Raw genomic sequence first — 50,640 nt, 5'->3', positions numbered from 1 at the left:
CAAGTCTCTCCGACCGCACCATTATTTAGATATCTTAATTGATATCCTGTTGGGCTATCGCCAAGCGGTAAGGCACTGGCTTTTGATGCCAGCATTCCCTGGTTCGAATCCAGGTAGCCCAGCCACTATTAAACTCTTTGTTTTTACTTAGCTTGTTTTAAGCTAAATAGCAAACCAAGAGCACAACGTTACATCGAATCACCAATGTCGATATAACTATAAAGATTTGCTGCGGTCGTGGCGGAATTGGTAGACGCACCAGATTTAGGTTCTGGCGCCGAGAGGTGTGAGAGTTCAAGTCTCTCCGACCGCACCATCATTGAACAAAACCCAGCTTTTTAGCTGGGTTTTGTTTTATCTGGAATATGCAATTCTGCTAGCCAAGTCACCAAGTATTCTCTTCTATAACCTCACTTTTAATACGATTTTATAAGACAATGTCTGCTCCACTTTCTAATTGAGTATGACTGCCTATGAAAACCCTCCCATTAACGATCGGTTGCTACACGGATACGCCAAGTAAAAGCCAAGGTGTCTATCAAACTCAGTTAGATCTAGAAACAGGAAAACTATTACCTCTAGAGCTTATTGCCGAATGTCATAACCCCTCTTTTATCACCGCGACAAAGTCTGGAATCTATACAGCATCTGAGGTTGAGCAAAAGAAACTACCGAAACTCATTCATATACCTAATATTGATTCACAAATCGCATCCAATACAGGCCTAATCTCGGGAGATCACCCCTGCCACGTTGCGATAGATCCACACAATAAATTTGCTATCACTTCCCAATACTCGTCAGGTACATTTGATATCTTTAGCTTAAGTATCAATGGCAACATCGATAAACGACTCAAAACAATCAAGATGGTTGGCTCAGGGCCGAACAAAGAGAGACAAACTAGCCCACACGCCCATCAATGTTTGTTCTTACAAAACTCACCACAGTTTGTGACTGTCGATCTCGGCACCGATCGAATCAACTTCTATTGCTTTGACGAAGAGCAAGAAGAATTCCTTGATGAGCCAATGCAGTCTATTAAAGCGCCCGCAGGAAATGGAACACGTCACCTAATCTTCAACAAAGCTGAAGACAAAGCCTATGTAATCTGTGAGCTCTCTGAAACGATATTGATTTTGGAAAAGTCTTTAGGTATTTGGAATATAGTGGATGAGGTTGATGCCTTACCTAATATGGAGAAGGGAGAAGCCGCAGCTGCGATTAAGCTATCCCCCGATGAGCAATTCCTTTATGTGTCATGTCGACACCAATCAAGAATCAGCAGCTTCAAAGTCGATTCTGAAACTCAAAAGCTGACTTTCATTGATAGCTACGACACTGAAGGTAAATTCCCAAGAGACTTCCATATAACTGACGATGGGAAATGGCTTATCGCCGCCAACCAGCACTCCAACAACATCACCTCATTCAAGCGTAACATTGAAGATGGCTCTCTGACCTATACCGGTTACTCGTTAGATCTTGATGCACCAGTTTGTGTCACTCAGCAACAATAAGCATTACAACAAAAACAAAAAAGGAGAGCATCGGCTCTCCTTCTCTATATAAATAACCTGATCTAGCCGTTTTAAAGACCCAAGGCGTATTTCAATACTTGAGCTTTAATCGGCCCTGAACTTTCCGCTAATTTTAGTGCAGCATTGCGTACAAACTTTAGAGGGCCAATGTCATTACTGAAGGTTTTATAGAAGAAGTCCATTCCACTCTGCATCATTAAGTTGTCACTTCTTCTCATCACTTCATAGCGTCTTGCTACAGATTGATTCAATTCGCCTTTTTCATTGGTGACATCCAATAGTACTGAAACATCTTTAAAGCCCAAGTTAACGCCCTGCCCTGCTAAAGGGTTAATCGTATGCGCTGAATCACCGACTAAAATGCAATTATTCTTCGAGTATGATTGAGCATGACGTCGTGTCAGAGGAAAAGATCCCGAATTCAATACCTTGATATCACCTAGCTCTTTAGGAAAGTTAGCAAGTACTTCATTTCGCAACTTTTCAGGGGTCATCGATGATAATTGCTTAATGCGAGATGGGGAGTCATACCAGACCAACGATCCCTGCCCGACTTCTTGACCGTCCGAGGTTAGAGAACATAATGGCAAAAATGAACGAGGACCACTTGGTAGGAATTGCTGCCAAGTAATATCTTGCTGGGGAAGTTCTGTTTCTACATTGATAAGCATGCAGTGCTGTCGGTAATCCCAAGCGGTAATGCCAATTCCAGCTTGCTGACGAACGGCTGAATTCGCGCCATCAGCACCAACCACCCACTTCGCTGATAACTCAGCTCCTGATTGAAGCTTAACGATATTGGTTTCACCAAACTCAATCTCATCCAGCTTTTCTGGGCATAACAGTTCGAGATTGTCGTAGGCATCAAATTGAGACCATAATCCTAGTTGAATGAGCCTATTCTCAACGATATAGCCTAGACGGGGCAGATCCAGTGATGCAGCATCAAATCGAGTACGACACTCTGGATGCTCCCACGTTTCTAAACGCTTGTAAGAACACACGCGCATCGCTGCGATACTTTGCCACGCACCAAGATCTTCAAGTAAATCGACCGATGCTTGAGAAATCGCAGACACACGAATGTCCATCGTTTGTGACTCATCAAAAGCTTGTGGGGCAAAACCTTCGATCACCGCAACACTCAGACCCTGCTTTGCAAAGCCGACCGCTGTTGCTGCGCCAATCATGCCGCCACCGACTACCACAATATCGTAACTGTTCATATTTTGTACTTATCAGTTTGATTCTTTGACTGTTTTCGATTGTACTTTTTCATAACTAACTTGTAACCAAAAACCTTATTCGAAAAAAGGGTTATCCCTTATGGTATATGGCGTTAACAATAATAAAAACCACTACATAAGAGATTTGTTCAGACTACTAGTCAGTCGGTTTTGAAACCAGTACAATACGCCGCTTGCCGCTAGAGCCAGTCATAAAATTGAATACCTAATTATGACAAACAATGCTGGCGGATGAATAATGGGCGATTTGCTCCCTTAAATTAAACTAACGATCGAGCGAACATATAATGAGTAAGAAACTGCTAATTAAAACTTGGGGCTGTCAGATGAATGAATACGATTCATCAAAAATGGCCGACCTGCTTAACGCTGCAAATGGCTATGAGCTAACTGAAGTACCTGAGGAAGCAGATGTACTACTATTGAATACTTGTTCTATCCGCGAAAAAGCGCAAGAAAAAGTATTCCACCAGCTTGGTCGTTGGAAAACGCTTAAAGATAAAAAAGAAGGTGTGGTGATCGGTGTGGGTGGCTGTGTAGCAACTCAGGAAGGCGACCACATTCGTCAACGTGCACCGTACGTAGACGTTATCTTTGGCCCACAAACATTACACCGTCTGCCAGAGATGATTAAGTCATCACTGTCTAACGAAAAACCAGTAATGGATATCTCATTCCCTGAGATCGAAAAGTTCGATAACTTGCCGGAACCTAAAGCAGACGGCGCAACAGCCTACGTTTCTATCATGGAAGGTTGCTCTAAGTACTGTACTTACTGTGTTGTTCCATATACTCGTGGTGAAGAAGTTAGCCGTCCAATGGATGATGTACTCTACGAAGTTGCACAACTGGCAGAGCAAGGCGTACGTGAAGTAAACCTACTAGGCCAAAACGTAAACGCTTTCCGTGGCCCTACTTACGAAGGCGACATCTGCACATTTGCAGAACTACTTCGCCTAGTTGCGTCTATCGATGGTATCGACCGTATTCGTTTCACTACAAGCCACCCGCTTGAATTTGGTGATGACATCATTGAAGTTTACAAAGATACGCCAGAGCTAGTGAGCTTCTTACACTTGCCTGTACAAAGTGGTAGTGACCGTATTCTTACGATGATGAAACGCCCGCATACAGCAATCGAGTACAAGTCTATTATCCGCAAACTGCGTAAAGCTCGTCCTGATATTCAAATCAGCTCTGACTTTATTGTTGGTTTCCCTGGTGAATCTAAGCAAGACTTCCAAGATACAATGAAGCTAATTAAAGAAGTTGATTTCGATATGAGCTTCAGCTTTGTTTTCTCTCCTCGTCCAGGCACTCCTGCCGCAGATTACCCATGTGATGTACCAGCACAAGAGAAGAAAGATCGCCTGTGGGAGCTGCAACAGACAGTAAACACACAAGCTATGCGTTTCTCTCGCCTAATGCTAGGTACAGAGCAGCGTATCCTTGTTGAAGGTCCATCAAGAAAGAATCTAATGGAACTGCGTGGCCGTACTGAAAACAGCCGTGTTGTGAACTTCGAAGGTTCTGCTGATCTTATCGGACAGTTCGTAGATGTGAAGATCACTGAGGTTTACACCAACTCACTACGTGGTGAGCTAGTTCGCACAGAAAAAGACATGGGTCTACGCGTTGTAATGACTCCAGCAGAAATGATGGAAAAAACAAAACGTGAAGACGAGCTAGGTGTAGCAACATTTACGCCATAGCCAATACAACTGTTTGAGCACAAAGCGCAAACACAAAGCTTGAAATTACCTAACTAAGTGACCATCTTAGAAATAGGGATATCACCATCCAGAAGCCCGGTCTAAATCGGGCTTCTTGCTCTTTTTTTTATTTAAGAGTGAGTGGCACAAAATGAGAGGCTAATTTGAGCAATAAAATCGTTACCTTAGAGATAAATCTAGAGCCAGCAGACAACAAGCGCTTGGCAAGCTTATGCGGACCATTCGACGACAACATCAAGCACCTTGAACGTCGTCTGGGTGTTGAGATTAATTACCGTAGCAACTTTTTCACCATTGTCGGTAAGCCTCACACAACTGCCGCAGCTTTAGACATCATCAAACACCTCTATGTTGAAACGGCTCCAGTTAAAGGCAACATAATCGATATCGAACCAGAGCAAGTGCATCTGGCGGTCACTGAGTCTGGCATTTTGGAGCAACACGTCGAGTCTGAAATCGACTACGGCAAAGAAGTGACCATTAAGACTAAAAAAGGCGTCATCAAACCACGCACACCAAATCAAGCTCAATACCTAATGAACATGGTCACTCATGACATCACCTTTGGTATTGGACCTGCTGGTACTGGTAAAACGTACTTAGCTGTTGCGGCTGCGGTTGATGCACTTGAACGCCAAGAGGTTCGCCGAATTCTGCTGACTCGCCCTGCTGTTGAAGCCGGTGAGAAGCTTGGTTTCCTACCGGGTGATTTAAGCCAAAAAGTAGACCCATACTTGCGTCCACTTTACGATGCACTGTTTGAGATGCTTGGCTTCGAGCGTGTTGAGAAACTGATTGAGCGCAACGTGATTGAAGTTGCACCACTGGCTTACATGCGTGGTCGTACATTAAATGATGCGTTTATCATTCTTGATGAGAGCCAAAACACCACGGTAGAACAGATGAAGATGTTCTTAACCCGTATCGGTTTTAACTCGCGCGCTGTGATCACAGGTGATATTACGCAAATCGATTTACCTCGAGGAGCTAAGTCAGGTCTGCGTCATGCAACTGAAGTACTCAACGAAGTGGATGACATCAGCTTTAACTTCTTCATGTCTGAAGACGTCGTTCGCCACCCTGTCGTTGCTCGTATCGTGAATGCGTACGAGAAGTGGGAAGCAAAAGACCAGAAAGAACGCAAAGAGTTTGAAAAGCGCAAACGTGAAGAGCGTGAAGCCAAACTTCTTGAAGCTCAGCAAGCCGTTACGACACAATTAGCAACACAAAATAGCTCTGTAATTACAGAATAAGGTGATAAATAGATGTCTATTGAACTAGACCTGCAAATAGCGGTCGAAAATGAGCAAGGGCTTCCAACTGAGCAAGATATTCAGCTTTGGTTGGACAAAACAATTCCTCAGTTTCAAGAGAATGCCGAGCTCACCGTTCGTATTGTTGATACAGAAGAGAGCCACCAGCTCAATCATGACTACCGTGGAAAAGATAAGCCAACTAACGTGCTGTCTTTCCCATTTGAAGTACCACCAGGAATGGAATTAGATCTACTGGGTGACCTCATTATCTGCCGCCAAGTTGTCGAAAAAGAAGCAGAAGAGCAAAATAAGCCTCTGCTAGCACACTGGGCTCATATGGTTGTACATGGCAGTCTGCATCTGCTAGGTTATGATCATATCGAAGATGATGAAGCTGAAGAGATGGAGTCACTCGAGACAGAAATCATGCAAACTATGGGGTTTGAAGACCCGTATATTCTAGAAAAGTAAATTGATTCTAGTAAAGTAGGTTGCAGAGAAACAATAACTCATCGAACCTGTGATTTTCGCAGGAATCTGAGTTGTAACGTGTGCTATCACACTTCTGATAGCGTTATTTTTTGAGAAATCATGAACGAAGGTAACCCCCCCACTTCTGAGGGAAGTAAAAAATCTGAAGGTCCGAGTAGAAAGTCCTTCTTTGAACGCCTAGGCCAACTATTTCAAGGTGAAGTAAAAGATCGCCAAGAGCTCGTAGATGTAATCCGCGACTCAGAAATTAATGACCTAATTGACCACGACACGCGCGATATGCTCGAGGGTGTTATGGAAATTTCAGAGATGCGAGTACGCGATATCATGCTGCCTCGCTCTCAAATGGTTACAGTTGAACGCACCGATGATTTAGATACATTGATTGCGCTTATTACTGATGCTCAACACTCTCGATACCCAGTGATCAGTGAAGATAAAGACCATGTTGAAGGCATTCTATTAGCGAAGGACCTACTTAAGTATTTGGGTTCAGAAAGTGCCCCATTTGATATCGAACAAGTGATTCGCCCTGTCGTGGTTGTTCCTGAAAGTAAGCGAGTTGATCGCCTGCTCAAGGAGTTCCAAGAAGAGCGTTACCACATGTCTATCGTTGTCGATGAGTTTGGCGGTGTTTCTGGCCTGGTAACCATTGAAGATATCCTCGAAGAAATCGTTGGTGAAATTGAAGACGAGTTCGACGATGAAGAAGAGCTAGATATTCGTAAGCTGAGTAAGCATACCTATTCGGTTAAAGCTTTAACCACCATTGAAGAGTTCAACGATACGTTTAACACTTCCTTCAGTGATGATGAAGTTGATACTGTGGGTGGTATGGTAATGACAGCACTCGGTCACCTGCCTGTTCGTGGCGAAATTGTAGAAATCGGAAACTACCATTTCAAAATAACATCCGCAGATAACCGTCGTGTGATTCAGCTACAGGTAACCATCCCTGACGAGCAGCCTCTTCCGACTATCGAAGAATAACAACTTCTCTCTAAAGAGATGACAGAAATTAGATGACTAAGACCTTTATTCATCGCCTATTACGGCCGCTTGCGGCCGTTTTTGTTGGCGCTATAACAACCCTTTCATTCGCTCCATATTCAATATGGCCTCTTGCTATTATCAGCCCAGCGTTGTTGCTGTTACTGATCCACAACCGTTCTCCTAAAAGTGCGCTTTGGATTGGCTACGGATGGGGTTTAGGCCAATTCGCAACAGGTATCAGCTGGGTATACGTCAGCATCGATCATTTTGGCGGCATGCCACTGGCAGCCAACCTGTTTTTGATGGCATTGCTCATTGGCTACCTAGCGGTTTATTCAGGCCTATTTACCTGGAGCTTAAACAAGTACTTCCCTGCTAATAACCTAAGCCGCTTTTTCCTCGCGGCTCCTGCATTGTGGTTAATCAGTGATTGGCTGCGTGGCTGGGTAATGACGGGCTTTCCTTGGCTTTGGCTTGGCTACAGCCAAATCGATTCTCCACTAGGCTCGTTTGCACCGATTGGCGGTGTCGAGTTAATTACTCTGGCAGTCATTGTCTCTGCATCTGCACTCGCTTATATGGTTATCAACAAAGCATGGAGTGTTGGCATCATCCCTGCGATCGTATTCAGTGCAGGTTTTGGCATTCGAAATATCGATTGGGTGACACCGAACCCTGAAAAAACAACCTCAGTGGTATTGATTCAAGGCAACGTCGATCAAGACAGTAAATGGCTACCAAGCCACCGCTGGCCTACGATGATGAAGTACACAGATCTAAGTAGAGAAAACTGGGATGCCGATATCATCATTTGGCCTGAAGCCGCTATTCCAGCATTCGAAGTTGAGATTCCATCTTTCTTACGTAACTTAGATAGCGCAGCGAAGATGAACAACAGCTCAATCATCACTGGCGTACTCAATCAGTCTGAAGATAAGAAGTACTACAACAGCGTTCTTTCTCTAGGTGTCAATCCATACGGTGAATACAGCTACGATCCAGACGAACGCTACCATAAACATCACCTATTGCCATTTGGTGAGTTTGTGCCGTTTGAAGATATCTTGCGCCCATTGGCACCGTTCTTCAACTTGCCGATGTCATCATTTAGCCGTGGCGATTTTGTTCAACCAAACATCGTGGCAAATGGCCGTCACTTAGCGCCTGCGTTGTGTTATGAGATCGTCTTTAATGATCAAGTTAGACAAAGCGTGACTGATGAGACGGACTTTATTTTAACGCTCTCTAACGATGCGTGGTTTGGTCGTTCGATTGGTCCACTGCAACATATGGAAATCGCACAGATGCGTGCTCTGGAGCTTGGTAAGCCCGTTATTCGCTCGACCAACAATGGTGTAACGGCAGTAACCGATTACAAAGGCAACATCATCAAGCAAATACCTCAGTTTGAAACGGCCGTATTAAAAGCTGATCTCATTTCAACTGATGGGCAAACGCCTTTTCACGCAGTTGGTACTTGGCCACTGTATATCTGGGCGATGCTCAGCTTGGTGATTGGCTGGGTAATTAGAAAGCCAAAGAGCTAGATTAGAAATTCGAAGAAAGTGATTTTAGGGTTGGCTGATTGGGTCAACCCTTTTTTATTGCTGCGGTGTAAAGTTGATGGTGCTATGGCTATAGTGTTTATGACTTAAGTGTTTACGGCTTAAGTGCTTTACGACTAAACCCTGTCGCCCCACACTTGATACATGGAATGATATTGGTCGGGTGGTTGTATTCGGTTTGATGTCCACACTCATCACAGACAAGCGTCCCGAGCCCGATAACCTCATCCGCTTGATACAACCCTTGATGTTCTAAGTCTTGGAACAATTCAACCCATTCCACTTTAGTGCGATCAGTGATATCCAGCAATCCTTGCCAAATAGAGTCTGTGATCATCAAATAAAATGGACCACCTTTACTCTCTTCATAACTTTCGGAAAACTCTTTTAAGTCCGACTTCACATAGGCCGAGATCAATGAGAGCTCATCTTTGGTCATATCATTGGCTGCTTTCGCATACTTACCTGACGTTTCGATTTTGTTGTTAAGCTCTTCAGGACTATGCTTCAGCGTTTCTATCACCTCTTCGACGACTTCTTCATAGAGTGCTTTTTTCTTCGGCATAACGACCTCCTTAAGATGACCAAGCTTTATCTTAGTGAACGGGGCCGTAGTTAAGCGACCAGTTCCTAACAAACAAATGCAATTCATACCCTTAAGTATAGCTGTCCTAAGTAATTTGGTTGAATTTACGCAATCAACCGTGCTGCAACTGCAAGTATGAAGGGTATAACTATTGTTGTACTAAGCTCCTTTAGGTATTCTATGACGATCTGTAAGATTCTGTTCTAACCGAACTCACAAATTCCAAGATAACCGGATACCATCGATGCAAGAACAATATAACCCGCAAGAGATTGAACAAAAGGTTCAACAACACTGGGATGACAGCGAGACTTTCGTTGTAAGTGAAGACCCAAATAAAGAAAAATTCTACTGTCTTTCTATGTTCCCGTACCCAAGTGGTCGACTGCATATGGGTCACGTGCGTAACTACACCATCGGTGATGTGGTATCTCGTTTCCAACGTCTACAAGGCAAAAACGTAATGCAGCCAATCGGTTGGGATGCATTCGGCCTACCTGCAGAAAACGCAGCTGTAAAAAACAACACAGCGCCTGCTCCGTGGACTTACGAAAACATCGAATACATGAAAAACCAGCTTAAACTTTTAGGCTTTGGTTACGACTGGAAACGTGAATTCGCAACGTGTACGCCTGAGTACTACCGTTGGGAACAAGAGTTCTTCACTAAGCTTTACGAACAAGGCCTAGTTTACAAGAAGACATCTTCTGTTAACTGGTGTCCAAACGACCAAACTGTACTAGCGAACGAGCAAGTAGAAGACGGTTGCTGCTGGCGTTGTGACACTCCGGTAGAACAAAAGAAAATCCCACAATGGTTCATTAAGATCACTGAGTACGCTCAAGAGCTGCTAGACGATCTAGACAACCTTGAAGGTTGGCCTGAAATGGTTAAGACCATGCAGCGCAACTGGATCGGTCGCTCTGAAGGTGTTGAACTATCTTTCGCTGTTAACGGTGAAGAAGCGCCGCTAGAAGTGTACACAACACGTCCAGACACACTAATGGGTGTTTCTTACGTTGGTATCGCTGCAGGTCACCCTCTTGCAGAGAAAGCATCACTGAACAACCCTGAGCTTGCAGCATTCGTTGAAGAATGTCGTAACACCAAAGTGGCTGAAGCTGAACTCGCAACGATGGAAAAGAAAGGTATGGATACTGGCCTAACAGCTATCCACCCTCTTAACGGTCGTGTTGTTCCTGTTTACGTAGCTAACTTCGTTCTTATGGATTACGGCACAGGAGCTGTAATGGCGGTTCCTGCTCACGATCAACGTGACTACGAATTCGCAACTAAGTACGGCATCGATATCATCCCAGTAATCAAACCTGAAGACGGTTCTGAGCTAGATGTGTCTGAAGCGGCTTACACTGAGAAAGGTGTACTGTTCGATTCTGGCGAATTCGATGGCCTTGCGTTCCAAGAAGCATTCGATGCAATCGCTGCGAAACTTGAAGCTGAAGGCAAAGGTAAGAAGACTGTAAACTTCCGTCTACGTGACTGGGGCGTTTCTCGTCAACGTTACTGGGGTGCTCCAATCCCAATGGTAACCACTGAAGACGGTGAAGTTCACCCAGTACCAGCAGACCAACTGCCAGTCATTCTTCCAGAAGACGTGGTAATGGATGGCGTAACTAGCCCAATCAAGGCAGATAAGTCTTGGGCTGAAACAACATTCAACGGCGAACCAGCTCTACGTGAGACTGACACGTTCGATACGTTCATGGAGTCTTCATGGTACTACGCACGTTACTGTTCACCACAAGCTGATGACATTCTAGATCCAGAGAAAGCAAACTACTGGTTGCCAGTTGACCAATACGTTGGTGGTATCGAGCACGCTTGTATGCACCTGCTTTACTCTCGTTTCTTCCACAAGCTTCTTCGCGATGCGGGTTACGTGACATCTGATGAACCGTTCAAGCAGCTTCTATGTCAAGGCATGGTTCTGGCTGACGCGTTCTATCACACGAACGAGAAAGGCACGAAAGAGTGGATTGCTCCAACTGACGTGACTATCGACCGTGACGCAAAAGGTCGCATTGAAAAAGCTGTCGACAACCAAGGCCGCGACGTTGAGCACTCAGGCATGATCAAAATGTCTAAGTCGAAGAACAACGGTATCGACCCACAAGAGATGGTAGACAAGTACGGCGCTGATACAGTACGTCTATTCATGATGTTTGCATCGCCTGCAGACATGACGCTTGAGTGGCAAGAGTCTGGCGTTGAAGGCGCAAACCGCTTCCTTAAGCGTGTTTGGAAACTGGTTCACGCTCACTCTGCTAAGGGTGCGGCTGAAGCTGTTGACGCTTCTGCTCTATCTGGTGACCAGAAAGCACTTCGTCGTGATATCCACAAGACTATCGCGAAAGTAACGGACGATATCGGCCGTCGCCAAACATTCAACACTGCCATCGCTGCGATCATGGAACTGATGAACAAGCTAGCGAAAGCACCACAAGAATCTGTACAAGATCGTGCAATCCTTGATGAAGCGCTAAAAGCCGTGGTTCGCATGCTTTACCCAATGACTCCACACATCTCTTACGAAATGTGGATTGCTCTTGGTGAATCAAACGTAGACTCAGCAACATGGCCAACGTTTGACGAGAAAGCGCTAGTTGAAGACGAGAAAACTATCGTTGTCATGATCAACGGTAAGCTACGTGCGAAACTAACCGTTGCTGCTGATGCAACAGAAGAGCAAGTTCGTGAGCTTGGTCTAAACGATGAGAACGCTAAGAAATTCCTAGATGGCTTAACTATCCGTAAAGTTATCTTCGTACCAGGCAAGCTTCTAAACATCGTTGCTAACTAATTTCGTTAGCACAGTACAATTGCTAAAGAATTAACGAACTTAATTCATCAAAAGCAGTCTTTAGACAGGGTGCAACATTGCCCTGTCTACTTATTTAAGTGCTTTAGACCGAGAGCCCTACGATTCGAAAGCTCTAAAGCCTTTAAATAAGTATTCTACCTTCATGAGAGCCATCAAATAATGCGCCTGATTTCACTATCTTCATTGAAAGTTACTGTTGTTGTTTTAACCGTTAGCCTACTGAGCGCCTGTGGTTTCCACCTGCGTGGAGACTATTCTGTACCAGAAGAACTCAACAAGATCTCTGTGACCAGTTACGACCAATACAGTACGTTTACACGTATGATGAAAGGTCAGCTACGTATGAATGATGTAGAAATCGTACCGCCTGCAGAAAACACCCCTAATTTACATATTATTAGCGAAAGCGTTAGTGAGCGAACTCTGTCCCTTTACCAGAATACTCGTGCAGCAGAAAAAGAACTGACGCTCAACGCATCATACCGCGTCACGATTCCTGAGTTAGGCTCAAAGACATTCTCAACGAGCGTAACCCGTAGTTACCTAGACAACCCGTTAACTGCATTAGCAAAATCGGTTGAGCGCGACATGATCGAAGATGAGATGCGTAAGCTTGCAACAAGTCAAATCCTTCGTCAAATGGCTCGACTAAAAGCGAACATCGCAGCTGATAGCATGGATCTAGATGCGCTAGAAAATGTTCAAGTGAAAGAGCTTGAGAAACAATACAACATCAAGAACGTCGAAATAGATCCAAGTTCTACGGAAACGGCAAAGCCCGTCGAATCAGCTGAGCAATAGGTTTATTTGATGCGTATTTTTGCTGACCGCTTATCAGAGCAACTTGCCAAACAGTTGAGTAATGTTTACCTCATTTTTGGTAACGAACCTCTACTACTGCAAGAGAGCCGAGAAGCGATTCAAAAGGCTGCAAAACAGCAAGGCTTTGAGGAGCGTCACCGCTTTGCGATTGATAGCAGTCTCGACTGGAATCAAGTCTATGACTGTACTCAAGCATTAAGCCTGTTCTCTAGCCGTCAAATCATCGAGCTTGAGCTGCCGGAATCAGGAGTCAATGCTGCGATAGCCAAAGAGCTACTGGCAATCTCAGAGCATATCCACAGCGATATTCTGTTGGTCTTGATTGGCACGAAGCTAACCAAGGCTCAAGAAAGTGCTAAATGGTTTAAAGCACTGTCTAATCAGGGTCACTGGGTCAGTTGCCTAACGCCAGATGTCAGTCGCTTACCTCAGTTTGTCCAAGCGCGCTGCCGTCAAATCGGCTTATCTCCAGACCCTGAAGCGATTCAAATGCTGGCACAGTGGCACGAGGGTAACCTATTTGCTCTCACTCAAAGCCTAGAAAAGCTAGCGCTCCAATACCCTGACGGAAAACTTACCCTAGTACGCTTAGAAGAATCACTGAGCCGCCACAACCACTTTACTCCCTTCCATTGGAGTGACGCGTTACTGGCTGGAAAAGGTAATCGTGCACAACGAATTCTAAGACAACTGGAAGCTGAGGGTGTAGAGCCAGTCATTTTACTGCGTAGCATACAACGTGAACTTGCCTTGCTATTACAAATGCAGCAACAGATGAAACAGATGCCGATCGGCCAAGTATTCGAAAAACACCGTATCTGGCAATCTAAAAAGCCTCTTTATAACGCTGCGCTAACAAGAGTTTCGATTTCTCAATTACATTCGTTGTTTGCGTTGCTGACTCAAGCCGAATTAATGACAAAAACTCAATATGAACAGTCGCCTTGGCCACTAATTCATCAGTTAAGCGTAGAGTTTTGTATCCCTTCAGCTTCAATCCCATTTCACGCATAAAAGCGTGGTATATTCTAGGGTCAACAAATCCTAAAAAGCTAAATTCAGATTAAAGGAACACCCCGTGTTACGTGAAGAACTAAAAGATTTTCTTGCAGACAAAGCCGACGACATGAAAGCAGAATCGATTGTTACTATCGATGTAGAAGGCAAATCAAGTGTTACTGATTACATGATTGTTTGTACTGGCACCTCTAAGCGCCATGTTGCCTCTATCGCACAACACGTTGCCGATGAAGTGCGTAAAGCTGGTATGCAACCACTAGGCATGGACGGGCAGCAAGAAGGTGAATGGGTTGTTCTAGATATGGGAACAAGCATGCTTCATGTTATGCAAGAAGAACATCGTGAGCTGTACCAACTAGAAAAACTTTGGGGCTAAGCGTTGAAGATCCAGTTAATCGCAGTTGGTACAAAAATGCCAAAGTGGGTCGAAGAAGGCTTTAAAGAATATAAACGCCGCTTCCCTCATGATATGCCATTAGAACTCATTGAGATCACTGCGGGAAAACGTGGTAAAAATGCTGATATTGCACGTATTCTTCAAAAAGAAGGCGAAGCAATGTTGGCAGCAGTGCCAAAAGGCAACCGCATTGTCACGCTTGATATCCCAGGTAAAAAGTGGGATACCCCACAACTGGCAGAACAATTGGAAAGTTGGAAGTTGGATGGACGCGACGTTTCTATCCTTATTGGCGGACCTGAAGGATTAGCACCTGCGTGTAAAGCGGCTGCAGACCAAAGCTGGTCTCTATCGGCGCTTACTCTCCCTCACCCATTAGTACGCGTTATCATGGCTGAAAGCTTGTATAGAGCTTGGAGCATCACTGCTAACCACCCTTATCATCGAGAATAAGCGTTAATGTTACGTAAACGTAGCCAAATCCGTGATTACAAAGCAGAAGCACGACTATTTACTAGTCGTGCTTTTGTTGCGTTTGCGGGGATCATAGTCATGATGTCGATGTTGGTTGTTAACCTGTACAACATTCAGGTCAACCAATATCAGGACTATAAAACCCGCTCTAACGACAACCGTATCAAGGTAGTTCCCATCGCGCCTAACCGTGGTTTGATTTACGATCGCAACGGTGTACTTCTTGCCGAAAACCGCCCAGTTTTCAACCTAGAAATTACGCCCGAAAAAATCAAAGATATGGATGACACGCTCGTCCGTCTACAAACGTTAATCGAGATTCCACCTGAACGTATCGAGCGTTTTAATCGTGATCGCCGCCATTCACGACGCTTCAAGTCAGTACCTATTCTAAATCAGCTCAGCGAAGAGCAAGTTGCGGTATTCTCTGTAAACCAGCATAAGTTTCCGGGGGTTGAGGTAACAGGCACATTAAAACGTTTTTATCCGTATGGTGATGTACTGACTCACGTTATTGGCTATGTATCGCGCATTAATGACCGTGATATGCAGCGCTTAGTACGAGAAGAGAAAGACGCCAATTATCAAGCCACTCGCGACATCGGTAAACTTGGTATTGAGCGCTACTACGAAGACATGCTTCACGGTACCGCTGGCTATCAAGAAGTCGAAGTGAACAGCCGAGGACGAGTAATCCGCACTCTAAAATTTGTCCCTTCGGTTCCGGGCAAAGATATCGTACTTAACTTAGATATCAATCTTCAACTATATGTGCACAAACTGCTCGATGGACGCCGTGGCTCTGCCGTCGTTCTCGATCCGAAAGACAATGGCGTGTTAGCGATGGTGTCTAGCCCAAGCTACGACCCGAATGCATTTGTGCATGGTATCTCCTCTAAAGGTTATAACGCCCTACTACAAAATAAAGATCGACCTTTGGTTAACCGTGCCACATTGGGCATTTATCCACCAGCTTCAACGATCAAACCGTTTATTGCCGTTGCTGCTCTACAAGAAGGTGTGATTACACCGAATACAACACGTAATGATCCAGGTTATTGGAAAATACCTAACTCCAAAACCAAGCCGTTTCGCGACTGGTTACGCTGGGGACACGGTGTTGTTGACATAGAGAAAGCGATTGAAGAATCAGTTGATACCTTCTTCTACCAAATCTCCTTTGATCTAGGTATCGATCGTTTATCTCAATGGATGATGCTATTCGGCTTTGGTGACTACACAGGCATTGATATTTACGAAGAAAGTAAAGCCAACATGCCAACTCGTGAATGGAAAATGGCAAGACACCGTGTGCCTTGGTATCAAGGTGACACCATCCCTGTTGGTATCGGACAAGGCTATTGGACGGCAACACCGATGCAAATCGCAAAAGCCACGTCTGTATTGGTCAACGAAGGTGAAGTAACAGCGCCTCACCTATTACGTGCGACGATCGATAATGGTCAGCCATTCGATGACCAAACGGTATCAGAGATCGAAACTTATCCTCCAATCACCGGGGTTAAGCAGAAATACTGGGATATCGCGCAAGAAGGCATGAGACTGGTAAACCACGGAAAGAAAGGTACAGCAAGACGTTCATTCCAAAAGATGTCTTACCAAACTGCTGGTAAATCAGGAACTGCGCAAGTATTCGGTCTCAAAGAAGACGAAGAATACAACGCAGATGAAATCGCAGAACATTTACGCGATCATGCCCTCTTCACCGGTTATGCTCCTTTTGAAGATCCAGAAGCGGTTGTGACTATCGTATTAGAAAACGCAGGTGGTGGCTCATCAAATGGCGGCCCTGTCGTTAGAAAAATATTAGACCATATTATTCTCGCTGAAGAAGATGAAAGTAAGGCAACAAAATAATGAAACTTGATCCTTCTACTGGACGAAATAGAGCCTTGTTTGAAAGGCTCCATATCGATCTCCCATTACTGCTCGGTATTTTGGTGTTGATGGGCTTTGCCTTATTGATCATGTACAGCGCCAGCGGACAAAGCCTTGCGATGATGGATCGCCAAGCAATGCGTATGGTGCTGTCTTTAGGTGTCATGATCTTCCTAGCGCAACTTTCGCCTCGTACCTATGAAACCTTGGCCCCGCTGTTATTTGCAGGTGGTGTCATCTTACTCTTGGGCGTGTTGTTCTTTGGTGAAGCATCTAAGGGTGCCCAACGTTGGTTAAATTTCGGTTTTGTTCGATTCCAACCCTCTGAACTATTAAAGCTTGCGGTACCTTTGATGCTGGCTCGATTTATCGGTAAACGATCACTGCCGCCAACCTTTCAAACATTAGCGATCTCGCTAGTGATGGTGTTTGTACCTACCATTTTAATCGCTAAGCAACCCGACTTGGGTACATCCATCCTTATCGCCGCATCCGGTATCTTCGTAATATTCTTGGCTGGTATAAGTTGGAAAATCATTGCCAGTGCCGCCATAGCGTTAGGGGCATTTATCCCAATATTATGGTTCTTCTTGATGCGTGAATATCAAAAAGTACGAGTAAGAACCCTTTTTGATCCTGAATCAGATCCATTAGGTGCGGGCTACCACATCATCCAAAGTAAGATTGCGATAGGTTCTGGTGGTGTATCAGGAAAAGGTTGGCTACAAGGTACTCAATCTCAATTAGAATTCATTCCAGAGCGCCACACTGACTTCATTTTTGCGGTAATTGCCGAAGAATGGGGCATGATTGGTATTTTGTTCTTGCTTGCTATCTACCTATTCATTATTGGACGGGGTTTAGTGCTCGCGAGCCAAGCTCAAACGGCATTTGGTCGAATGATGGGCGGCAGTATTGTACTGAGCTTCTTCGTTTATATCTTTGTAAACATTGGCATGGTAAGCGGTATTCTACCCGTGGTTGGTGTTCCTCTACCTCTCGTTAGCTATGGCGGTACTTCAATGGTTACCCTTATGGCTGGTTTTGGTATTCTAATGTCGATCCATACACACAGAAAAGCATTCTCAAAGGCGACCTAATCGATGTTTATTACAACGTTTCCAAAAAAAGCATCCTTGGTTGATGAGCTGCCAATCAAAAAAATAGTCTCTATCTTAGGGCTAGCGATTTTAATCAATGGTTGTTCTTCAAAGCAACCAACAGGCCGCTACGATATTGATTCAGATATTGCACCGGATGCACCTATCTCAGTAGAGCATCTCGAGGATGCTCACCCTCAGTATGAACCTTACAGCTTAGGTGGTAACACTAATTACACTCTGCGTGGTGAAGACTACAAGATCGAAAAAAAAACCGAAGGGTTTACCGAGAAAGGAAAAGCATCTTGGTACGGTAAGAAATTTCATGGCCATTTAACCTCAAATGGCGAGATCTACGACATGTATTCCATGTCTGCAGCACACAAAACATTGCCGATTCCGAGCTATGTAAAAGTGACGAATACCGATAACAATAAAACGACGATTGTTCGTATCAATGACCGAGGCCCATTCCACGAAGGCCGAATCATTGACCTTAGTTATGCGGCAGCTTACAAGCTCGACGTCTTGAGAACTGGCACCGCAAATGTTGAGATAGAAGTCATCACCGTGGCGATGCCAACCGACGCGAATAAAAAGGCCGCTTTGCCGCAATTTATTATTCAGGTCGCCACCTCTCCACATGAAGATAGGACCGAGAAGTTAGCTAAAGATCTAGGCGAAAAGCTAGCTGTAGCAACCTTCTTGCAGCCAAATGACGATAACTACCGTCTGATGCTTGGGCCATTTCATGACTATGCTCTGACTCAAGAGAAATTAGAACAAGTTAAGCTAATGGGTTACCCGTCAGCTTATATAAGAAAACACACACTAACCCGCTAATTAATCTAACAGTTACTTCTGGTAATCAGCGCTCTGGTGTGACAGAGTGATTCTGTTAATATATGAATAGTTCACCAAATAATTGCATTCAAAATGATTAAATCTAATAAACTTGTTAAATCGATTTTTGCTACTTCTGTTGCTCTTTCTGCAACGATAGCTACATCGTCATTCGCCGCTCCAATTGTAGTCCCTGATGCACCGCAAATCGCCGCTAAAGGTTTTGTTCTGATGGATTACCATTCAGGCAAAGTACTAGCAGAGAAAGAGATGAACACTCAACTTTCTCCAGCAAGTTTAACCAAGATGATGACGAGCTACGTGATCGGCCAAGAGCTAGAACGTGGCAACATCAATCTAAACGACGATGTTGTAATCAGTGAAAATGCTTGGGCGAAAAACTTCCCAGATTCATCGAAAATGTTCATTGAAGTGGGCACAACGGTTAAAGTGGAAGAACTGAACCGTGGCATCATCATTCAATCAGGCAACGATGCTACTGTTGCAATGGCCGAGCATATTGCTGGTTCTGAAGATGCATTCGTTGACCTAATGAACGCATGGGCAAGCTCTATCGGCATGAAAGACACGCACTTTGCTAACGTGCACGGTCTAGACAACCCGAACCTATACTCAACACCTTATGATATGGCGCTACTTGGTCAGGCGCTGATTCGCGATGTTCCTGATGAGTACCGTATCTACTCAGAGAAAAAATTCACTTACAACGGCATCACCCAGTACAACCGTAACGGTCTGTTATGGGATAAGAGCATGAACGTTGATGGCATCAAAACGGGCCATACAAGCAAGGCAGGTTATAGCCTAGTAAGCTCAGCAACCGAAGGCAAAATGCGCCTAGTTGCTGTTGTGATGGGCACCAAGAATGCTAACGCTCGTAAAACAGAAAGCAAAAAGCTGCTTAGCTACGGCTTCCGTTTCTTCGAAACAGTGGCACCACATACTGCTGGTGAGACATTCGTTGAAGAAAAAATCTGGATGGGTAGCAAGGACACGGTTGCTCTAGGTGTCGACGAAGATACTTTCGTTACTTTACCTCGTGGCCAAGCGAAGAACCTTAAGGCTAGCTTCGTTCTTGAAAAGGAACTAGAAGCACCAATTAGCAAAGGCGATGTTGTCGGTAAACTATTCTACCAAGTTGATGGTGAAGACGTTGCTGAATATCCACTACTTGCACTAGAAGATGTAGACCAAGGCAGCTTATTTAGTCGTCTATGGGATTACCTAGTATTGCTGTTTAAGGGTTTATTCTAAACCAGTCATAGGTTTGCACTGAGCAATACAAAAGCTCAGTACAAAGCTAACTCAATGAGTAAGTTCATTATTTACTCATTGACGAACTAAAAGCCGCCATGTGCGGCTTTTGTTGATCTTGAGTTCAGCGATATTTACACGTAATATTCCGCCCTATTACTCGTGTCTGTTGACCGAACACGCTTTTTATCGACATTTCGCCAATTTGCGAGAGTCTAGCCTTTTGGAGCTATTCATGAACATCAATTCTGATGCAAAACTAAAAGATCTCTTAGAGTTCCCTTGTTCATTCACTTACAAAGTAATGGGCTATGCTAAGCCAGAACTTACTGAGCTAGTGCTAGAAGTGATCCAGCGTCATGCTCCTGGTGACTACAGCCCAACGCTAAAACCGAGTGCGAAAGGTAACTACCACTCTGTTTCTATAAATATTACGGCGACTTCAATTGAGCAAGTAGAAACGCTATATAAAGAACTGGGCGAGATCGAAATCGTTCGTATGGTTCTGTAATCTCCGATTACACATGAAAAACAGCGGCTTATTGCCGCTGTTTTTGTTTGAAGCACCCTATCTAGGTCAAATTCATTCAACTTTATTTTCAATAAATACAAAGAAAGTTGAAAAACCTTGCAGTCCGTCTGTAGTTAGAAACCTGTTTCGCGTTTATAATGCGTTCACTTTATTAATCCTTGAGGGAGTGCAGCTTTGCAAAATAAGCTAATCGTAAAAAAATTAGGCCGTCAGGATTACGAACCTGTATGGAAAGCCATGCATAAGTTCACAGACGAACGTACAGAAGAAGACGTAGACCAAGTTTGGTTGGTTGAACACAACCCTGTCTTCACTCAAGGACAAGCAGGCAAAGCCGAGCATGTATTAAATGCTGGGGACATCCCTGTAATTCAAAGCGATCGCGGTGGCCAAGTGACTTACCATGGCCCAGGTCAGTTAGTCGCTTACTTTTTGATTAACATCCGCCGCAAAAAATTCGGAGTACGTGATTTGGTGACCCATATCGAGAACCTCGTAATCAACACTCTGAAAGCTTACAATATAAATTCAACTGCCCGACCTGACGCTCCTGGTGTTTATGTCGATGGCAAGAAAATCTGTTCACTCGGATTACGTATTCGACGTGGCTGCTCGTTCCACGGGTTAGCACTCAACGTCGATATGGACCTGTCTCCATTCCTACGTATTAACCCATGTGGTTATCAAGGCATGGAAATGGCACAAGTAAGCCAGCTAGGCGGGCCAAGTGAACTAGAAAGCGTTGAGCTACAGTTAATACAAGAGCTAGTAGAGCTACTCGGCTATGACCAAGTAGACATTCAAGCCACCAGTAACATTACAGCAGAAGCATAAAATCATGAGCAAACCAATCCAAATGGAAAAAGGCGTTAAATATCGTGACGCTGACAAAATGGCATTAATTCCCGTAAAGAATATGCCTGCTGAACAGAAAGAAGTTCTACGTAAGCCAGCATGGATGAAGATTAAACTACCTTCAGACAGCCATCGTATTCAAGAAATCAAATCAGCAATGCGCAAGAACAACCTGCACTCAGTTTGTGAAGAAGCGTCTTGCCCTAACCTAGCCGAGTGTTTTAACCACGGCACGGCAACGTTTATGATTCTTGGCGCTATCTGTACTCGTCGCTGCCCGTTCTGTGATGTTGCCCATGGTCGCCCTGTTGCTCCTGAAGCAGAAGAGCCGAAGAAACTGGCTAAGACGATTAAAGACATGAAACTGAAGTACGTAGTAATCACTTCAGTTGACCGTGATGACTTGCGTGACGGCGGGGCTCAACACTTTGCTGACTGTAACCGTGAAATTCGCGAACAAAACCCAAATATTCGTATCGAAACGCTGGTACCAGACTTCCGTGGTCGTATGGACGTTGCGCTTGATCTAATGAAAGACAACCCGCCAGATGTTTTCAACCACAACCTAGAGACAGCGCCGCGTCTATACCGTAAAGCGCGTCCGGGTGCGAACTACAAATGGTCTCTTGATCTATTGAAGAAATTCAAAGAACAGCACCCAACTATCCCAACAAAATCAGGGGTGATGATGGGCCTTGGTGAGACGAAAGAAGAGATCGTTCAAGTACTGAAAGACCTTCGTGAACATGGTGTAACGATGCTGACACTAGGCCAATACCTAGCACCAAGCCGTCACCATTTACCAGTAGAACGCTACGTGCCGCCTTCTGAGTTCGATGAGCTGAAAGAGATTGCTCTAGAGCTAGGCTTCACTCACGCCGCTTGTGGTCCGTTTGTACGTTCTTCTTACCATGCAGACTTACAGGCTCAAGGTATGGAAATTAAGTAATCACGATTGCTTAACTAGAAATACCAAGGCGCTGACTATTATGTTCAGCGCCTTTTTTCTATCTTGTTCGTACCACCAAGCTTTATATTTCATGCCACTATAGCTTTATATAAAAACAACAAAGCCACCCTTTATGAGTGGCTCTGTGCTTAACGTTTCAAGTTCTTCTGAGGGTTTAGGTTCAGAGAGTCCCGATAGGGTTCAGCGTTAGCCGAAAGATGCCCAGATAACCGTTGCGACTAGGATTGGGCACACAAACTTCACATACATTGGCCACACCTTACCAAACCAACCCAATTGGAAATCAGGGCAACCTTGCTCAAGCTCTTTCACCTTAGAAGCTCGACTCCATACCCAACCACCAAACACGCAGAACATCAGTGCTGCGACCGGTTGAAGGTACTGAGTCGCTATCATCGCAACCATGCCAAACATCGCGGCAAAGTTGTAAACAATCACCACACTAAACAACGCGATAACACCACCAATTACCCAGCTCGTAGGCGTTCGTCTAGTGTTAAAACGCTCGCTCACTAGTGCTACAGGGCCTTCAAGCATCGAAATCGATGAAGTCAGTGCGGCAATCGTTAGCAATAAGAAGAAAACAATCGCGAAGATCTGACCAAGCACGCCTAAGCTATCAAACATCAACGGCAGAACCGTAAATACAAGCGTATCAGAACTTAATAGTGAGCCATCTTCCGCATAGATTTGTACCCCTTTCTGCATCGCAACAAACATTGCAGGCATCACGACTAAACCCGCAATAAAAGCGACAGCGGTATCAACTAAGGTAACGTTCATTGCCATTTTGGGCAGGTTCTCTTTCTTACTCAAGTAAGAGCCATAAACCAACATCGAGCAACCACCAATGGTTAGCGAGAAAAAGCCTTGCCCCATTGCTGCCAAAATCAATTTTCTATCCCAAACTTTTTCAAAATCCGGAACCAAGTAGTGTTTCAGGCCTTCCATCGCACCAGATTGCGTCATGATGTAAACAAACAATAAGCCAAATAAAACAAATAGCGCAGGCATCAAACGAGTCGACCATTTCTCGATACCTTGCTTAACACCGCCCTGAACAATCAAGATAGTCAGCACATAGAATGCGACAGTGCCAAATACATTTCGCTCAACACTGAAGCCTTTAAACCAATCAGCAGCAGCCTCTAAACCCATCAGATCAGCGACAGCACCAATGAGGAAGCAGATCAACCAACCACCAACGATACTATAAAATGCCAACACGGCGCTTGGCACACTCAATCCGACCCAACCGACAAACTCACCGACTTTCTTACCCAAAGGGTTCGTAGTCAAAGAACGCATGCTATCGACAGGGTTTGCTTGGCCGTGACGACCAATAGCCATCTCAACCACCAGCATTGGGAAAGCGACCACGAAAATCATGATCAAATAGACTAAGAGAAAAGCGCCACCACCGTTACTGGCAACTTGAGTTGGGAAACCCCAAATATTACCTAAGCCAACCGCTGCACCCGCCGCTGCTAAAATAAAACCCAAACGAGAGCTAAAGAGCTCTCTTGAAGAGGAAGATTGTTGGTCCATATTGCCCGCATCAAAAATCAGTGAACTAGTTGATAAGTACAGTAATCAAAAGCAATGATAGGCACAACCAATAAATGAACAATTATCTTATTTTTACAATCCATTTAGTATTTAAGACCAAGTTATTAACAATTACCCAGACTAACTGACCACATAAAATCAAGACAACGATTGATCCACCTGCTGAGAGGCATTCCTAAGTTAATTGTTAGCTTATTTAACCCATAAAAAAAGAGCACCAAACGGTGCTCTTGTGATTCATCAGTCAATTCAGATTAGATCGTGAATACTTGATAGTCTTTTAGGTTCGGAATGATTTCATGCAGCTCTTGCTCTTGTTCTGCCATCTCATCAAGTGAGTCACAGAGCTCATTCGCTTCCTCTTGCACTTGTTGAGAGTGTTCTTTCATTCGCTCTTCAACTTTAAGCTTTAATTCAGCCATGCTATCAGCCAATTCGGTAAGGTTTAAACCACCATCTTGTTTCATTTTTTCTGACATCGCATTAAAAGCGCTGGAGATAAATTCTTGATTAAAGATTTCTTTCGCCTTCTCGAAATCTTCAGACCAACCATTGGCCATCGAATCAAAGCTTTCAGCTGGTAACACTAACTCACCATCTTTGTAGTAACGAGCTTCCAGTTCAGCAAAGTAGGTTTTCATTGATTCTTTTACATTATCAAATGATTCCGGTGAATCTAGGCTAGCCGCAATATCATCAATCACGTCATTCGCTAATGCTAGGCTATCGTTAGCCATTTGTTTCGCTCGTGGTAAGTACTCACTCATACTTTCGCGGTATTTTTCAATCGCCGCTTGTTGGTCGGCATCAAGCTCAACCTTCTCACCATGGATATAGAGATCGTTGTTATCATCAAAAACGGCCGTATCACCATTCACTTGATGGATTTCGACTTTTTGGTCATCGATTCGTAGTTCATTTTTCAAATCAACTCGACACTGAGCAGCAAACGTTGGCAGGCTCACAAAAGAGATTACCGCTGTTAACGATGCGATTAATACATTGTTTTTAATAAATATTTTGTTTTTCATAAATACATTGTTTTTCATAACATCCTCTCATCAATCTGACCGATTACTATACCCTTGGTATATGCTTCTTTGTCAGAGAAACGTTTTATATATATATCCGTTACTGAGTTAGTCGATAGATATTACTTCGTAGCAAAACTGTTTATCTGCGACCTTAAACTCAATTTCATCACCGACTTCTTTACCCATTAGAGCCTGGCCAAAAGGTGCATTTGCCGTCACGATAGCGACTTCATTATCATTCCACATGACAGAAAGTCCGCCGACTCTCGGTCCCATAAAAAAGTGTTTATATTGATCATGCTCGTCAATGACCACAACATAACTGCTCACCGTAATCTTCTCACTATCACGCAGCACTAAGTTACGATAACACTGAATGTCGTCTTCACACTCTTGCACTCTTACGGCTTGGCCATGAGCAAGATAAGAAGCTTCTAATGCCAATGTATCGTACTTATGTTCAGGCACAGTCTCTTCATCGGTCGCAGCATCAATCGCACGCTGAGTCGCAGATTGGGCGATATGTAGTCGGGATTCGAGTTGCTCTAAGATTATTTGGCGAAGCTCTGACTTATTCATACTATTGGAGTGCTTTTCTATAGGAGCTACAGAATAGAATTAGGTACAATCAGGTGCAAGACATTTGATTCATCAAGCGACGCGATCATGAATGGACGCTCGCTTTATCATCAATACGACACTTAATAATTCAGGTAGAACATAAATGATTGAGCAGAAGTTAAAACAAGTATTCGGATTCGACTCACTGCGTAACGGGCAAAAGCAAGTCATTGATAATGTTCTATCTGGTCATTCGACGGCGGCCATATTCCCAACAGGCTCAGGTAAGTCGCTTTGCTATCAATTGCCAGCGCTAGCATTGCCACATTTAACCTTAGTAATATCGCCACTGTTAGCTTTAATGAAAGACCAGCTCAGCTTCTTACACAGCAAAGGCATTAGCGCAGCTGCAATCGAATCAAGCCAAGACAGACAAACCACCCAACAAGTGATGCAGTCGGTACGTAACGGAGACACCAAGATCCTCATGATCTCCGTTGAACGCTTGAAGAACGAGCGCTTTCGCCAGTTTATCTCCCAAGTGCCGATCTCGTTACTGGTGGTCGATGAAGCGCACTGTATTTCAGAATGGGGACATAACTTTAGACCAGACTACCTAAAGCTTCCCCAATACCAAAAACAGCTCAATATTCCTCAGGTACTGCTACTGACAGCCACCGCGACCACATCAGTTATCCAAGATATGAAGTCTAAGTTTGATATCGATGAGGAACGTGTTGTGGTTACGGGTTTCTATCGTCAAAACCTCGATCTGTCTATTCAACCTTGCGAACAAACCAGCAAACTAGAAACCTTGTGCAACGTCGTTAATCAAGCTTCTCTTGCTCCGACTATTGTTTATGTCACCCTTCAACAAACAGCAGAGATGGTGGCTCAGCAACTTCGTAACGCTGGCGTTAATGCTGTGGCTTATCATGCAGGTCTTAAGCCAGAAAACAGAGATGTAATTCAACATCAATTCATGAATGATGACGTGAACTGTATCGTGGCCACCATTGCGTTTGGTATGGGCGTCGATAAATCCAACATTCGCCGAGTCATTCACTTTGATTTACCAAAATCGATAGAGAACTACTCGCAAGAGATCGGTCGAGCAGGCCGAGATGGCCAGCCTTCAGTATGTATTCTTCTCGCCAACAAGTACGGCCTCAGTACACTGGAGAACTTCGTATTTGGCGATACGCCAGACAACATATCGATCCAAGCAGTATTGAAAGAGATCTACGAAAATCAAAACATTGGCGCTTCTGGCTCAAACCAATGGGAGATTATGCTTAACCAGCTATCACGTGAATCCAACATTCGTCAGTTGCCGCTAAAAACGCTACTGGTGTATCTCGAAATTGAAGGCGTGATTGAGCCGAAGTACAGCTATTTCGCTGACTACAAATTTAAGTTCGTTCGCCCGAAACAGCAGATCACCGAACAGTTCCAAGGCGAACGTCGTCATTTTGTCGAAGCGATTTTCCAGTGCTCGCCTCAAGCCAGGGTCTGGTGCCAAGTCGACTTCGATGCACTGTGGACACACTTCCAGACTGATCGTCAGCGTGTGATTGCGGCAATCGATTATTTCAATGAACAAGGTTGGATTGAGTTGGAAAGTAAGCAGATCACCGATGTGTATGCTATCCACAACACCTCTGAAGACATGATGCAGTTATCGGAACGTCTAACTGAATTGTTTAAGGAAAAAGAGAACAGTGAAATAAACCGTCTTAACCAAATGCTGAGCTTCTTTGAGGCAGACACTTGTCTAAGCTCACGCCTAGCGAGCTACTTTGCCGATGATAAGGCACCAACAAACTGTGGTCATTGCTCGGTATGCCGTGGTGAGGTAGCAATATTACCAACCGTCGATGTTGAACCCGTTGACGACGAAACCGTAATGACATGGATTCATGAATTTGTATCTAAGAGCCAACAATTGATCACCGACGAAGCCATTACGCGTTTTCTATGCGGAATTGCAACCCCGCTTTCAACCAAGCTTAAAGCCAGCAAAATGGTTGGTTACGGCAAGCTAGAGCAGCAACCATTCAGTGATACCTTAGCGCGAGTTAAACAGCTTCCTAGATAAGGCATCTCACGTATTGATATAGAAACTGGCTAGGCTATGAAGTCTAGTCGGTGCTTATCAGTGCACATCTCATTACTCTCTATTCCCACTTATCCTCTATCCTCACCTACCCTCTATTCTTATTACTCTCTAAACAAGACAGCCTAAAAGAAACTCAACTGACGCATTTGGTCTTTGGGCTGCAGCATTACGCTTAAACCAAGCAGGCGTATTTCTCGCCCCTGTTGTCTTTTCAGTATTTCACTTAACAGTTCTTTGAAGTGTTCGCGATCAAGAGAGGCGTGTATGTGTTCAATAGTGGTTTGTTGAAAGTCGGCGAACTTGAGCTTAATGCCCTGCTTGATGATCGCTTTGCTTGGGCTAGCTTTTTCTAAGCGAGTTTCGAGTTCAGGAAATAGCTTGTCTTCGATCACCTGCCAACATTCCTCGTAGGTAGAAATGTTTTGAATAAATGTGCGCTCCACACCTACCGATTTTCGTTCACGTTCGATGATAACTTCTCGGTCATCAACTCCATGACTGCGCTTCCAGAGTGATGCTCCTTGACGGCCAAACCTGAGCAATAAATCGCGATAGTCAGACTCCTTAATATCCTTACACGTAAAGAAGCCTGCTTGATGCAGTTTTTCGATACTGACCTTGCCAACACCGGGAATCTTTTCGAGTGGGAGCTCATCAATCACAGCTTGTACGTCTTGTGGAGGAATCACAAACTGTCCGTTAGGCTTGTTCATATCTGACGCTACTTTCGCTAGAAACTTTATTGGAGCGATACCAGCCGAAGCGGTCAAGTTGAGTTCATTCCAGATATCGTGACGAATCGCCTCTGCAATCAGTGTGGCTGAACCATGACATTGCTTGGAATCGGTGACATCAAGGAAAGCTTCATCCAAAGAAAGAGGTTCAATAATGGATGTGTATCGAGAAAAAATTTCGCGGATCTTTTTCGATATTTCGACGTAGACCGACATTCTCCCAGGAACAACCAACAGGTTGGGGCAAAGCTGCAGCGCTTTTCCTGTTGGCATTGCAGAACGAATACCAAACTTGCGAGCTTCGTAATTACATGTACTCAAAACCCCGCGCTGTTTTTCGTGTCCCCCGACGGCGAGCGGTCGATTTCTATAAGATGGGTTATCTCGCATTTCTACAGCTGCGTAAAAACAATCCATATCAACATGGATTATTTTTCTAACTTTCTCTTCGCCCGCACTACACATTTAGGAATAACTCAACCTTACAACTGTATCTATGAACAGTATAATCAATTATTCCTAGATTTAAAATGATCTGGAGTCCAGCTCAACAGGTTTCTCTTCAATAGCCGCCTACTATTCTGATAGTATTGTTAAGGAGTATTTAGTCTATAAGTAGGGATAGCTTTTGAGTGAGAAAATACTAGTAGTAGAAGACAGTCGTGCATTCAGAAACTACCTGTACCAGCAATTTAAAAATGATGGCTATGATGTTTCACTGGCTGAATCTGTAGCAGAAGCCAAAGCTATCTTAGAGCAAGAGACGGATTTCTTGTGTGCGGTGCTCGATTACTGCTTACCCGATGGCCAAGATGGTGAGATCATTGATTTGGTACTCGGCTATCAACAAAAAATCATTGTGCTCACCGGTATGTTCAACAACACACTTCGAGAGCAAGTACTCGCAAAAGGTGTGCTTGATTACATCCTCAAAGACAGCATGTCGTCAGTCAGTTACTTACTTCCTCTGGTTAATCGAATCTCGAATAACCGATACCATAAAGCCTTAGTAGTTGATGATTCTGCTGTGGTCCGTCGATATGTCGTCCAACTTCTTGAGCATCAATATATTCAAACGATTCAAGCGGTAGATGGAGAGCAAGCACTAGAACTCCTCCAAAACGACCCTGATATCACTTTTGTCGTTACCGACCATGACATGCCGAACAAAGATGGCATTTCGATGACCCGTGATATTCGAGTCCAACACGATCGTAATCAACTCGCTATTCTCGGCCTATCTGGCAGTGATGATCGCACAATGACCGCTCGCTTCCTTAAAGCTGGCGCCAACGACTTCCTTTATAAGCCATTTAACCAAGAAGAATTTTTCTGCCGTATTCACCAATTACTCGACATGAAAGAAGCGACTAATGAGCTGTTTCGTCATGCAAATGAGGATGCTCTGACTGGGCTTTGGAACCGTCGCTACCTTTTCAATCAAACATGCAAAGGCTGCGAACATCGCAGTATCGCTATGATGGATATCGACTTTTTTAAAAAGGTGAATGATACCTACGGCCACGATGGTGGTGACGCGGTATTAATTGAGGTTGGTAAAATCATCAAAGAGCACTTTAAAGATGATTTAGCAGTTCGCTTCGGTGGCGAAGAGTTTTGCATTCAGTCATGCGAACCATTTGAAGATTTTATAGAGACCTTGGAATCGATGAGAGTCGCAATTAAAAATCATGAAGTGCAGCATGATTCATATGTGATTAAAGTGAGCATGAGCATTGGCGTGACCGACCAAGAAGGCTCTTTAGACGAGCAAATCAAAGCAGCAGACGAGCTACTTTATACCGCGAAAAAGCAAGGTCGAAACCAGTTGATATGCGCTCGCAATAACCTTCAACGCGTTAATGAGTAGTTCCTCCTTTCCTAGAGCACGAATCGAGTCAGCCTTTAAAATGAAAAGAGCCCAAGGTGTTAACCTTGGGCTCTTTGTTTTTTGGGGAGCAGGTTTCGCTCCTAATCGTTATTGCTGCTAATCGCAATTAAGCAATACGATCTTTATTCCAAGAAGCTTCTTTTTGCTGACGCTCAGCCAGTTTCTCTTCGCGGTATGCTTCACGTGCTTCACGCTTTTTGCGCGCATCACAAGGTTCAGGACAGTTACATACTTTATCAATACCAACAGCACCTAAGCCACCACAGCTACCCTTCACAACTTTCTTTTGGATAATATAGCCAATAGACATCGCTGCGATTACTGCAAGAAAAACACCAAATGTAATCAGAAATGTATTCATAATTATCTCGCTTACCTTATTTACCTAAGTATGGCTTAAATGCTTCAGAAGCAATTTCTTTAAAGCCATCTGCTGTTTTTACCACCATGAACACAGGGATGTTATGTTGGTTCGCGACTTCCAGTCCTTTCTCTTCACCTAAGACCATAAGGCCTGTAGATAAACCATCTGCAGTCATTGAAGACGGGTTTAAAACGGTTACAGAAACCACTTTATGATGAAGCGGCTTGCCTGTTTCAGGGTTGATGATGTGTGAGTAACGAACACCATCGCGCTCAAAATAGTTACGGTAGTCACCAGATGTTGCGATCGCCATATCACCCGGCTCGATGATCTCTTGAATGTTGCGCTCGTCGACAGTTGGCTTCTCTATGGCGATACGCCAACCCACACTTTCACGGTTTAAACCCTTCAAGCGGATTTCACCACCTACTTCAACCATGTAATTATGAATACCAATTGAATCAAGGTAATCAGCAACGACATCCACACCCCAACCTTTTGCGATAGTTGAAAGGTCAACATACAAGTTAGGCAAGTCTTTGCTTAGCTTATTACCATCAACGCTTAAGTGATGAATACCAACCTTAGCCTTGCGAGCCGCAAGCTCTTCATCTGATGGAACCACTTCAGGGCGAGCTTCAGGACCAAAACCCCAAAGGTTAACTAATGGTCCAACCGTAACATCCAATGCACCTTCAGTAAGACCGTTCAAACGAATCGCTTCTTTCACAACAGTAGCTGTTTGTTCAGATACTTCGAATGCATCGGCACCTTTATGCTGGTTAAAACGGCTCAGTTCTGAGTCTTCACGGTAGGTCGACATTTGATCATTCACTTCTTCAAGCAGACGGTCGATCTCGGTATGAACTTCGTTAGACTCAGGAAATTCATCACCATTGATGTACTTGATATTGTAACTGGTACCCATTGTCGGGCCACTTAAATGCACTTGCTCTCTTGCCTGATCACAGCCCGCAAGAAAAATCAAAGAAGTTAATGCAACAAGCCAAATTCTCACTTGCTTACTCCTGTTTAAAGTTAAGGATTTATATAAGGAAAAATAAGAGTAAAAAATAGGTATTTTAAATGCCTTACTCTTTCTTATATAAGCCAGTTTGTTGTCACGAGTGGTCTTAGAAAAACAAATGGCTGACTCGTAAGAGTCAGCCATAATATCAATCACTTAAATGGATTAACCACCGAAGTCATCTAGTAGGATGTTTTCATCTTCTACACCAAGATCTTTCAGCATGCCGATAACAGCCGCGTTCATCATTGGTGGACCACACATGTAGTACTCACAGTCTTCAGGAGCTTCATGATCCTTCAAGTAGTTTTCGTACAATACGTTGTGGATGAAACCTGTGTAACCGTCCCAGTTGTCCTCTGGTTGAGGATCAGACAGTGCACAGTGCCACACGAAGTTCTCGTTTGCAGCCGCTAGGCCATCGAAATCTTCAATGTAGAACATCTCACGCTTAGAACGTGCACCGTACCAGTAAGACATCTTACGAGTAGAGTTAAGACGCTTAAGTTGGTCGAAGATATGTGAACGCATTGGCGCCATACCTGCACCACCACCGATGAATACCATTTCATTGTCTGTGTCTTTAGCAAAGAACTCACCAAATGGACCAGAAATAGTACATTTGTCGCCTTCTTTAAGAGACCAGATGTATGAAGACATCACACCAGGAGCTACGTCAGGGTTGTTTGGCGGCGGAGTTGCGATACGCACGTTAAGCTTGATGATGCCTTTCTCTTCTGGGTATGAAGCCATAGAGTAAGCACGAATCGAATGCTCTTTAACGATAGACTCGTAACGGAACAAGTTGAACTTATCCCAGTCACCACGGTATTCGTCAGGAATATCGTAATCTGCGTATTTCACGTGATGTGGTTCAGCTTCAATCTGAATATAACCACCCGCGCGGAATGGAACTTCTTCACCTTCAGGGATAGCAAGTGCTAGCTCTTTGATGAAAGTAGCTTCGTTATCATTAGAGATAACTGTACATTCCCACTTCTTAACACCAAAGATGTCTTCGTCTAGCTCAATCTCCATGTCAGTTTTCATAGCAACTTGACATGCAAGACGTTCGCCTTCGCGAGCTTCGCCTTTGGTGATGTGATCAAGTTCAGTTGGTAGGATGTCGCCACCACCAGACTTAACTTTTACACGACACTGACCACAAGAGCCACCGCCACCACAAGCAGACGATACGAAGATACCAGCGCCAGCTAGGGCACCAAGTAGCTTGCTACCAGGTTGAGTAACGATCGCCTTTTCAGGGTCGCCGTTTACAGCAATAGTGATGTCACCTGATGGTACTAGCTTAGACTTAGCGAAAAGAATCACTAGTACTAGAGCCAATACAATAATGGTAAACATCGCTACGCCAAGAATAATGCTTTGCATTTGTTATTCCTTATTACTGGGTGCTTACCCTACAGTTGAACACCAGAGAAAGACATAAAGCCTAACGCCATCAGACCAACAGTAATGAACGTGATACCAAGGCCACGTAGACCTGGAGGTACGTCAGAGTACTTCATCTTCTCACGGATACCCGCAAGAGCAACGATAGCTAACATCCAACCCACACCAGAACCGAAGCCGTAAACAACAGATTCAGCAAAGTTGTAGTCACGAGTTACCATGAAAGATACACCACCAAAGATTGCACAGTTAACTGTGATCAATGGAAGGAAGATACCTAGTGCGTTGTACAAAGGTGGGAAGAAACGGTCTAGAACCATCTCTAGGATTTGTACAAGTGCAGCGATAACACCGATGAATGCGATGAAGTTAAGGAAACTTAAATCGACACCGGCAACAAGTGCATTTTCTTTTAGGATGTGTGTGTAAACAAGGTTGTTTACAGGAACAGCGATTGTAAGTACTACAACTACCGCAACACCAAGACCAAAAGAAGTTTTAACTTTCTTAGAAACCGCTAGGAATGTACACATACCTAGGAAGAAAGAAAGCGCCATGTTTTCGATGAAAATCGATTTAACTAGCAGACTAATATAATGTTCCATGACTACCTTACCCCTTCGCTTCTACTTGTTCTGGTTTGAACACACGAATTGCCCAAATCAAGAAACCAATTAGGAAGAATGCAGAAGGTGCTAGAAGCATCAAGCCGTTTGGCTGATACCAACCACCGTTGCTCACTAGAGGTAGTACTTCCATACCAAATAGTTTGCCAGAGCCTAGAAGCTCACGGAAGAAACCAACAGTGATAAGAACGAAACCGTAACCAAGACCGTTACCAAGACCATCGATGAAAGATGGGATTGGCGCAGACTTCATTGCGAATGCTTCAGCACGACCCATTACAATACAGTTAGTAATGATTAGGCCAACGAATACAGATAGCTGCTTAGAGATATCGTATAAGTATGCTTTAAGCACTTGGTCTACCACGATTACTAATGATGCGATAATTGCCATCTGAACGATGATACGCACACTGTTAGGAATGTGGTTACGGATCAAAGAAACGAAGAAGTTAGACAGAGCAGTAACGAACATTACCGCGATAGTCATAACAAATGCAGTTTCTAGCTTAGTGGTTACCGCAAGAGCAGAACACACACCAAGAACCTGTAGCGCGATTGGGTTGTTATCCAACACAGGCGCTAAGATGCTCTTTTTAATTTCTTTTGCACTAGACATTAGTTCAGACCTCCGTCACGAACTTTTGCTAGGAACGGACCAAAGCCCATATCACCTAACCAGAAGTCAAATGTATGTTGAACACCAACGCTGGTCAGTGTTGCACCAGAAAGGCCATCTACACCGTGCTCAGAACCTTGAGGAGCGCCACCTTTAACAACCTGAATAGCAGGTTTGTGGTTTTCGTCGAATAATTTCTTACCAACGAATTGAGCGCGCCAAGTTGGGTTCTCAACTTCACCACCAAGTCCAGGAGTTTCACCTTGCTCGTAGTAAGTGATACCAGAAACTGTGTTGCCATCAGTTTCTACCGCAACGAATGCGTACATCATTGACCATAGACCGTTACCGTGAACAGGGATGATAACTTTAGAAGTTTCAGCCCCATCTTTCACTAGGTATACCGTACCCGTGTTAGCACGACGAATGATCTTAGCGATGTCATCTTCAGCTGAAAGCTTGATTGACTGAGCCGGATCTTTTGCCGCTTTACGTTGGTCGTATGCAGCAGCGTCGCCGTCAACGAAATCGCCAGTAGCGAAATCAACTAGACGAGGTTCGATGTTCTCTGCGTACAGTGCTGGGATATTACCCGCAAGTTCAATGCCCGCAACTTCAAGGATCTTAGTTTGCTGATCCAGAACTGCGTTAGCTTGTTGCTTAGGTTTAAGAACAACTGCAGCTGTTGAAACGATGATTGAGCACACTAGGCTCAATGCGATAACAACAAACAGCGTCTTTTTAATGCTATCGTTATTACTTGCCATAGCGCGCTAGTCTCCGCTTAATGTTCTTCTCGATTACAACGTGGTCAAACAGAGGAGCAAATAGGTTTGCGAATAGAATCGCAAGCATCATGCCTTCTGGGTATGCAGGGTTAACTACACGAATCATTACACACATTGCGCCGATTAGGATGCCGTACCACCACTTACCTTTATTGGTAAATGAAGCTGATACTGGGTCAGTCGCCATGAAGAACATACCGAATGCGAAACCACCTAGAACTAGGTGCCAATGCCAAGGCATGCTGAACATTGCATTAGTGTCAGAACCAATCACGTTAAATAGTGTTGATACTGCAACCATACCGATCATTACACCCGCAATGATGCGCCATGAAGCAATGCCCATGTAAACAATCATTGCTGCACCAATCATAAGTGCAAGCGTTGAAACTTCACCGATAGAACCTGGGATGTTACCAATGAATGCGTCCATCCAAGTGATTGCTTCACCAGATGTTACGTTCATTAGTGCGCTACCGCCGCCTTGAGCCCATTGGCTAAGAGCAGTTGCACCAGAGAAACCGTCTGCAGCAGTCCAAACTACGTCACCTGAAATCTGTGCAGGATATGCAAAGAATAGGAACGCACGGCCAGCAAGTGCAGGGTTCAGGAAGTTACGACCCGTACCACCGAAGATCTCTTTCGCAACTACAACACCGAAGGTAATACCTAGTGCTGCTTGCCATAGAGGAAGTGTTGGCGGAACGATAAGCGCAAATAAGATAGAAGTAACAAAGAAACCTTCGTTGACTTCGTGCTTGCGCACCATACAGAACAGTACTTCCCAGAAACCACCAACGATAAATACCGTTGCGTAGATAGGTAAGAAGTAAGTCGCACCCAAGAGCATCTTACTGCCCCAACCTGCATCGGCCCCTAAGGAGGCTCCAAGCATTTCGGTTAGCCAGTAGTGCCAGTTACCATCAATGATAGAAACTAGTTCTGCACCTGAATACATGTGGTTTAGTGCTGCGATAGCCTGACCACCTGCGTTGTACATACCCCAGAACATTGCTGGGAATACCGCAAGCCAAACCATGATCATGATACGTTTTAAATCAACGCTATCACGGACATGCGAGCTTTTCTTTGTAACAGTACCTGGTGTGTAGAAAAGTGTTGCTGCTGCTTCGTAAAGCGCAAACCACGTTTCGTGTTTACCACCTGGTTCAAAATGATGCTCGATGTCTTCAATAAACTTTTTAAGGCCCATGAAAATTACCCTTCCTTCACAATTGTATCTAGGCATTCACGAAGTAACTGACCGTACTCGTACTTACCAGGACATACAAAGGTACACAGTGCTAAATCTTCTTCATCTAGCTCTAGCGCACCAAGTGCTTGTGCACTATCAACGTCACCAGCGCATAGATCGCGAAGCAGCAAAGTAGGCTCCATATCTAATGGCATTACTTTCTCGTAGTTACCAATTGGAACCATAGAGCGGTCACTACCGTTCGTTGTCGTTGTCATGTTGAACAACTGACCTTTAAACACGTGACCAAGGAATGAACGAGTAACAGAGAACTTGTTCTTACCAGGCATAGCCCAGCCGAATAGCTCTTTATCACGACCTTCACGAAGAACCGAAACTTGTTGATGGTAACGGCCAAGGTAAGCATGTGGACCTGAAGCGTGAACACCAGATAGCACTGAACCTGAGATCAGGCGAACTTCACCTGGCATCAACTCGCTGTCCGTCAACTCTTCAAGGCTAGCACCAATTTGAGTACGAACTAGACGAGGGTTGTTAACTACTGGACCAGCCAGAGAAACAACGCGCTCAGAGTAAATCTCACCAGTAAGGAAAAGCTTACCGAATGCGATCACGTCTTGGTAGTTAATGCTCCACGCTACATTTTGTGCATTTACCGGATACAGGTAATGCATATGCGTGCCTGCAAGACCTGCAGGGTGTGGGCCATCAAAAACATGTTCTTCAACGTTAGACTGAGCTGAACGAGGTAAGCTAGTACCTTTTTTACAAACGTACACTTTACCGTTAGTCAGAGTTGAAAGAAGATCTAAACCAGCAACGAAAGCATCAGACTGCTCGTTAATGATTAATTCTGGCTCAGCTGCTAGCGGATTAGTATCCATAGCAGTAACAAAAATAGCCTGAGTTTCAGAATCAACTGCTGGAACCTTGCTGAACGGACGAGTTCGCAAAGCGGTCCATGCGCCAGACTCAACTAACTGAGCTTTAACCGTTTCACGGTCAAGGCCTACTAGTTGGTTAGCTTCATAGCTATTGAACGTGATTTGCTCATTGCCTGCTACTTCAATCACTACTGATTGAAGAACACGCTTAGCACCACGGTTCACTTCAATAACTTTACCGCTTGCTGGAGAAGTAAATACAACACCTGGGTTCTTTTTATCTGCAAAAAGAACTTGGCCTTTCTTCACTTCATCACCAACGCGAGCATGCATCGTAGGACGCATACCAACGTACTCTTCGCCAAGCAAGGCGACTTTAGTGATGGACTTACCATCATTAATCACCTGGGATGGAGTTCCTGCGATAGGAAGATCCAAACCCTTCTTTATTGTAATCATACGCACTTGCACTACTTTATCGGGAAAAAGATTCTTTTAATTGCGTAAATTCAGGACGTTTTAAAATCGCCCTTAGACACGACATTACAGTGTCCGGTTTTGGTAAATTTGAGATACCAAAATCGCAACAATACATTAATAAACTCATCACAAGAATTATGTGAGATTTATCAGGTGCCATATTCTAGCATTTTTTGACAACTTGATGCCATGACCAATAACTTGAATACGGCCTTTATTTGGTGAGATTTGAAGCATATGGACTCTCAAATATGTATAAATTTGACGAGCCGCACAGATAGAATGGCTTTTAGAACGTGTTTTAAACAAGAGATTAATACTCTGTCACAAACTAATATTTTACGTGTTATGTTGAAACACTGTTAATAAAAACATTACTCATTGTAGGTATTTTTGGTCGGTCAATTTACCATCAGCTTGAGTGATATAACAACAGAAAACAGATAGATTTTGAGACAAAAGAGGCGCCCTAGCCGCCTCTTCTATATGGGTTAATTATCTTACTTACCACCACCCATACACATCGGGCTATCTGGCACGTTATTTAGCTGCTTCATCCATTCATCTTTTGTATAAGTGTGAATGGATAATGCGTGAATATTATTCGCTAGCTCTTCTGATAGTGCTTTATTTACCGCTCTATGACGAGCAATAAGACGCAAACCTTCAAACACATCGCTGACAACAATCACTTTAAAATGACTCTCAGAACCAGCCGGAACATTGTGCATATAGCTCTCATTCACCACGTTTAAATGACTTGGTGAAAACTCATTGTGCAATTTTGTTTCGATAACTTCTTGGATCATTGTGATTCCTTAAATAGCGTATTGGCATTATCTGTCGCTCCAGTATAAACCCTAACTAACCGACTGTCTGAGTATTTCATCGCTGACTCGAGGGGTTTAGTCGAGTTTTTTATATCTTGTTCAGGCTGCATTTGAGACAATATCTTTGTTATTTCTTACATAAGTATCTCAAGCAATGAAAACTGAACTTACCCTTCACGATAGAACTTTAACCCTAAATCGTTTCCCCAACCGTTCAAATGAAACCCTTCAAGCTTGGGATGCCGGCGACGAATATCTGATTAGCCATGTTGAAGAGATGAATCTTGAACCTGGTAAACACATCCTGATCATGAACGACAGTTTTGGCGCCCTATCCGCTTGGTTCTCCAAAGATCATGACGTGACCATGATGAGTGACTCTTTCATTTCTCATCGCGGAACGCTAAAAAACTTACAGCGCAATCAAAGTAACCGAGTGAACTTCTTGAACACGATGGATGATATCCCACACGGTATCGACCTTGTGATCATGCAATTGCCAAAAACCAACCGTCACCTAATATGGCAATTGAGCCAGTTGCGCCAAGCATTGCCAGAAGGCTGCCAAGTGATTGGTGTGAATAAAGTAAAAGAGATTCACACTTCAACACTGAACCTGTTTGAAAAATATCTCGGTGAAACCAAAACCTCTCTGGCTAAGAAAAAGCACCGCCTTGTGTTCTCTTCTCCAAACTGCCAACCGATTCAAACAGTAGAACCTTATGTTGAATGGGACGTAGACGGTGAAGATATCCGCCTGAAAAATTTACCAAATGTTTACTCAGGGGAAGCACTCGATCAAGGCGCTCGTTATATGCTAGAGCACATCCCTCAAGATCCTGAGCTACGTCATATCATCGACTTAGGCTGTGGCAACGGCGTATTGAGTGTAAAAGCAGGGCAATTGAACCCACAAGCTCGTATCACCTGTGTGGATGAAAGCTTTATGGCGGTGGAATCGGCGCGCCAAAACGTCAAGGATAACCTTGGTGAAGAAGGCAACTTCCAGTTCATCGCCAACAACTGTTTAGATGGCTTCAAGAAGAACAGCACTTACTTAGTTATGTGTAATCCTCCGTTCCACCAGCAACAAGCGATTACAGACCACATTGCATGGCAAATGTTCTGTGATGCAAAGCATGTTCTTAGCAACGGAGGCAAATTAATTGTTATTGGCAACCGACACCTCGGATACGATGTCAAACTAGCAAGACTATTTGGTGAAGCTAACGTTGAAACGCTTGAACTAAACCAAAAATTTGAGATATTACAAGCAACAAGAGAGCCTGCGAATTTTAATAAATAAGCAGAAACGACTTCACAAGAATTTAAGATACCGAGCTTCTGGTGTGAATTTAGAAAGGATAAAGGAATGAAAAAACTGATTTTGGCTGCTTCTATTATGGCATTGACAGCATGTTCTGCCCCTCAGCAAGAACAGATCAATGTAATGCCAGAAGCTTCACTAAGCTCAAGCAACCTTGTACAAGGCAAAACATACACACTAACCAGTAAAGATGTTCGTGCCGCTCAATATGTAGCCTTGGTTGATAGTGGCCGTTCGAACATTCAGCCAATTCACGCTAAACAAAACATGCGTATTTCGCTAGAGAACGCAGTAGCTCAACAGTTAGAGTCTCAAGGTTTTCGAGCAAGCGTAAACAGTGAAAACTCCATTGTTTTAGAGATTCAAGAAGCACTTGTTACCGTAGAACACACCATTATGGAAAACAAAATGGACGGTAAAGTAACGCTTGAAGTAACGGCCGAGACACCTGAAGGTAAGCTCGTTAAAACATTCAACGGTACCGCAACTCGTACTGGAGCGCTAAGTGCTTCAAACGACGACATCTCAATGGTTCTAAACGATGTGATCAACTTGGTTCTTACTGAAATCGCGAACGACCCTGAACTACAAAACTACATGAAGGAACGTTTCTAATGAGCCGTATTCTAACTTCTATTGCATTAATGCTGGTGAGCGTGAGCGTTTGGGCAGGCCCAAAAGTGAACGTTGAAACAACATTAGGTGACTTCACGATTGAGCTAAACCAAGAGCAAGCTCCGGTTAGTACTGAAAACTTCCTAAAATACGTGGCAGACGGCAGCTACGAAGGCACTATCTTCCACCGTGTTATTCCTGGCTTTATGGCGCAAGGTGGCGGCTTCGATCAAGACATGAATCAACAAGCGACTTATGCCCCAATCAAAAATGAAGGCAGTAACGGTCTAAAGAATGATACAGCAACGATCGCAATGGCTCGCACTAACGATCCAGACTCTGCGACTCGTCAGTTCTTTATCAACTTTTCGGATAACGACTTCTTGAATGCAAAAGGTGGTAACCCGGGCTACGCTGTTTTTGGCACGGTAACTGAAGGGTTTGATGTCGTACAAAAGATGGCAACTATTCCGACTAAGCGAATGGGCCGCATGTCCGATATTCCAGTCGACCCTATCATCATCAACAAAGTAACACTTCTTAAGTAATCTCATACAGCGCCCTTAACCTCTTAAGGGCGTTTTTCTATACAAGGACGCCCCATGTCATCTGGCACTCCCTCTCTTTCTTGGATGCAGACTTTCCGTAGCTACCTAGATAAACGTCTACTTTGGGTGTTTATGTTGGGTTGTTCGAGTGGCTTTCCTTGGGTTCTTATCGGTTCTAACATGTCAGGCTGGCTAAAAGATGCAGGATTAACTCGTGCTGCTATCGGTTATTTCGGTAGTGTGTTCGCCGTCTATGCGATTAACTTTCTTTGGGCACCACTGGTAGACCGAGTCAAACTGCCGATTCTACATGCGATATTGGGACAACGACGCAGTTGGATATTTCTATGCCAAAGCTTTGTATTGATCTGCACGCTGTTCATTGCTGGGGTTAACCCTGCCAATGACTTGATGTTCACCTCAATGCTGGCTCTCGGAATTGCGATTGCGTCGGCAACCCAAGATATAGCCATTGATGCCTTCCGTATTGATTCATTTCCTAAATCTGAATCCACCAAATTACCGCAAGCATCCGCAATGGCAGTGATGGGATGGTGGACAGGCTACTCTCTTCCTGGTTATCTCGCATTTATCAATGCCGATACAATAGGTTGGAATGGTGTTTATTACGGTATGGCCGGTGTCGTTATCATTCTGATGCTATTCACCCTGTTTGTCGGAGAACCAACAACACAACGTGAAGCATTACAAAAAGAAGCACAACAGCGCCATAATAAAGTTGTGGGCTCTAAAGTTGTTGCCTGGCTAAGCGTTACAGTGTTGGAACCTTTCTACGATTTCTTTAAGCGAAACGGTGTTCAAGTCGCTATTACGCTTCTGTTGTTCGTATTCCTGTTTAAGATAGGTGAAGCCTTCTTGGGCAGAATGTCGATTCCCTTCTATAAAGAGATCGGCTTTAGCAATGAACAAATCGGCCACTACTCCAAGTTAATTGGTTGGGGTGCAACCATATTCTTCACCTTGCTAGGCAGTGTCTTCAATGTGAAATTTGGTATTGTACGTGGGCTAATGATTGGCGGCGTAGCAATGGCAGCCAGCAACCTAATGTTTGCATGGATTGCTCAAATAGGACCCAATGAAAACTTATTCCTTGCAACGATTATTGTCGATAACTTCACAACCGCCTTTTCGACAGTGGCATTCGTTTCCTTCTTAACGCTACTAACTGGGCAAGCTTTCTCGGCAACGCAATACGCCTTGCTAGCATCATTGGGAAATTTCGGTCGTACAACTCTGGCTTCATTTAGCGGTGAGCTGGTCGACTTCCTCAATGATTGGTCAACCTTCTTTATACTGACGTCATTAATGGTGATTCCAAGTTTGATCATGCTCTACTCGTTACGCCACTTTTTCACTGATTTATTAGAAAAAGCCAAAAACAACCACGAATAAGAGTAAAAGAAAACAAAAGAGAAGAGGGTAGCCCAGTGCTACCCTCTTTTACTTTCTGCCAGCAGAGAATTAAACGCTAATCTGTTGTATCACTTACTATCAAGTTAAAACCAGTTCCCGTCGAGTCATCAATCGCGACGACTTGATAAACAACACCGTCAGCCAAAGTTGCAGGCGCAGAGTCAATGGCAACAGTAGTTGGGTCTCCTGCGACAGTAATTGTCACGTAGTAAGATCCCGCTGCAACATAAATACCATTCGCGTAATCTTTGAACTTCACATCACTTAGTGCCGGAGTGCTACCAGATATTCCCACGTTCTCAGTCAAGTAGATATCAACCGATGCTGCAACTGGGTTTGCCGCAGCATGAGTAATGTTTAACACCGCACTGGTCGCAACCGGGCGACGGTTTTCAGGGACAACTAGTGGTTCCAAATTGAGTGGACTTAACGTACCCACTGCATAAATGCTGTAATCCATTCCGGCAAATACAGCCACCCCGTCAGCATCAATCAATGCATTGGTCGTTGTGCCATCGGCAAAGATGTCAATATCGTAAGTCCCTGCTGCTAAATCTAAAAATCCACGGATCTCTTTAAACATTAAATCAGCAAGTGGAGCAAATGCAGAACCGTTGACAAATGGGTCGACATCCGGCGCACCATCAACCAAATGCCCCACTCTTACTTCTGCCGTTTCTGCCATGTCGTACATTAAAGATGAACCGCTACCATCCATCACCATCAACTTCACCGGAGATGCACTGTTTGAATCAGCTCTTGGCACCGCCGCAATCGTTAGCTCGCTACCGCCAGAAAGAGTGATTTCTCCAGAGTCAAAAGCAATAGCACTGCCGCTCACGGTTTCTAATCTCACACGGTATTGCCCTGCTGGGATATTGAGTACGTCAGTAAAGTCCTTATAACCGAGAGTACCAAGCGGAGCGCCCAATGGATCATTCGGTGCCGTTACATATAAGTTCACATCTCCAACCCCTGTTGCCGCGTGAACAACTTGCACATCTAAACTTGAACTTGTTGCAGTTCCCTCAGCAGGCCTTGTAACAACTAAAGCTTCAACCGGGTTATTCGAACCATCAGCATCGCCGACCACCATCACGGTGTAATCTAGATCACCGCTCAAATCGAATTGTCTTGGCGGAATCACAGTCGCTACTGCGTCACCTGGGAGTTGGACATCGACTTGCAGAGTAGTTTGGCCTTGACCTACTGAGGCATAACCGGATGCTTGAGCATAATCGACACCGCTCCAACGAGCCTGACTATTTACTAACACATTAGCCAACGGAGCATCTGGCGATGCATGTACAGCTTGTAGTTGAGTTGTTGGTTCATCGTCATCATCACACCCCACAATGAACAGGGCTGACATCGCTACCGCGAGTACTGGTGAATATTTCATCGGTCTTCTCTCCAAAAAAGTTAGACCAGTTCGTCACACAAATGATTAGTCCAATAACTAATCTTTAAAAATTGTCTCAAAACCTAGTGCAGTGAACTGTCTTTAATTCTCCGTGATTCAAAAAGTAGCTAGGTTGAAATTCCTAGTCAGTCATCACATGAGTTGTTCATCAATTGATTCCAACATCATTACGCAGTTGGTCAAAAATAGATCAAAGACAAGATTGAAAGGAGGTTTGAATGAGTCATTTTTGAAGAGAAAACGCTTAGAAAGGAATACTGTTGATTTTGATATGCATGTCACTCTAATTAGTAGAATCGTTTGCTTAGCACAGTATTTCACCTATTTATCCGCAAAATAATCTAATTTCACAAAATCAATAGAATTAGAGGTGCATCAAGATGCATTGACACATTAAAGTTCCATCATTTAGATCGTTAGTGTGATTAAGCTCACCATAATAATTATAGTTTTCACTCTGTCTCACTTTTATTTGAGAACAAAATCGCTATTATGCTCGGCATTCGGACATACAAACACGCACGGATTAGCGGGTTACTTATTTTAAACATAGAGAGTTCCATTATGCGTAAATCACTTTTAACTCTTGGCCTACTTGCAGCAGCTTCTGCTCCGGTAATGGCAGCGGATTATTCTGACGGCGACATCCACAAAAATGATTACAAGTGGATGCAATTCAACCTTATGGGTGCATTTGATGAGCTTCCAGGTGAATCATCACATGATTACCTAGAGATGGAATTCGGTGGCCGCTCGGGAATCTTCGACCTATATGGCTATGTTGATGTATTTAACCTACTTTCGGATCCAGGTAGCGATAAAGCAGACAGCCAAGCAAAAATGTTCATGAAGTTTGCTCCACGTATGTCTCTTGACGGACTAACAGGTAAAGACCTTTCATTTGGTCCAGTACAAGAGCTTTACGTTGCATCTGAAATCACGTGGGATGGAGTGAATACAATTGCACCGGACGCAAATGGTGACAATGGTACATTTGGTGTAAACCAACAAAAAATCGGTCTAGGTTCTGACGTAATGGTTCCTTGGTTAGGCAAAATTGGCTTAAACCTTTACGGTACATACGATTCAAACATTAAAGATTGGAACGGCTACCAAGTTTCTGCAAACTGGTTCAAACCATTCTACTTCTTCGAGAACGGTTCATTCATCTCTTACCAAGGTTACATTGATTGGCAATTTGCGATGGAAGACGAGTACAGCGCAGAAAGCAGCGGCGGCGCAATGTTTAACGGTATCTACTGGCACTCAGACCGTTATGCTGTAGGTTACGGTCTTAAAGCTTACGAAACTATTTACGGTCTAGAAGACGGTGGATTCGCAGGTAAAACTTCAGGTGTGAGCCACTACCTAGCAGTAACTTACAAGTTCTAATAGAACGAGTTAAGAAAACTTCCTAAATGGCACCCTCGGGTGCCATTTTTTATTGCTTTCATTTAATGCCTCGCTATCCTTGCAGCATCACTTTCTTATCTCGGTATTGCTGTGAACATCACTATTGTTGGTCCAGGGGCCATCGGCTCTTTATGGGCAATAAAACTACTTCAAGCTGGTCATAATGTGTCTTTGTGGAGTCGTTCCACTGATAACTCAATTGACTTATCACTTGATGGACAAACTTCCCTTTCCTTCAGTAACAACAATATCGAAAAGCTATCAGCGAGTGACTTGGTTATTTTCACGGTCAAAGCTTGGCAAGTAGCAGAAGCCACGACTCCACTGCTTCAACATCTCGATCCCGACACCATTCTTATGTTCATGCATAACGGAATGGGCGCGGTTGATGAGATAGCCACTCAAATTGATGCTTACCCAATAATATTAGCGACCACTACTCAAGCTGCATTCAAACCAGACCGCAATAATGTGTCTTACACAGGAATCGGACAAACCCAGTTGGGTTCTTTCAACCAAACCGGCCAACAGTGCACGTTTTTAGTTGATGTCTTAGATGATACTCTCCCTGCTGTGCGTTGGAACCCACAAATAGAAACCGCGCTTTGGACTAAGCTCGCCATCAATTGTGCTATCAACCCACTCACGGGCCTTGAACAGATCAAGAATGGCGAACTTGCAGATAAAAGATTTGAGGATATTTTGAGTTCTATCGTTAAAGAGCTCACGCAGGTTATGCAAGCCGAAGGGATCGTTTGTTCATTCGATGAATTAGAAGCAAGCGTCAAACAGGTAATCCAAGCCACGGCACAGAACAATTCATCCATGAAGCAAGATATGTTTTACCAACGTAAGACCGAGATCGACTTCATTAACGGCTACCTTATTAAGACTGCGCTCAAGCATCAGATAGACGTTCCTGTTAACCAAAGACTGTTCGCTCAAGTCAAAGAGCAAGAAAATCGCTGGAATCATAAAGATTAGTCAGCAACGGTTAACAAGTCGCGATAAAATAACAATACCGCTAAGCATAACGCTAGCTTCAATATCCAAGATTTTAGGTAAGAATAGATGCTTGATATCAATCACATCCGAGAGCAGTTTCCTGCGCTATCACAAACCATCAATCAACAACCATTGATTTACTTAGACAGCGCGGCAACGACACAAAAACCTCAGGTGGTTATTGATGCCATTAGCCAATATTACTCCAAACAAAATGCTAATGTTCACCGTGGTAGTCATAGCTTAACAGCGAACGCGACCAGTCAGTTTGAAGCGGCAAGAGATAAGGTCGCTCAGTTTATTGGTGCAAGCTCTTCAAAAGAGATCATCTGGACTCGTGGCGCTACCGAAGCACTTAACCTCATTGCTCAAACGTATGCAAGAAGTACCCTTCAGCCAGGCGATGAGATCTTAGTGAGTGAAATGGAACATCACGCCAACATGGTGCCTTGGCAAATTGTGGCAGAACAAACCGGCGCTAAAGTCGTTAAAGTACCGATGACATCGGATTGTGAGTTTGACCTCACTGCGTTTGATGCACTTTTAAATGAACAAACCAAGATTGTTGCATTAGCTCAGATAACCAACGTAACGGGTTCGCGTCAGCCAATTGAAGCCGTCATCGAGAAAGCACATAAGATGAATGCGATTGTGGTAGTCGATGGCGCGCAAGGGATCGTTCATGAGCCTAGTGATGTTGCTGCTTTAGGCGCGGATTTCTACGTATTCTCAGGCCACAAGCTCTATGCCCCGGCGGGTATCGGTGTGCTTTACGGCAAGCTTGAATTGTTAGAAGCGATGCCACCTTGGCATGGCGGTGGCAAAATGGTTGAGCGCGTCTCTTTCTCTGGCACTACTTTTTCAGAACTGCCTGGCAAATTCGAAGCGGGCACGCCAAATGTGGCGGGAGCGATTGCATTAAGCACCGCGATAGAATGGTTGAGTGGTTTTGCACAGCAAGATGTCGAAAATCATATCCACCAGCTTCAGCACGAAACCTACCGTGCACTCAGTAAACTGGATGATATTCAGGTTTTGGGGTATCAGCCCAACGCAAGCGTGATTACTTTTGTGATGGATGGTGTTCACCATCAAGACATTGCGACACTGTTGGATCAGCAAGGGATCGCGGTACGTGCCGGGCATCATTGTGCTCACCCATTGATGGATGCGCTTAATGTGAAAGGAACGGTTCGAATTTCATTTGGTATTTACAACAATACGGATGACGTTGATAAGCTTATAGCTGCGATAGAAAAAGCCGTTGATATGCTTTAGGGAGTAGCGAGATTATTTAGGGTTGGCGTTTAGCGTCAACCCTTTTCGTTTCTGTGTATCTAAGAGATATTAAGCACTTAGCTCTTGGATTTGAGCAACGATCGCTTTTAATCCGTTCCCGCGAGATGGGCTAAGGTGGGTAATTAAACCGATTTGTTCAAAGTAACCATCAATATCGAACGCTTGAACCTGCTCTGATGTTTTTCCATCATACGCAGCCATCACTAATGCAATCAGGCCGCGCACGATACGAGCATCAGAATCAGCACAAAAATACCAAACACCGTCGATGTTTTGAGAAACTAGCCAGACTTGGCTTTCACAACCAGAAACTACAACCTGCTCACTCTTCAGCTCATCAGGCATGCTAGGTAATTTCTTACCCCATTGAATAACTTGACGATAACGGTCTTCCCAGCCGCTGAATGTCTGCATTTTCGCGACAATATCATCACTGGTAATTTCAGTGCCGAATGGAGAGCTTGGGAATGACATCATTTTAATATCCAATAGATTATGACTAAATGTACAGGTGACAATGGTTTAGTGTTCTCAAGCAAATAATAGAGAACTACTTAGAGTGCTTTTGAATCAGCTTTTCAACAATACGTGAAACAGCCACAAAACCAAAAGTCGCAGTAACTACTGTCGCAGCGCCAAAACCCGTCGCACAGTCCATGCGTTTTGGACCTTCCGCTGTTGCTTTCGCAGCACATACACTGCCGTCAGCTTGAGGGTATTTCAGCTGTTCAGTCGAGAACACACAATCGATACCAAACTTACGCGCAGGGTTCTTAGGGAAATTATGATGACGACGAAGGGTGTCTTTTAGCTTCTTCGCTAGCGGATCTTGAATCGTCTTAGTCAGATCGGCCACTTTGATTTGAGTCGGGTCGACTTGCCCACCCGCGCCACCGGTGGTGATCACCTTAATTTTGTTACTACGACAATATGCCAACAGTGAAGCCTTAGCTTTCATACTATCAATCGCATCTAACACAAAGTCGAACTCTTTCGATAGGTATTCAGCCTGATTATCAGGACCAATAAAGTCATCAATCAGGTTCACTTTACACTCAGGGTTAATCAGTTTGACGCGTTCTGCCATCACTTCGATTTTGCTCTTACCGACGGTACCCGACATTGCGTGGATTTGACGGTTGATGTTAGTCACACACACATCATCCATATCGATCAAAGTCAGCTCACCTAAACCAGTACGAGCAAGCGCTTCAACAGCCCATGAACCTACACCGCCAATACCGATCACACACACGTGTGCTGCTCTAAGTATGTCGACTTCACTATTGCCATATAAGCGACGAGTGCCACCAAATCGTTGGTCATAGTTTTCTGAAGCTGGAGTGGTCAATTCACGCATTGTTGCCGCCAATTTATTTCTGAGAAAAAGAAAAGAGTGCGTTTTATACGCACTCTTGAATTAAAAGTCTAGGGGATTAGCGATTCGCTTTCAATACCCTATTTTATTGTTGTTTACTCGACCTTTTCAGGAGGCAAAGCCCAAGGCGCTTCGGTTGCACTGCCATCTAAGCCAAGCTTCCATACACGACCAAAATGCTTGTAATGACCCGCTTCAGTTCCTGCTCTTGGCCCCATACCATGGTAGAGATCCAAATGGTTCTGCTTAACTGCGCCACCGGTATCCAAAACCAGTAACAGTCTTAGTTGGTGCGCACCGCTCCAAGTACCGTCTGCATTCAATAATGGAACCTCAGCCAGGATTGGCGTCCCCATAGGCAATATAGAGCGATCGCCCGCGACTGCCGCCATAGGTAATAGAGGGATGCCCGCGCTGCCCATTACTGATAGGTCGTCTCTCGCTTCAAAAAACACGAAAGATGGGTTTTGCTCAAGCAGCTCTTTGACTACTTCAGGATCGTTTGCCAATACCCACTCTTTGATTGCTTTCAGTGACATTTTTTCGCGTGGAACTAAGCCTCGCTCGATCAAAACACGGCCAATGCTCACGTAAGCTTTATTGTTCTTACCCGCGTATGCGAAATACTGCAACGTATCGTCATCACCGAAATGCACGAATCCACTGCCCTGCACTTCCATCATAAATGGATCGATGCAGTTCGCCGAGTAACCTAACTCAAGGCCTTGACCTTCTAATGCGCCATTGTAAATCTCTTCGCGTGTTGGGCACTCTTTGCCACACTCAGGAAGCCCGTAAACTGGGAAACGGTATTCTTCACTGGCTTCGTGGCGTAGCTCCATTACAGGAGAAAAGTACCCCGTGAACAAAACGTTGCCTTGCTTATCACCACCACCCAATTGAGCAGTTTGAACGCCAAAGTTAGCGAGCTCGCTTGGATCTCCACTTTGCATCGCCCACTCATTGAGTTGCTGATAAAGCGGCTCATAGATTTTAGCCATCGAAGGGGATTTAGAAACCACCATTTCAGCTTGCTCTACAAATGCGGTGTAGTCTCTTGGTTTATTGGATTCAACCTGATCGACCTTATTTAAGGTGCGGGGAAATTCGTCATCAATGTGTTGTTGAGCAAGATCAGTCGGTTGAGCACAGCCAAATAAGAAAGAGGCAGCGACAAGGGGAAGCCATTTTTTAATCACAAGAGTCATCCTAAAAATTCTATGCATCGAGGATGACAAAAACAGTCAGATAACACAATCGTAGATTGTAAGAGTTTACAATAAGATAACCTATCGGACTGAGTTCTCGATATGGCCTTTAAGGCGGAAGACGGGATTGTAGTGATTATCAGAATCGAGCACCATTTCTGTGTTGTCAGAATTGGTCATGCGGAAGCGATAGGTTTTATCACCCGCTTTATATTCGAAGTAGTTACCATCAAAGTCAAAACTCGTCGAAACAACAGACCCACGCACTGACACGCCATTAGTATTTAGTCGAAATTCGTCTGTCGCATAATGTGCAACGTCCTGCTCTACCCACGTACCGTATATCAGATTGTCGGGCGTTGCCGCATCTTGTACTCGGGAAAGCACATCACC

Annotated in this window: 47 protein-coding genes and 2 tRNA genes (1 of these 49 cut by a window edge); 29 read left to right on the top strand and 20 right to left on the bottom strand. The window is 44.2% G+C overall.

Annotated features, from left to right (window positions below):
- The first annotated feature begins 50 nt into the window (after positions 1-50).
- The 3 genes from H5300_RS00455 (at position 51) to H5300_RS00445 (ending at position 1,520) form a co-directional block, all read left to right on the top strand.
- Positions 51-125 (top strand) — tRNA-Gln (locus tag H5300_RS00455).
- A gap of 106 nt (positions 126-231) precedes the next feature.
- A tRNA-Leu gene (locus H5300_RS00450) sits at positions 232-316 on the top strand.
- Positions 317-473: 157 nt separating this feature from the next.
- Positions 474-1,520 (top strand): lactonase family protein, encoded by a 1,047-nt coding sequence (locus H5300_RS00445; protein WP_182795237.1) that lies wholly within the window; start codon positions 474-476, stop codon positions 1,518-1,520.
- 71 nt (positions 1,521-1,591) lie between these two features.
- On the opposite strand, the gene H5300_RS00440 is transcribed toward H5300_RS00445, so the two are convergent.
- On the bottom strand, positions 1,592-2,767 hold the full coding sequence (locus tag H5300_RS00440; RefSeq protein ID WP_182795236.1) for a 2-octaprenyl-3-methyl-6-methoxy-1,4-benzoquinol hydroxylase: 1,176 nt from the start codon (positions 2,765-2,767) through the stop codon (positions 1,592-1,594).
- Positions 2,768-3,075: 308 nt separating this feature from the next.
- Here H5300_RS00440 and miaB point away from each other — a divergent pair, with 308 nt between their 5' ends.
- The 5 genes from miaB to lnt all read left to right on the top strand — a co-directional run bounded on the left by miaB (position 3,076) and on the right by lnt (position 8,809).
- Positions 3,076-4,500: a tRNA (N6-isopentenyl adenosine(37)-C2)-methylthiotransferase MiaB gene (miaB, locus tag H5300_RS00435; protein ID WP_004735256.1), complete on the top strand. Its 1,425-nt coding sequence runs from the start codon at positions 3,076-3,078 to the stop codon at positions 4,498-4,500.
- Between the two features lie 164 nt (positions 4,501-4,664).
- Positions 4,665-5,774 carry a PhoH family protein gene (locus H5300_RS00430; protein ID WP_182795235.1) on the top strand — a complete coding sequence of 370 codons (1,110 nt, stop codon included), beginning with the start codon at positions 4,665-4,667 and terminating at the stop codon, positions 5,772-5,774.
- A 12-nt stretch (positions 5,775-5,786) separates the two neighbouring features.
- On the top strand, positions 5,787-6,248 hold the full coding sequence (gene ybeY, locus H5300_RS00425; RefSeq protein WP_004735254.1) for an rRNA maturation RNase YbeY: 462 nt from the start codon (positions 5,787-5,789) through the stop codon (positions 6,246-6,248).
- Positions 6,249-6,368: 120 nt separating this feature from the next.
- Positions 6,369-7,259: a CNNM family magnesium/cobalt transport protein CorC gene (gene corC / locus H5300_RS00420; protein ID WP_004735253.1), complete on the top strand. Its 891-nt coding sequence runs from the start codon at positions 6,369-6,371 to the stop codon at positions 7,257-7,259.
- Between the two features lie 32 nt (positions 7,260-7,291).
- Positions 7,292-8,809: an apolipoprotein N-acyltransferase gene (lnt, locus tag H5300_RS00415; RefSeq protein WP_017087694.1), complete on the top strand. Its 1,518-nt coding sequence runs from the start codon at positions 7,292-7,294 to the stop codon at positions 8,807-8,809.
- Positions 8,810-8,921: 112 nt separating this feature from the next.
- On the opposite strand, the gene H5300_RS00410 is transcribed toward lnt, so the two are convergent.
- Positions 8,922-9,392 (bottom strand): zinc ribbon-containing protein, encoded by a 471-nt coding sequence (locus tag H5300_RS00410; protein WP_004735251.1) that lies wholly within the window; start codon positions 9,390-9,392, stop codon positions 8,922-8,924.
- A 265-nt stretch (positions 9,393-9,657) separates the two neighbouring features.
- Between H5300_RS00410 and leuS the strand changes: the two genes are divergently transcribed.
- The 12 genes from leuS to lipA all read left to right on the top strand — a co-directional run bounded on the left by leuS (position 9,658) and on the right by lipA (position 22,421).
- Positions 9,658-12,234 (top strand): leucine--tRNA ligase, encoded by a 2,577-nt coding sequence (gene leuS, locus H5300_RS00405; RefSeq protein WP_017090603.1) that lies wholly within the window; start codon positions 9,658-9,660, stop codon positions 12,232-12,234.
- A 180-nt stretch (positions 12,235-12,414) separates the two neighbouring features.
- On the top strand, positions 12,415-13,056 hold the full coding sequence (gene lptE, locus H5300_RS00400) for an LPS assembly lipoprotein LptE (protein WP_065682573.1): 642 nt from the start codon (positions 12,415-12,417) through the stop codon (positions 13,054-13,056).
- Positions 13,057-13,065: 9 nt separating this feature from the next.
- The gene (gene holA / locus H5300_RS00395) at positions 13,066-14,091 is read left to right on the top strand and encodes a DNA polymerase III subunit delta (protein ID WP_102463307.1); all 1,026 of its coding nucleotides are present in this window, start codon (positions 13,066-13,068) and stop codon (positions 14,089-14,091) included.
- 64 nt (positions 14,092-14,155) lie between these two features.
- Positions 14,156-14,473, top strand: coding sequence for a ribosome silencing factor (rsfS, locus tag H5300_RS00390; RefSeq protein ID WP_004735247.1), 318 nt, complete (start codon positions 14,156-14,158; stop codon positions 14,471-14,473).
- Positions 14,474-14,476: 3 nt separating this feature from the next.
- Positions 14,477-14,947: a 23S rRNA (pseudouridine(1915)-N(3))-methyltransferase RlmH gene (gene rlmH, locus H5300_RS00385; RefSeq protein WP_004735246.1), complete on the top strand. Its 471-nt coding sequence runs from the start codon at positions 14,477-14,479 to the stop codon at positions 14,945-14,947.
- 6 nt (positions 14,948-14,953) lie between these two features.
- Positions 14,954-16,846: a penicillin-binding protein 2 gene (gene mrdA / locus H5300_RS00380; RefSeq protein ID WP_004735245.1), complete on the top strand. Its 1,893-nt coding sequence runs from the start codon at positions 14,954-14,956 to the stop codon at positions 16,844-16,846.
- On the top strand, positions 16,846-17,967 hold the full coding sequence (rodA, locus tag H5300_RS00375; protein WP_004735244.1) for a rod shape-determining protein RodA: 1,122 nt from the start codon (positions 16,846-16,848) through the stop codon (positions 17,965-17,967). The genes mrdA and rodA overlap by 1 nt, the downstream gene beginning before the upstream one ends.
- A gap of 3 nt (positions 17,968-17,970) precedes the next feature.
- Complete coding sequence (locus H5300_RS00370) at positions 17,971-18,810, top strand: septal ring lytic transglycosylase RlpA family protein (protein WP_182795234.1); 840 nt, start codon at positions 17,971-17,973, stop codon at positions 18,808-18,810.
- A 93-nt stretch (positions 18,811-18,903) separates the two neighbouring features.
- Positions 18,904-20,085 (top strand): serine hydrolase, encoded by a 1,182-nt coding sequence (locus tag H5300_RS00365; protein WP_017079939.1) that lies wholly within the window; start codon positions 18,904-18,906, stop codon positions 20,083-20,085.
- A 235-nt stretch (positions 20,086-20,320) separates the two neighbouring features.
- Positions 20,321-20,596, top strand: a complete 276-nt coding sequence (gene ybeD, locus H5300_RS00360; RefSeq protein ID WP_017079938.1) for a DUF493 family protein YbeD — start codon at positions 20,321-20,323, stop codon at positions 20,594-20,596.
- 195 nt (positions 20,597-20,791) lie between these two features.
- Positions 20,792-21,451, top strand: coding sequence for a lipoyl(octanoyl) transferase LipB (gene lipB / locus H5300_RS00355; protein ID WP_182795233.1), 660 nt, complete (start codon positions 20,792-20,794; stop codon positions 21,449-21,451).
- 4 nt (positions 21,452-21,455) lie between these two features.
- Complete coding sequence (gene lipA, locus H5300_RS00350; protein ID WP_004735240.1) at positions 21,456-22,421, top strand: lipoyl synthase; 966 nt, start codon at positions 21,456-21,458, stop codon at positions 22,419-22,421.
- Between the two features lie 207 nt (positions 22,422-22,628).
- Here the strand turns inward: lipA and H5300_RS00345 are convergent, their stop codons facing one another.
- The 3 genes from H5300_RS00345 to H5300_RS00335 form a co-directional block, all read right to left on the bottom strand.
- Complete coding sequence (locus H5300_RS00345) at positions 22,629-23,990, bottom strand: sodium-dependent transporter (RefSeq protein ID WP_076644735.1); 1,362 nt, start codon at positions 23,988-23,990, stop codon at positions 22,629-22,631.
- Positions 23,991-24,265: 275 nt separating this feature from the next.
- Positions 24,266-25,060, bottom strand: coding sequence for a YggN family protein (locus tag H5300_RS00340; protein WP_182795232.1), 795 nt, complete (start codon positions 25,058-25,060; stop codon positions 24,266-24,268).
- Between the two features lie 90 nt (positions 25,061-25,150).
- Positions 25,151-25,624 carry a GreA/GreB family elongation factor gene (locus H5300_RS00335; RefSeq protein WP_182795231.1) on the bottom strand — a complete coding sequence of 158 codons (474 nt, stop codon included), beginning with the start codon at positions 25,622-25,624 and terminating at the stop codon, positions 25,151-25,153.
- Positions 25,625-25,769: 145 nt separating this feature from the next.
- Here H5300_RS00335 and H5300_RS00330 point away from each other — a divergent pair, with 145 nt between their 5' ends.
- Positions 25,770-27,704, top strand: a complete 1,935-nt coding sequence (locus tag H5300_RS00330) for an ATP-dependent DNA helicase RecQ (RefSeq protein ID WP_182795230.1) — start codon at positions 25,770-25,772, stop codon at positions 27,702-27,704.
- Positions 27,705-27,847: 143 nt separating this feature from the next.
- On the opposite strand, the gene dinB is transcribed toward H5300_RS00330, so the two are convergent.
- Positions 27,848-28,924 carry a DNA polymerase IV gene (gene dinB, locus H5300_RS00325; protein WP_102453105.1) on the bottom strand — a complete coding sequence of 359 codons (1,077 nt, stop codon included), beginning with the start codon at positions 28,922-28,924 and terminating at the stop codon, positions 27,848-27,850.
- Between the two features lie 163 nt (positions 28,925-29,087).
- On the opposite strand from dinB, the gene H5300_RS00320 reads away from it, so the two are divergent.
- Positions 29,088-30,329, top strand: a complete 1,242-nt coding sequence (locus H5300_RS00320) for a diguanylate cyclase (protein ID WP_182795229.1) — start codon at positions 29,088-29,090, stop codon at positions 30,327-30,329.
- 127 nt (positions 30,330-30,456) lie between these two features.
- On the opposite strand, the gene nqrM is transcribed toward H5300_RS00320, so the two are convergent.
- The 9 genes from nqrM to bolA all read right to left on the bottom strand — a co-directional run bounded on the left by nqrM (position 30,457) and on the right by bolA (position 38,576).
- Positions 30,457-30,711: a (Na+)-NQR maturation NqrM gene (gene nqrM / locus H5300_RS00315; RefSeq protein WP_004735214.1), complete on the bottom strand. Its 255-nt coding sequence runs from the start codon at positions 30,709-30,711 to the stop codon at positions 30,457-30,459.
- 16 nt (positions 30,712-30,727) lie between these two features.
- Positions 30,728-31,732 carry an FAD:protein FMN transferase gene (locus H5300_RS00310; protein ID WP_182795228.1) on the bottom strand — a complete coding sequence of 335 codons (1,005 nt, stop codon included), beginning with the start codon at positions 31,730-31,732 and terminating at the stop codon, positions 30,728-30,730.
- Positions 31,733-31,906: 174 nt separating this feature from the next.
- Entirely contained in the window at positions 31,907-33,133 is a 1,227-nt protein-coding gene (gene nqrF, locus H5300_RS00305) for an NADH:ubiquinone reductase (Na(+)-transporting) subunit F (RefSeq protein WP_004735212.1), read from the bottom strand.
- Positions 33,134-33,162: 29 nt separating this feature from the next.
- On the bottom strand, positions 33,163-33,759 hold the full coding sequence (nqrE, locus tag H5300_RS00300; protein ID WP_004735211.1) for an NADH:ubiquinone reductase (Na(+)-transporting) subunit E: 597 nt from the start codon (positions 33,757-33,759) through the stop codon (positions 33,163-33,165).
- A gap of 7 nt (positions 33,760-33,766) precedes the next feature.
- Complete coding sequence (locus H5300_RS00295) at positions 33,767-34,399, bottom strand: NADH:ubiquinone reductase (Na(+)-transporting) subunit D (protein ID WP_004735210.1); 633 nt, start codon at positions 34,397-34,399, stop codon at positions 33,767-33,769.
- The gene (locus H5300_RS00290; RefSeq protein ID WP_004735209.1) at positions 34,399-35,166 is read right to left on the bottom strand and encodes a Na(+)-translocating NADH-quinone reductase subunit C; all 768 of its coding nucleotides are present in this window, start codon (positions 35,164-35,166) and stop codon (positions 34,399-34,401) included. Before H5300_RS00290 ends, H5300_RS00295 begins: the two co-directional genes overlap by 1 nt.
- The gene (locus tag H5300_RS00285) at positions 35,156-36,400 is read right to left on the bottom strand and encodes an NADH:ubiquinone reductase (Na(+)-transporting) subunit B (RefSeq protein WP_004735208.1); all 1,245 of its coding nucleotides are present in this window, start codon (positions 36,398-36,400) and stop codon (positions 35,156-35,158) included. Before H5300_RS00285 ends, H5300_RS00290 begins: the two co-directional genes overlap by 11 nt.
- 5 nt (positions 36,401-36,405) lie before the next feature.
- Positions 36,406-37,746 (bottom strand): Na(+)-translocating NADH-quinone reductase subunit A, encoded by a 1,341-nt coding sequence (locus H5300_RS00280; RefSeq protein WP_017080319.1) that lies wholly within the window; start codon positions 37,744-37,746, stop codon positions 36,406-36,408.
- 521 nt (positions 37,747-38,267) lie between these two features.
- The gene (gene bolA, locus H5300_RS00275) at positions 38,268-38,576 is read right to left on the bottom strand and encodes a transcriptional regulator BolA (protein WP_017079929.1); all 309 of its coding nucleotides are present in this window, start codon (positions 38,574-38,576) and stop codon (positions 38,268-38,270) included.
- A gap of 175 nt (positions 38,577-38,751) precedes the next feature.
- On the opposite strand from bolA, the gene H5300_RS00270 reads away from it, so the two are divergent.
- The 4 genes from H5300_RS00270 (at position 38,752) to H5300_RS00255 (ending at position 42,500) form a co-directional block, all read left to right on the top strand.
- Positions 38,752-39,903: a methyltransferase gene (locus tag H5300_RS00270; protein ID WP_004735205.1), complete on the top strand. Its 1,152-nt coding sequence runs from the start codon at positions 38,752-38,754 to the stop codon at positions 39,901-39,903.
- 66 nt (positions 39,904-39,969) lie between these two features.
- Positions 39,970-40,539 (top strand): YajG family lipoprotein, encoded by a 570-nt coding sequence (locus tag H5300_RS00265; protein WP_004735204.1) that lies wholly within the window; start codon positions 39,970-39,972, stop codon positions 40,537-40,539.
- On the top strand, positions 40,539-41,087 hold the full coding sequence (locus H5300_RS00260) for a peptidylprolyl isomerase (protein WP_182795227.1): 549 nt from the start codon (positions 40,539-40,541) through the stop codon (positions 41,085-41,087). The genes H5300_RS00265 and H5300_RS00260 overlap by 1 nt, the downstream gene beginning before the upstream one ends.
- A 54-nt stretch (positions 41,088-41,141) precedes the next feature.
- The gene (locus H5300_RS00255) at positions 41,142-42,500 is read left to right on the top strand and encodes an AmpG family muropeptide MFS transporter (protein ID WP_182795226.1); all 1,359 of its coding nucleotides are present in this window, start codon (positions 41,142-41,144) and stop codon (positions 42,498-42,500) included.
- A gap of 76 nt (positions 42,501-42,576) precedes the next feature.
- On the opposite strand, the gene H5300_RS00250 is transcribed toward H5300_RS00255, so the two are convergent.
- On the bottom strand, positions 42,577-43,923 hold the full coding sequence (locus tag H5300_RS00250) for a DUF4397 domain-containing protein (protein ID WP_182795225.1): 1,347 nt from the start codon (positions 43,921-43,923) through the stop codon (positions 42,577-42,579).
- A gap of 585 nt (positions 43,924-44,508) precedes the next feature.
- Between H5300_RS00250 and H5300_RS00245 the strand changes: the two genes are divergently transcribed.
- The 3 genes from H5300_RS00245 (at position 44,509) to csdA (ending at position 47,640) form a co-directional block, all read left to right on the top strand.
- The gene (locus H5300_RS00245; protein WP_029224109.1) at positions 44,509-45,336 is read left to right on the top strand and encodes an outer membrane protein OmpK; all 828 of its coding nucleotides are present in this window, start codon (positions 44,509-44,511) and stop codon (positions 45,334-45,336) included.
- Positions 45,337-45,447: 111 nt separating this feature from the next.
- A complete protein-coding gene (gene panE, locus H5300_RS00240; RefSeq protein ID WP_182795224.1) occupies positions 45,448-46,341 on the top strand; it encodes a 2-dehydropantoate 2-reductase in 894 nt (297 codons plus the stop codon).
- Positions 46,342-46,428: 87 nt separating this feature from the next.
- Positions 46,429-47,640, top strand: a complete 1,212-nt coding sequence (gene csdA, locus H5300_RS00235) for a cysteine desulfurase CsdA (RefSeq protein WP_182795223.1) — start codon at positions 46,429-46,431, stop codon at positions 47,638-47,640.
- A 69-nt stretch (positions 47,641-47,709) separates the two neighbouring features.
- Here csdA and csdE read toward each other — a convergent pair whose 3' ends face one another.
- The 4 genes from csdE to H5300_RS00215 form a co-directional block, all read right to left on the bottom strand.
- A complete protein-coding gene (gene csdE, locus H5300_RS00230) occupies positions 47,710-48,138 on the bottom strand; it encodes a cysteine desulfurase sulfur acceptor subunit CsdE (protein WP_017087709.1) in 429 nt (142 codons plus the stop codon).
- Positions 48,139-48,211: 73 nt separating this feature from the next.
- Positions 48,212-49,021 (bottom strand): tRNA cyclic N6-threonylcarbamoyladenosine(37) synthase TcdA, encoded by an 810-nt coding sequence (gene tcdA, locus H5300_RS00225; protein ID WP_017079921.1) that lies wholly within the window; start codon positions 49,019-49,021, stop codon positions 48,212-48,214.
- 113 nt (positions 49,022-49,134) lie between these two features.
- Positions 49,135-50,247, bottom strand: coding sequence for a murein transglycosylase A (gene mltA, locus H5300_RS00220; RefSeq protein WP_182795222.1), 1,113 nt, complete (start codon positions 50,245-50,247; stop codon positions 49,135-49,137).
- 81 nt (positions 50,248-50,328) lie between these two features.
- Positions 50,329-50,640 carry the 3' portion of a DUF2850 domain-containing protein gene (locus tag H5300_RS00215; RefSeq protein ID WP_108195587.1) on the bottom strand. It continues 162 nt past the right edge of the window, so 312 of the gene's 474 nt are visible here — the last part of the coding sequence; its start codon lies off the right edge, out of view; its stop codon occupies positions 50,329-50,331.

Origin of the sequence: Vibrio sp. SG41-7 (assembly GCF_014164465.1) — a bacterium.
In the GTDB taxonomy this organism is placed as follows: domain Bacteria; phylum Pseudomonadota; class Gammaproteobacteria; order Enterobacterales; family Vibrionaceae; genus Vibrio; species Vibrio splendidus.
Note: the sequence above shows the minus strand (reverse complement) of the source record. Positions and strands in the feature narration are given on the sequence as shown.

What these genes read in the sequence shown, in the direction of transcription:
- leuS (WP_017090603.1), top strand. Translation starts at nt 9,658, where the DNA reads ATGCAAGAACAATATAACCCGCAAGAGATTGAACAAAAGGTTCAACAA.
- mrdA (WP_004735245.1), top strand. Translation starts at nt 14,954, where the DNA reads ATGTTACGTAAACGTAGCCAAATCCGTGATTACAAAGCAGAAGCACGA.
- H5300_RS00255 (WP_182795226.1), top strand. Translation starts at nt 41,142, where the DNA reads ATGTCATCTGGCACTCCCTCTCTTTCTTGGATGCAGACTTTCCGTAGC.
- mltA (WP_182795222.1), bottom strand. Translation starts at nt 50,247, where the DNA reads ATGACTCTTGTGATTAAAAAATGGCTTCCCCTTGTCGCTGCCTCTTTC.
- miaB (WP_004735256.1), top strand. Translation starts at nt 3,076, where the DNA reads ATGAGTAAGAAACTGCTAATTAAAACTTGGGGCTGTCAGATGAATGAA.
- csdE (WP_017087709.1), bottom strand. Translation starts at nt 48,138, where the DNA reads ATGATGTCATTCCCAAGCTCTCCATTCGGCACTGAAATTACCAGTGAT.
- nqrE (WP_004735211.1), bottom strand. Translation starts at nt 33,759, where the DNA reads ATGGAACATTATATTAGTCTGCTAGTTAAATCGATTTTCATCGAAAAC.
- H5300_RS00335 (WP_182795231.1), bottom strand. Translation starts at nt 25,624, where the DNA reads ATGAATAAGTCAGAGCTTCGCCAAATAATCTTAGAGCAACTCGAATCC.
- H5300_RS00270 (WP_004735205.1), top strand. Translation starts at nt 38,752, where the DNA reads ATGAAAACTGAACTTACCCTTCACGATAGAACTTTAACCCTAAATCGT.
- H5300_RS00265 (WP_004735204.1), top strand. Translation starts at nt 39,970, where the DNA reads ATGAAAAAACTGATTTTGGCTGCTTCTATTATGGCATTGACAGCATGT.
- H5300_RS00280 (WP_017080319.1), bottom strand. Translation starts at nt 37,746, where the DNA reads ATGATTACAATAAAGAAGGGTTTGGATCTTCCTATCGCAGGAACTCCA.
- lnt (WP_017087694.1), top strand. Translation starts at nt 7,292, where the DNA reads ATGACTAAGACCTTTATTCATCGCCTATTACGGCCGCTTGCGGCCGTT.
- holA (WP_102463307.1), top strand. Translation starts at nt 13,066, where the DNA reads ATGCGTATTTTTGCTGACCGCTTATCAGAGCAACTTGCCAAACAGTTG.
- H5300_RS00245 (WP_029224109.1), top strand. Translation starts at nt 44,509, where the DNA reads ATGCGTAAATCACTTTTAACTCTTGGCCTACTTGCAGCAGCTTCTGCT.
- H5300_RS00260 (WP_182795227.1), top strand. Translation starts at nt 40,539, where the DNA reads ATGAGCCGTATTCTAACTTCTATTGCATTAATGCTGGTGAGCGTGAGC.
- nqrM (WP_004735214.1), bottom strand. Translation starts at nt 30,711, where the DNA reads ATGAATACATTTCTGATTACATTTGGTGTTTTTCTTGCAGTAATCGCA.
- bolA (WP_017079929.1), bottom strand. Translation starts at nt 38,576, where the DNA reads ATGATCCAAGAAGTTATCGAAACAAAATTGCACAATGAGTTTTCACCA.
- H5300_RS00365 (WP_017079939.1), top strand. Translation starts at nt 18,904, where the DNA reads ATGATTAAATCTAATAAACTTGTTAAATCGATTTTTGCTACTTCTGTT.
- H5300_RS00345 (WP_076644735.1), bottom strand. Translation starts at nt 23,990, where the DNA reads ATGGACCAACAATCTTCCTCTTCAAGAGAGCTCTTTAGCTCTCGTTTG.
- H5300_RS00330 (WP_182795230.1), top strand. Translation starts at nt 25,770, where the DNA reads ATGATTGAGCAGAAGTTAAAACAAGTATTCGGATTCGACTCACTGCGT.
- H5300_RS00410 (WP_004735251.1), bottom strand. Translation starts at nt 9,392, where the DNA reads ATGCCGAAGAAAAAAGCACTCTATGAAGAAGTCGTCGAAGAGGTGATA.
- H5300_RS00290 (WP_004735209.1), bottom strand. Translation starts at nt 35,166, where the DNA reads ATGGCAAGTAATAACGATAGCATTAAAAAGACGCTGTTTGTTGTTATC.
- H5300_RS00340 (WP_182795232.1), bottom strand. Translation starts at nt 25,060, where the DNA reads ATGAAAAACAATGTATTTATGAAAAACAAAATATTTATTAAAAACAAT.
- H5300_RS00440 (WP_182795236.1), bottom strand. Translation starts at nt 2,767, where the DNA reads ATGAACAGTTACGATATTGTGGTAGTCGGTGGCGGCATGATTGGCGCA.
- H5300_RS00285 (WP_004735208.1), bottom strand. Translation starts at nt 36,400, where the DNA reads ATGGGCCTTAAAAAGTTTATTGAAGACATCGAGCATCATTTTGAACCA.
- csdA (WP_182795223.1), top strand. Translation starts at nt 46,429, where the DNA reads ATGCTTGATATCAATCACATCCGAGAGCAGTTTCCTGCGCTATCACAA.
- H5300_RS00370 (WP_182795234.1), top strand. Translation starts at nt 17,971, where the DNA reads ATGTTTATTACAACGTTTCCAAAAAAAGCATCCTTGGTTGATGAGCTG.
- ybeD (WP_017079938.1), top strand. Translation starts at nt 20,321, where the DNA reads ATGAACATCAATTCTGATGCAAAACTAAAAGATCTCTTAGAGTTCCCT.
- lptE (WP_065682573.1), top strand. Translation starts at nt 12,415, where the DNA reads ATGCGCCTGATTTCACTATCTTCATTGAAAGTTACTGTTGTTGTTTTA.
- lipA (WP_004735240.1), top strand. Translation starts at nt 21,456, where the DNA reads ATGAGCAAACCAATCCAAATGGAAAAAGGCGTTAAATATCGTGACGCT.
- corC (WP_004735253.1), top strand. Translation starts at nt 6,369, where the DNA reads ATGAACGAAGGTAACCCCCCCACTTCTGAGGGAAGTAAAAAATCTGAA.
- H5300_RS00445 (WP_182795237.1), top strand. Translation starts at nt 474, where the DNA reads ATGAAAACCCTCCCATTAACGATCGGTTGCTACACGGATACGCCAAGT.
- H5300_RS00250 (WP_182795225.1), bottom strand. Translation starts at nt 43,923, where the DNA reads ATGAAATATTCACCAGTACTCGCGGTAGCGATGTCAGCCCTGTTCATT.
- dinB (WP_102453105.1), bottom strand. Translation starts at nt 28,924, where the DNA reads ATGTGTAGTGCGGGCGAAGAGAAAGTTAGAAAAATAATCCATGTTGAT.
- ybeY (WP_004735254.1), top strand. Translation starts at nt 5,787, where the DNA reads ATGTCTATTGAACTAGACCTGCAAATAGCGGTCGAAAATGAGCAAGGG.
- H5300_RS00295 (WP_004735210.1), bottom strand. Translation starts at nt 34,399, where the DNA reads ATGTCTAGTGCAAAAGAAATTAAAAAGAGCATCTTAGCGCCTGTGTTG.
- rodA (WP_004735244.1), top strand. Translation starts at nt 16,846, where the DNA reads ATGAAACTTGATCCTTCTACTGGACGAAATAGAGCCTTGTTTGAAAGG.
- nqrF (WP_004735212.1), bottom strand. Translation starts at nt 33,133, where the DNA reads ATGCAAAGCATTATTCTTGGCGTAGCGATGTTTACCATTATTGTATTG.
- tcdA (WP_017079921.1), bottom strand. Translation starts at nt 49,021, where the DNA reads ATGCGTGAATTGACCACTCCAGCTTCAGAAAACTATGACCAACGATTT.